General features: G+C 69.9%; 55 protein-coding genes, 3 tRNA genes and 1 pseudogene (1 of these 59 cut by a window edge). 28 read left to right on the top strand and 31 right to left on the bottom strand.

Features of this window, described 5'->3' with window-relative positions; translation table 11 throughout:
- The 5 genes in view from paaA to R2S09_RS01540 are tightly spaced (each overlapping or abutting the next) and all read left to right on the top strand, a layout consistent with a single transcriptional unit that may run on beyond the window.
- Positions 1-453: the end of a 1,2-phenylacetyl-CoA epoxidase subunit PaaA gene (gene paaA, locus R2S09_RS01520; RefSeq protein ID WP_316739321.1), read on the top strand. It extends 657 nt beyond the left edge of the window; 453 of the gene's 1110 nt are visible here — the last part of the coding sequence; its start codon lies beyond the left edge, outside the window; it ends in the stop codon at positions 451-453.
- Positions 450-737 (top strand): 1,2-phenylacetyl-CoA epoxidase subunit PaaB, encoded by a 288-nt coding sequence (paaB, locus tag R2S09_RS01525; protein WP_037614825.1) that lies wholly within the window; start codon positions 450-452, stop codon positions 735-737. Before paaA ends, paaB begins: the two co-directional genes overlap by 4 nt.
- A complete protein-coding gene (paaC, locus tag R2S09_RS01530) occupies positions 734-1453 on the top strand; it encodes a 1,2-phenylacetyl-CoA epoxidase subunit PaaC (protein WP_306184636.1) in 720 nt (239 codons plus the stop codon). The genes paaB and paaC overlap by 4 nt, the downstream gene beginning before the upstream one ends.
- Positions 1447-2070, top strand: coding sequence for a 1,2-phenylacetyl-CoA epoxidase subunit PaaD (paaD, locus tag R2S09_RS01535; RefSeq protein WP_306184635.1), 624 nt, complete (start codon positions 1447-1449; stop codon positions 2068-2070). The genes paaC and paaD overlap by 7 nt, the downstream gene beginning before the upstream one ends.
- Positions 2070-3134, top strand: coding sequence for a 2Fe-2S iron-sulfur cluster-binding protein (locus R2S09_RS01540; protein WP_316739326.1), 1065 nt, complete (start codon positions 2070-2072; stop codon positions 3132-3134). Before paaD ends, R2S09_RS01540 begins: the two co-directional genes overlap by 1 nt.
- A 26-nt stretch (positions 3135-3160) precedes the next feature.
- Here the strand turns inward: R2S09_RS01540 and R2S09_RS01545 are convergent, their stop codons facing one another.
- The 3 genes from R2S09_RS01545 to R2S09_RS01555 all read right to left on the bottom strand — a co-directional run bounded on the left by R2S09_RS01545 (position 3161) and on the right by R2S09_RS01555 (position 5955).
- The gene (locus tag R2S09_RS01545) at positions 3161-3508 is read right to left on the bottom strand and encodes a rhodanese-like domain-containing protein (RefSeq protein WP_306184631.1); all 348 of its coding nucleotides are present in this window, start codon (positions 3506-3508) and stop codon (positions 3161-3163) included.
- 95 nt (positions 3509-3603) lie between these two features.
- The gene (locus R2S09_RS01550; protein ID WP_306184629.1) at positions 3604-4452 is read right to left on the bottom strand and encodes a hypothetical protein; all 849 of its coding nucleotides are present in this window, start codon (positions 4450-4452) and stop codon (positions 3604-3606) included.
- A gap of 81 nt (positions 4453-4533) precedes the next feature.
- Complete coding sequence (locus R2S09_RS01555) at positions 4534-5955, bottom strand: DUF2252 domain-containing protein (RefSeq protein ID WP_306184627.1); 1422 nt, start codon at positions 5953-5955, stop codon at positions 4534-4536.
- Between the two features lie 133 nt (positions 5956-6088).
- Here R2S09_RS01555 and R2S09_RS40500 point away from each other — a divergent pair, with 133 nt between their 5' ends.
- On the top strand, positions 6089-6343 hold the full coding sequence (locus tag R2S09_RS40500) for a hypothetical protein (RefSeq protein WP_399143906.1): 255 nt from the start codon (positions 6089-6091) through the stop codon (positions 6341-6343).
- 294 nt (positions 6344-6637) lie between these two features.
- Here the strand turns inward: R2S09_RS40500 and R2S09_RS01565 are convergent.
- A tRNA-Leu gene (locus tag R2S09_RS01565) sits at positions 6638-6721 on the bottom strand.
- A 594-nt stretch (positions 6722-7315) separates the two neighbouring features.
- Here R2S09_RS01565 and R2S09_RS01570 point away from each other — a divergent pair.
- The 7 genes from R2S09_RS01570 (at position 7316) to R2S09_RS01600 (ending at position 16779) form a co-directional block, all read left to right on the top strand.
- Positions 7316-8173 (top strand): DUF3662 and FHA domain-containing protein, encoded by an 858-nt coding sequence (locus R2S09_RS01570; protein ID WP_306184625.1) that lies wholly within the window; start codon positions 7316-7318, stop codon positions 8171-8173.
- A gap of 10 nt (positions 8174-8183) precedes the next feature.
- Positions 8184-8696: an FHA domain-containing protein gene (locus R2S09_RS01575; protein ID WP_030181690.1), complete on the top strand. Its 513-nt coding sequence runs from the start codon at positions 8184-8186 to the stop codon at positions 8694-8696.
- 140 nt (positions 8697-8836) lie between these two features.
- A complete protein-coding gene (locus R2S09_RS01580) occupies positions 8837-10423 on the top strand; it encodes a Stp1/IreP family PP2C-type Ser/Thr phosphatase (protein ID WP_306184900.1) in 1587 nt (528 codons plus the stop codon).
- Between the two features lie 27 nt (positions 10424-10450).
- The gene (locus R2S09_RS01585; RefSeq protein ID WP_306184623.1) at positions 10451-11890 is read left to right on the top strand and encodes an FtsW/RodA/SpoVE family cell cycle protein; all 1440 of its coding nucleotides are present in this window, start codon (positions 10451-10453) and stop codon (positions 11888-11890) included.
- Positions 11887-13368 carry a penicillin-binding protein 2 gene (locus tag R2S09_RS01590; RefSeq protein ID WP_316739334.1) on the top strand — a complete coding sequence of 494 codons (1482 nt, stop codon included), beginning with the start codon at positions 11887-11889 and terminating at the stop codon, positions 13366-13368. Before R2S09_RS01585 ends, R2S09_RS01590 begins: the two co-directional genes overlap by 4 nt.
- A gap of 169 nt (positions 13369-13537) precedes the next feature.
- A complete protein-coding gene (pknB, locus tag R2S09_RS01595; RefSeq protein WP_316739336.1) occupies positions 13538-15517 on the top strand; it encodes a Stk1 family PASTA domain-containing Ser/Thr kinase in 1980 nt (659 codons plus the stop codon).
- Positions 15518-15729: 212 nt separating this feature from the next.
- Positions 15730-16779, top strand: coding sequence for a restriction endonuclease (locus R2S09_RS01600; RefSeq protein WP_316739338.1), 1050 nt, complete (start codon positions 15730-15732; stop codon positions 16777-16779).
- 97 nt (positions 16780-16876) lie between these two features.
- Here the strand turns inward: R2S09_RS01600 and R2S09_RS01605 are convergent, their stop codons facing one another.
- From R2S09_RS01605 to R2S09_RS01625, 5 genes are all read right to left on the bottom strand, one after another.
- Positions 16877-17644, bottom strand: coding sequence for a class E sortase (locus R2S09_RS01605; protein ID WP_316739339.1), 768 nt, complete (start codon positions 17642-17644; stop codon positions 16877-16879).
- Positions 17645-17658: 14 nt separating this feature from the next.
- A complete protein-coding gene (locus R2S09_RS01610) occupies positions 17659-18786 on the bottom strand; it encodes a class E sortase (RefSeq protein WP_306184614.1) in 1128 nt (375 codons plus the stop codon).
- Entirely contained in the window at positions 18783-19421 is a 639-nt protein-coding gene (locus R2S09_RS01615; RefSeq protein WP_306184612.1) for an aminodeoxychorismate/anthranilate synthase component II, read from the bottom strand. The genes R2S09_RS01610 and R2S09_RS01615 overlap by 4 nt, the downstream gene beginning before the upstream one ends.
- The gene (locus R2S09_RS01620; RefSeq protein WP_030181717.1) at positions 19418-19579 is read right to left on the bottom strand and encodes a hypothetical protein; all 162 of its coding nucleotides are present in this window, start codon (positions 19577-19579) and stop codon (positions 19418-19420) included. Before R2S09_RS01620 ends, R2S09_RS01615 begins: the two co-directional genes overlap by 4 nt.
- A 123-nt stretch (positions 19580-19702) precedes the next feature.
- Positions 19703-20482, bottom strand: a complete 780-nt coding sequence (locus R2S09_RS01625; RefSeq protein ID WP_316739345.1) for a DUF881 domain-containing protein — start codon at positions 20480-20482, stop codon at positions 19703-19705.
- Between the two features lie 151 nt (positions 20483-20633).
- Here R2S09_RS01625 and crgA point away from each other — a divergent pair, with 151 nt between their 5' ends.
- A complete protein-coding gene (gene crgA / locus R2S09_RS01630) occupies positions 20634-20888 on the top strand; it encodes a cell division protein CrgA (protein WP_030181722.1) in 255 nt (84 codons plus the stop codon).
- A 322-nt stretch (positions 20889-21210) separates the two neighbouring features.
- Here crgA and R2S09_RS01635 read toward each other — a convergent pair whose 3' ends face one another.
- Together R2S09_RS01635 and R2S09_RS01640 are read right to left on the bottom strand one after the other, a co-directional pair.
- On the bottom strand, positions 21211-22101 hold the full coding sequence (locus R2S09_RS01635; RefSeq protein ID WP_306184606.1) for a rhomboid family intramembrane serine protease: 891 nt from the start codon (positions 22099-22101) through the stop codon (positions 21211-21213).
- Between the two features lie 109 nt (positions 22102-22210).
- Positions 22211-22741 carry a peptidylprolyl isomerase gene (locus tag R2S09_RS01640; RefSeq protein WP_306184604.1) on the bottom strand — a complete coding sequence of 177 codons (531 nt, stop codon included), beginning with the start codon at positions 22739-22741 and terminating at the stop codon, positions 22211-22213.
- A gap of 333 nt (positions 22742-23074) precedes the next feature.
- Here R2S09_RS01640 and R2S09_RS01645 point away from each other — a divergent pair, with 333 nt between their 5' ends.
- A complete protein-coding gene (locus R2S09_RS01645; RefSeq protein ID WP_306184602.1) occupies positions 23075-23788 on the top strand; it encodes a DUF5324 family protein in 714 nt (237 codons plus the stop codon).
- A 128-nt stretch (positions 23789-23916) separates the two neighbouring features.
- On the opposite strand, the gene R2S09_RS40505 is transcribed toward R2S09_RS01645, so the two are convergent.
- The 4 genes and pseudogenes from R2S09_RS40505 to R2S09_RS01660 all read right to left on the bottom strand — a co-directional run bounded on the left by R2S09_RS40505 (position 23917) and on the right by R2S09_RS01660 (position 26345).
- Complete coding sequence (locus R2S09_RS40505; protein WP_399143913.1) at positions 23917-24282, bottom strand: ATP-binding protein; 366 nt, start codon at positions 24280-24282, stop codon at positions 23917-23919.
- A gap of 88 nt (positions 24283-24370) precedes the next feature.
- Complete coding sequence (locus tag R2S09_RS01650; protein ID WP_316739584.1) at positions 24371-24676, bottom strand: PP2C family protein-serine/threonine phosphatase; 306 nt, start codon at positions 24674-24676, stop codon at positions 24371-24373.
- Between the two features lie 53 nt (positions 24677-24729).
- Positions 24730-26076 (bottom strand): annotated as a pseudogene (locus tag R2S09_RS01655) (PAS domain-containing protein); the annotation flags it as partial.
- 196 nt (positions 26077-26272) lie between these two features.
- Positions 26273-26345 (bottom strand) — tRNA-Ala (locus tag R2S09_RS01660).
- Positions 26346-26527: 182 nt separating this feature from the next.
- Here R2S09_RS01660 and R2S09_RS01665 point away from each other — a divergent pair.
- Both R2S09_RS01665 and R2S09_RS01670 read left to right on the top strand, forming a co-directional pair.
- Positions 26528-27076: a DNA-binding protein gene (locus R2S09_RS01665; RefSeq protein ID WP_306184600.1), complete on the top strand. Its 549-nt coding sequence runs from the start codon at positions 26528-26530 to the stop codon at positions 27074-27076.
- A gap of 77 nt (positions 27077-27153) precedes the next feature.
- Complete coding sequence (locus tag R2S09_RS01670) at positions 27154-28419, top strand: serine/threonine-protein kinase (RefSeq protein ID WP_316739349.1); 1266 nt, start codon at positions 27154-27156, stop codon at positions 28417-28419.
- A 22-nt stretch (positions 28420-28441) separates the two neighbouring features.
- Here R2S09_RS01670 and R2S09_RS01675 read toward each other — a convergent pair whose 3' ends face one another.
- Positions 28442-29797, bottom strand: coding sequence for a hypothetical protein (locus tag R2S09_RS01675; RefSeq protein WP_316739350.1), 1356 nt, complete (start codon positions 29795-29797; stop codon positions 28442-28444).
- A 229-nt stretch (positions 29798-30026) separates the two neighbouring features.
- Positions 30027-30155, bottom strand: coding sequence for a DLW-39 family protein (locus R2S09_RS01680; protein WP_003999697.1), 129 nt, complete (start codon positions 30153-30155; stop codon positions 30027-30029).
- 241 nt (positions 30156-30396) lie between these two features.
- Here R2S09_RS01680 and R2S09_RS01685 point away from each other — a divergent pair, with 241 nt between their 5' ends.
- Entirely contained in the window at positions 30397-30765 is a 369-nt protein-coding gene (locus R2S09_RS01685; RefSeq protein ID WP_306184595.1) for a DUF6344 domain-containing protein, read from the top strand.
- Positions 30766-31090: 325 nt separating this feature from the next.
- Positions 31091-31468 carry a DUF6193 family natural product biosynthesis protein gene (locus tag R2S09_RS01695; protein ID WP_399143907.1) on the top strand — a complete coding sequence of 126 codons (378 nt, stop codon included), beginning with the start codon at positions 31091-31093 and terminating at the stop codon, positions 31466-31468.
- A 55-nt stretch (positions 31469-31523) separates the two neighbouring features.
- Here the strand turns inward: R2S09_RS01695 and R2S09_RS01700 are convergent.
- The 9 genes from R2S09_RS01700 to dnaA all read right to left on the bottom strand — a co-directional run bounded on the left by R2S09_RS01700 (position 31524) and on the right by dnaA (position 44565).
- A tRNA-Ile gene (locus R2S09_RS01700) sits at positions 31524-31600 on the bottom strand.
- 112 nt (positions 31601-31712) lie between these two features.
- Positions 31713-32474, bottom strand: coding sequence for a DUF3566 domain-containing protein (locus R2S09_RS01705; RefSeq protein WP_306184593.1), 762 nt, complete (start codon positions 32472-32474; stop codon positions 31713-31715).
- A 19-nt stretch (positions 32475-32493) separates the two neighbouring features.
- The gene (gyrA, locus tag R2S09_RS01710; protein ID WP_306184591.1) at positions 32494-35088 is read right to left on the bottom strand and encodes a DNA gyrase subunit A; all 2595 of its coding nucleotides are present in this window, start codon (positions 35086-35088) and stop codon (positions 32494-32496) included.
- A gap of 42 nt (positions 35089-35130) precedes the next feature.
- A complete protein-coding gene (gene gyrB, locus R2S09_RS01715; protein WP_306184589.1) occupies positions 35131-37221 on the bottom strand; it encodes a DNA topoisomerase (ATP-hydrolyzing) subunit B in 2091 nt (696 codons plus the stop codon).
- Between the two features lie 381 nt (positions 37222-37602).
- The gene (locus R2S09_RS01720; protein WP_399143908.1) at positions 37603-38205 is read right to left on the bottom strand and encodes a DUF721 domain-containing protein; all 603 of its coding nucleotides are present in this window, start codon (positions 38203-38205) and stop codon (positions 37603-37605) included.
- Positions 38202-39323 carry a DNA replication/repair protein RecF gene (gene recF, locus R2S09_RS01725; RefSeq protein WP_316739354.1) on the bottom strand — a complete coding sequence of 374 codons (1122 nt, stop codon included), beginning with the start codon at positions 39321-39323 and terminating at the stop codon, positions 38202-38204. Before recF ends, R2S09_RS01720 begins: the two co-directional genes overlap by 4 nt.
- Before the next feature lie 79 nt (positions 39324-39402).
- Positions 39403-40278, bottom strand: a complete 876-nt coding sequence (gnd, locus tag R2S09_RS01730) for a phosphogluconate dehydrogenase (NAD(+)-dependent, decarboxylating) (protein ID WP_306184584.1) — start codon at positions 40276-40278, stop codon at positions 39403-39405.
- A 177-nt stretch (positions 40279-40455) separates the two neighbouring features.
- Complete coding sequence (dnaN, locus tag R2S09_RS01735; protein ID WP_306184582.1) at positions 40456-41586, bottom strand: DNA polymerase III subunit beta; 1131 nt, start codon at positions 41584-41586, stop codon at positions 40456-40458.
- Positions 41587-42522: 936 nt separating this feature from the next.
- Positions 42523-44565, bottom strand: coding sequence for a chromosomal replication initiator protein DnaA (dnaA, locus tag R2S09_RS01740; protein WP_316739356.1), 2043 nt, complete (start codon positions 44563-44565; stop codon positions 42523-42525).
- A gap of 368 nt (positions 44566-44933) precedes the next feature.
- Here dnaA and rpmH point away from each other — a divergent pair, with 368 nt between their 5' ends.
- The 9 genes from rpmH to R2S09_RS01785 all read left to right on the top strand — a co-directional run bounded on the left by rpmH (position 44934) and on the right by R2S09_RS01785 (position 51859).
- Positions 44934-45071 (top strand): 50S ribosomal protein L34, encoded by a 138-nt coding sequence (gene rpmH / locus R2S09_RS01745; protein WP_003956500.1) that lies wholly within the window; start codon positions 44934-44936, stop codon positions 45069-45071.
- A 21-nt stretch (positions 45072-45092) separates the two neighbouring features.
- Positions 45093-45464: a ribonuclease P protein component gene (gene rnpA, locus R2S09_RS01750; protein WP_306184579.1), complete on the top strand. Its 372-nt coding sequence runs from the start codon at positions 45093-45095 to the stop codon at positions 45462-45464.
- Complete coding sequence (gene yidD / locus R2S09_RS01755; RefSeq protein WP_306184577.1) at positions 45461-45814, top strand: membrane protein insertion efficiency factor YidD; 354 nt, start codon at positions 45461-45463, stop codon at positions 45812-45814. The genes rnpA and yidD overlap by 4 nt, the downstream gene beginning before the upstream one ends.
- A gap of 3 nt (positions 45815-45817) precedes the next feature.
- Positions 45818-47152 carry a membrane protein insertase YidC gene (gene yidC / locus R2S09_RS01760; RefSeq protein WP_306184576.1) on the top strand — a complete coding sequence of 445 codons (1335 nt, stop codon included), beginning with the start codon at positions 45818-45820 and terminating at the stop codon, positions 47150-47152.
- A 15-nt stretch (positions 47153-47167) separates the two neighbouring features.
- A complete protein-coding gene (locus tag R2S09_RS01765) occupies positions 47168-47680 on the top strand; it encodes a R3H domain-containing nucleic acid-binding protein (protein ID WP_306184574.1) in 513 nt (170 codons plus the stop codon).
- A gap of 117 nt (positions 47681-47797) precedes the next feature.
- A complete protein-coding gene (gene rsmG, locus R2S09_RS01770; protein WP_316739361.1) occupies positions 47798-48514 on the top strand; it encodes a 16S rRNA (guanine(527)-N(7))-methyltransferase RsmG in 717 nt (238 codons plus the stop codon).
- A gap of 300 nt (positions 48515-48814) precedes the next feature.
- Positions 48815-49888, top strand: coding sequence for a ParA family protein (locus R2S09_RS01775; protein ID WP_078917019.1), 1074 nt, complete (start codon positions 48815-48817; stop codon positions 49886-49888).
- A complete protein-coding gene (locus tag R2S09_RS01780) occupies positions 49885-50997 on the top strand; it encodes a ParB/RepB/Spo0J family partition protein (protein WP_316739363.1) in 1113 nt (370 codons plus the stop codon). The genes R2S09_RS01775 and R2S09_RS01780 overlap by 4 nt, the downstream gene beginning before the upstream one ends.
- A 244-nt stretch (positions 50998-51241) precedes the next feature.
- Complete coding sequence (locus R2S09_RS01785; protein WP_306184568.1) at positions 51242-51859, top strand: GNAT family N-acetyltransferase; 618 nt, start codon at positions 51242-51244, stop codon at positions 51857-51859.
- A gap of 102 nt (positions 51860-51961) precedes the next feature.
- On the opposite strand, the gene trxA is transcribed toward R2S09_RS01785, so the two are convergent.
- The 5 genes from trxA to R2S09_RS01810 all read right to left on the bottom strand — a co-directional run bounded on the left by trxA (position 51962) and on the right by R2S09_RS01810 (position 56857).
- The gene (gene trxA, locus R2S09_RS01790; RefSeq protein WP_030168520.1) at positions 51962-52294 is read right to left on the bottom strand and encodes a thioredoxin; all 333 of its coding nucleotides are present in this window, start codon (positions 52292-52294) and stop codon (positions 51962-51964) included.
- Positions 52295-52337: 43 nt separating this feature from the next.
- A complete protein-coding gene (gene trxB / locus R2S09_RS01795) occupies positions 52338-53309 on the bottom strand; it encodes a thioredoxin-disulfide reductase (RefSeq protein WP_316739367.1) in 972 nt (323 codons plus the stop codon).
- Between the two features lie 169 nt (positions 53310-53478).
- Positions 53479-54381 carry a zf-HC2 domain-containing protein gene (locus tag R2S09_RS01800; RefSeq protein WP_316739369.1) on the bottom strand — a complete coding sequence of 301 codons (903 nt, stop codon included), beginning with the start codon at positions 54379-54381 and terminating at the stop codon, positions 53479-53481.
- On the bottom strand, positions 54378-55106 hold the full coding sequence (gene sigM, locus R2S09_RS01805; protein ID WP_306184561.1) for an RNA polymerase sigma factor SigM: 729 nt from the start codon (positions 55104-55106) through the stop codon (positions 54378-54380). Before sigM ends, R2S09_RS01800 begins: the two co-directional genes overlap by 4 nt.
- Before the next feature lie 53 nt (positions 55107-55159).
- Entirely contained in the window at positions 55160-56857 is a 1698-nt protein-coding gene (locus R2S09_RS01810; protein ID WP_316739371.1) for a protein kinase family protein, read from the bottom strand.
- Positions 56858-56866 lie beyond the last annotated feature (9 nt).

The following is a 56866-nucleotide window of genomic DNA, read 5'->3' on the forward strand; positions in this document are numbered from 1 at the left end:
GGCCCGCCGGACGACGCCTCCCAGCACTCCGCGCAGTCGATGGCCTGGAAGATCAAGCGTCATTCGAACGACGAGCTGCGCCGGCGCTTCGTCGACATCTGCGTCCCTCAGGCGGAGTCCCTCGGCCTCACCCTCCCCGACCCGGACCTGAAGTGGAACGAGGAGCGGGGGCACCACGACTTCGGCGCCATCGACTGGACCGAGTTCCAGGCCGTCCTCAAGGGCAACGGCCCGTGCAACGAGCAGCGCCTGACCCAGCGCCGCCGGGCGCACGACGAGGGCGCCTGGGTACGGGAGGCGGCCGCGGCCCACGCGGCCAAGCACAGCGGCAGAACAGGCACGACCGGCACGGCAGGCACGACAAGCACCGCGGACACAGCAGGTGCGACCGGCACGGCAGGCGCGACAGGCACCGCAGACGCGACCGGCAGGACAGGAGCGAAGCAGGCATGACGAACACCGACTGGCCCCTGTGGGAGGTCTTCGTGCGCTCCCGGCGCGGGCTCTCCCACACCCACGCCGGCAGCCTGCACGCCCCGGACGCCGAGCTGGCCCTGCGCAACGCCCGCGACCTGTACACGCGACGTGGTGAGGGCGTATCGATCTGGGTGGTCCCCTCCGCCGCGATCACGGCCTCCTCACCGGACGAGAAGGACCCGTTCTTCGAGCCGGCCGCCGACAAGCCCTACCGGCACCCGACCTTCTACGAGATCCCGGAAGGGGTGAAGCACCTGTGACCGCCACCGTCGCCACCGCCGCCGCCCTTGCCCTGGGCGACGACGCCCTGGTGCTCTCCCACCGGCTGGGGGAGTGGGCGGGTCACGCGCCCGTCCTGGAGGAGGAGGTCGCCCTCGCCAACATCGCCCTCGACCTGCTGGGCCAGGCCCGGGTCCTGCTGTCGACGGTCGGCGACGAGGACGAACTGGCCTATCTGCGTGAGGAGCGCGCCTTCACCAACCTCCAGCTCGTCGAGCAGCCGAACGGCGACTTCGCGCACACCATCGCCCGCCAGCTGTACTTCTCCACCTACCAGCACCTGCTGTACGCGGCGCTGGCCGGCGGCGAGGGCGAGTTCGCCCCGCTCGCCGCCAAGGCGGTCAACGAGGTCGCCTACCACCGCGACCACGCCGAGCAGTGGACGCTGCGGCTCGGCGACGGCACGGACGTCAGCCACGAACGCATGCGGCGGGCCTGCGAGGCGCTGTGGCGGTTCACCGGCGAGATGTTCCAGCCGGTGGCAGGGCTGGACGTCGACTGGGCCGGCCTGGAGGGCGCCTGGCTGGAGTCCGTGGGTGAGGTGCTGGAGCGGGCCACCCTGACGCTGCCGGAAGGTCCGCGGGCCACGGCGTGGTCGGCGGGCGCCGGGCGGCAGGGCGTGCACACCGAGCCGTTCGGGCGGATGCTCGCCGAGATGCAGCACCTGCACCGCAGCCACCCGGGGGCGTCATGGTGACCGCGCCGACCACGCTGGAGGCGGAGCTGCTGCGGCTCGCGGGCTCCGTGCCCGACCCCGAGCTGCCCGTGCTCACGCTTCAGGAGCTGGGCGTGGTCCGCGCGGTGCGTCTGCACGGCGCGGACGCGGTCGAGGTCGAGCTGACCCCTACCTACACCGGCTGCCCGGCCGTCGAGGCGATGGCGCTCGACATAGAGCGGGTGCTGCGCGAGCACGGCATGCGGGAGGTCACCGTCCGCAAGGTGCTCTCGCCGGTCTGGTCGACGGACGACATCACGGACGAAGGGCGGCGCAAGCTGCGGGAGTTCGGCATAGCGCCGCCGCGCGTGCGATCGGCCTCGGGACCCGTCCCCGTGGAGCTCGGCCCCACTCACACCCGCTTCCGCACGGCCCCCGCAGCCAAGGGCTCCCCCGCCGCTCCCACCGATCCCGCCGCCCCCACTGCCTTTACAGCCCCCACTGCCTCCACTGCATACGACCCTGCCGACGCCGTCCGCTGCCCGCACTGCGGATCGGCCGACACCGAGCTGCTCAGCCGGTTCTCCTCCACCGCCTGCAAGGCGCTGCGGCGCTGCCTGGCCTGCCGGGAACCGTTCGACCACTTCAAGGAGGTGTGATGGCCCGGTTCCACCCACTGCGCGTGACGGCCGTCGACCGGCTCACCGACGACTCCGTGGCTCTCACCTTCACGGTGCCGCCGGAGCTGCGGACGGAGTACCGGCACGCGCCGGGCCAGCACCTCGCCCTGCGGCGGGTGGCCGACGGGGCCGACATCCGGCGGACGTACTCGATCTGCTCACCGGCACCGGACCCCGACGGAGACGGACCGCGCACGCTGCGGGTCGGGGTGCGGCTGGTGGAGGGCGGGGCGTTCTCCGCCTACGCGCTGAAGGAGATCAACGTCGGGGACGAGCTGGAGGTGATGACCCCGGCGGGCCGCTTCACGCTGCATCCCGCGCCCGGTCTGTACGCGGCCGTCGTCGGCGGCAGCGGCATCACGCCGGTGCTGTCCATGGCCGCCACCCTGCTGGCCCGCGAACCGTCGGCCCGCTTCTGCCTGATACGCAGCGACCGGACCACCGCCTCGACGATGTTCCTGGAGGAGGTCGCCGACCTGAAGGACCGGCACCCCGAGCGGCTGCAGCTGGTGACGGTGCTCTCGCGGGAGGAGCAGCAGGCCGGGTTGCCGTCCGGGCGGCTCGACGAGGAGCGGCTCACGGGGCTGCTTCCGGCGCTGCTGCCGGTGCCCGAGGTGGCCGGATGGTTCCTGTGCGGGCCTTACGGGCTGGTGCAGGGGGCCGAGCGGGCCCTGCGGGGACTCGGGGTCACCCGGGACCGGATCCACCAGGAGATCTTCCACGTGGACGCCGGTACGGCCACCCGCCCGGCATCCATGGCACCGGCGCACAGCACGGTCACCGTCCGGCTCGACGGCCGTGGCGGGACGTGGCCGGTCCAGGACGGGGAGACGCTGCTGGAGACGGTGCTGCGCAACCGTCCCGACGCGCCGTACGCCTGCAAGGGCGGGGTGTGCGGGACGTGCCGCGCCTTCCTGGTGACGGGCGAGGTCCGCATGGACCGCAACTTCGCGCTGGAACCGGAGGAGACGGAGGCGGGTTACGTGCTGGCGTGCCAGTCGCACCCGGCCACGGAGAAGGTGGAGCTGGACTTCGACCGCTGAGCACGGCCCAGGTCACAGCACGTGGCTCACAGCACGTGGCCGGGCTTGCCCTCGTCGGTCACGACGGGGCGGCCCGCCGCGGCCCACACCTGCATGCCGCCGTCGACGTTCACCGCGTCGATGCCCTGCTGGACCAGGTACATCGCGACCTGGGCCGAACGGCCGCCGGAGCGGCAGATCACGTTGATCCGCCCGTCCTGCGGCGCCGCCTGCGCCAGCTCGCCGTAGCGGGCCACGAACTCGCTGATGGGGATGTGCAGGGCCCCCTCGGCGTGGCCCGCCTGCCACTCGTCGTCCTCGCGGACGTCCAACAGGAAGTCGCCGTCCTTGAGGTCCTGGACCTCGACCGTGGGTACACCAGCTCCGAAATGCATGCTCCGACGCTACCCGAAGCAGGACAGCCGGCGGATCGCCACCGAGTGCGGACCCGTCACCGGGCCTGACGGCCCGGCCGACGCCGGCCGGGCCGTCAGGCCCCGCCCCGCACCTCCGCCAGTTCCGCCTCGCGTTTCGCCACGTCGTCGCGGAGCTGGGCGGCGATCTCGTCGAGGAGGCCGTCGGGGTCGTCGGGAGCGAGCCGGAGCATCCCGGCGATCGCGCTGTCCTCCAGCTGCTTGGCGACGAGCGTGAGGATCTCCTTGCGCTCGGCGAGCCACTCCAGGCGGGCGTAGAGCTCCTCGCTGCGGCTGGGGCGCAGCTCGGCGGGCCGGGGGCCGGCGGCCCACTCCTCGGCCAGCCGGCGCAGCTCGTCCGCGTCGCCACGGGCGTAGGCGGCGTTGACCCGGGTGATGAACTCCTCGCGCCGCTTGCGCTCGCCGTCCTCCTGCGCCAGGTCGGGGTGGGCCTTGCGGGCCAGCTCCCGGTAGAGGCTGCGGGCCTCCTCGCTCGGACGGACCCGCTGCGGGGGCCGCACCGGCTGGTCGGTGAGCATCGCGACGGCCTCCGGGAACAGGCCGTCGCCGTCCATCCAGCCGTGCAGCAGCTCCTCGACGCCGGGGATCGGCTGCAGCCGATCCCGCGCCTCCTGCGCCCGGCGGACGTCCTCCGGGTCACCGGTGCGCTCGGCCCGGGCCTCGGCGATCTGCGCTTCCAGCTCGTCCAGGCGGGCGTAGAGCGGGCCGAGCCGCTGCTCGTGCAGCCGGGAGAAGTTCTCGACCTCCACCCGGAAGGTCTCCACCGCGATCTCGTACTCGATGAGCGCCTGCTCGGCGGCCCGCACGGCCCGCTCCAACCGCTCCTCGGGCCGCGCCGCGGCGCCCTGTGACCTCGCCCGATCCGCTCCGGCGACGTCACCCTGCTCAGGTTCCGGGATCGTCACCCGACCAGCGTAGCGCCGCGCCGACCGGGGCCGGGCAGACGGCCGTCACCGGCCACCGGGCCTGAAGCGCTCCCGGCGGGCTCACACCCCCGCCTCGGCCGCGATCCGACCCGCCCGTACCGCCGCCACCAGCTCCGCGTGGTCCGCCTCGGTGCGGTCGGCACAGGCGACGGCGAAGGCGGCCATGGCCTCGTCCAGCTCCTCGTTCTTGCCGCAGTAACCGGCGATCAGCCGGGGGTCGGCGCTGTGGGCGTGGGCGCGGGCCAGCAGCGCGCCGGTCATCCGGGCGTAGTCGTCGATCTGGTCGGCGGGGAGGGCGGCCGGGTCGACGCTGCCCTTGCGGTTGCGGAACTGCCGTACCTGGAACGGCCGTCCCGCCACGGTCGTCCAGCCCAGCAAGATGTCGCTGACCACCTGCATCCGCTTCTGCCCGAGCACCACCCGGCGGCCCTCGTGGTCCGCCTCCGGCGCCGCGAAACCGGCGGTCACCAGGTGCGGCACCAGCGCCGACGGCCGGGCCTCCTTCACCTGCATCACCAACGGCTCGCCACGGTGGTCCAGCAGCAGCACGACGTACGACCGCGTGCCCACGCTGCCCGTGCCGACCACCCGGAACGCGACGTCGTGCACCGCGTGGCGGGCCAGCAGCGGGAGCCGGTCCTCCGAGAGCGTGGTCAGGTAGTGCTCCAGCGACGCCGCCACCTCCGCCGCCTCCGCGTCGGCCACTCGCCGCAGCACCGGCGGGGCGTCCACGAAGCGGCGCCCGCCGTCCTCCGTCCGCTCCGTCGACCGGGCGGCGAAGCGGCCGCTGGTGTTGGCCCGCGCCTTCTCCGAGACCCGCTCCAGCGTGCCGAGCAGATCGTGGGCATCGGTGTGGGAGACGAGTTCCTCGTCGGCGATGGCGTTCCAGGCGTCCAGAACCGGGAGCCGGGCCAGCAGCCGCATGGTGCGCCGGTAGGCGCCCACCGCGTCCTGGGCGGCGGCCCGGCAGCTGTCCTCGTCGCAGCCCGCCTCCCGGCCCGCGAGCACCAGGGAGGTGGCGAGCCGCTTGAGGTCCCACTCCCAGGGCCCGTGGACGGTCTCGTCGAAGTCGTTCAGGTCGATCACCAGGCCGCCGCGGGCGTCCGCGTACAGGCCGAAGTTGGCCGCGTGCGCGTCACCGCAGATCTGGGCGCCGACGCCGGTCATGGGAGTGCGCGCGAGGTCGTACGCCATCAGGCCCGCCGAGCCGCGCAGGAACGCGAACGGTGTCGCCGCCATCCTGCCGACCCGGATCGGCGTCAGCTCCGGGATACGGCCCTGGTTGGACTCCTCGACGGCCGTGAGCGCGTCCGGCCGGCCGGCGTCCGCCTCGAACACGGCGTGCGCGGACCGCGGGACGCGCTCCCGCAGCGCCTTGCCCTCCGCCTTGGGCGAGCCCTCGACGGGCCACCGCGCGAACCCGGACACCACCGGCACCCGCCCCGCACGCCCGGTTCCCGTTCCCACCGTGAGCTCGGTCATCCCGACCGCCCCTCCCCGTCCGGACCTCGTCCGGCCCCGTCCAGTTCACGTCAACGAGCCAGACCGTACAGCCGTGCCCACGGCGGGTACACCGGGACGGCGCCCCCCTGGGGCGGCCATAACGCCGCGCACCATGACGCCACACACCCCGCTGACCGTCGGCAGCCATGTCTTCGGGCGCGGCTGCGTCCCGCTGCCGGGGGTGCTCCTCGACTTCTGGCAGCCCGACGACGCCGGCGCGTACGCCATGGCCGGCTACACCCTGCGAGCTCACCAGTTCACGGACTCCACCGGGGCGTACTCGCTGAGCACGATCGTGCCGGGCCTCTACCCGGGCCGCACCCGCACATCCACGTCGAGGCCCAGGCTCCCGGGCAGCCGGTGCTGACCACCCAGCTGTACTTCCCCGGCGAGCGGCGCAACACCACCGACACCCTCTTCGACGCGGCGCTGCTGATGAACGTCCGCGGTGCGGACGGCGGCAAGGAGGGCACCTCTGGGAGCCACCCAACGTCCCCGCCCTGTGGACCCGCGAGTGACCCTCGCCGCCTGAGACCTTCCTCACAGGCGAAACCGGTGAAACAGGCGAACAGGAAGCGCCCCGGGCAACGCCGAAGCCTGCCCCGCTTGTCCCGGCAACGCGAAAGCCCCGCAGGTCCGAGACCTGCGGGGCTTTCAGCCGTGCGCGAGGGGGGAGTTGAACCCCCACGCCCTTGCGGGCACTGGAACCTGAATCCAGCGCGTCTGCCTATTCCGCCACCCGCGCATTGGGTGTGTCCTCCGGCTCCGTTCCCTTCGTTTCGGGCCCGGCGCCTTCCGACACCCAGAACATTAGCACGCCGTCCGGGGTGGGTTCACATCCCTTTCCCCGGGGCAGGCGCACCCCCACGCACCAGCGGCGACAGCCCCCGGCCGTCGCCCCCGGCCTCCCCCGAAGCCCGCCCCCGACGTGCCCCGACGTCCCCTGCGATCTGCCCCCGATGTCCCCCCGATGTCCTCCGGGACACCCCTCCGGAAGTCCCCGCTCCCCGGATGCTCCCGTTCCGTATCAACCTGTGCCTGTTCACGTATCAACCTCGTACCGGTCCCGCCCGTCTCCCCAGGAGCCGGACAGGCCGCACCCTCGGGTGCGGGACACTGGTCTACGGCCGCCTCTACGATCCTGGGCAGACGTACACAGCGACGTACAAGGAGTGTCGACAACCGTCGACGGGGCCGACAGGGGGAACCAGCCGATTTACCGGCGCGTGGATACGATCAGTAAGCAGTACCAGGTAAGCAGTACGCATCAGCACGACCGCAAGACCCACAAGCACGACGGCAAGACCCACAGCGACGGCCACAACGGAGGAGGTGCCCCATGGGAGTCCTGAAGAAGTTCGAGCAGCGTCTCGAAGGTCTGGTCAACGGCACCTTCGCCAAGGTCTTCAAGTCCGAGGTCCAGCCCGTGGAGATCGCGGGCGCGCTCCAGCGCGAGTGCGACAACAACGCGACCATCTGGAACCGCGACCGCACGGTCGTCCCCAACGACTTCATCGTGGAGCTCAGCGCGCCCGACTACGAGCGCCTGAGCCCCTACTCCGGCCAGCTCGGCGACGAGCTCGCCGGCATGGTGCGCGACTACGCCAAGCAGCAGCGCTACACCTTCATGGGACCGATCAAGGTCCACCTGGAGAAGGCGGACGACCTGGACACCGGCCTGTACCGGGTGCGCAGCCGTACGCTCGCCTCCTCCAGCAGCCAGCAGGCCCCGCAGAGCCCGCAGGGCCCCTCGCCGGCCGCGCCCGGCCGCCCCGGCGCCCAGGGCGGGTACGGCTACCCGCCCGCCGGCGCGCCCCCCATGCCCGCCGCCCCGCCGCCCGGCGCACGCCCCGGCGGGTACGGCTACCCGCAGCCCGCCGCTCAGCGGCCCCCGCAGGGCCCCTCCGCCGGCGGACGCACCCGCTACTGGATCGAGATCAACGGCAACCGCCACCAGATCTCCCGCCCGACGCTGGTGCTGGGCCGCAGCACCGAAGCCGACGTGCGGATCGACGACCCCGGCGTCTCCCGCCGGCACTGCGAGATCCGGACCGGAACGCCCTCGACGATCCAGGATCTCGGGTCCACCAACGGCATCGTGGTGGACGGGCAGCACACCACCCGCGCTACGCTCCGCGACGGCTCGCGGATCGTCGTGGGCAGCACCACCGTTATCTATAGGCAAGCCGAAGGGTGAACCGGGGGCAATGTCAGAGCTGACCCTCACGGTCATGCGGCTGGGTTTCCTGGCCGTACTGTGGCTGTTCGTGATCGTGGCCGTGCAGGTCATCCGCAGCGACCTGTTCGGTACGCGCGTCACCCAGCGGGGGGCCCGCCGGGACGCCGGCCGGCCGCAGCAGGCCGCACGGCAGGCCGCGCCCCCGCAGCAGCGCGGTCAGCAGGGCGGCGGCCGGCAGCGCCGCAACGCCCCCACCAAGCTCGTGGTGACCGAGGGCACCCTCACCGGCACCACCGTCGCGCTGCAGGGCCAGACCATCACGCTGGGCCGCGCGCACGACTCCACGATCGTGCTGGACGACGACTACGCCTCCAGCCGGCATGCCAGGATCTACCCGGACCGCGACGGCCAGTGGATCGTCGAGGACCTCGGATCCACCAACGGCACGTACCTGGACCGGTCCCGGCTGACGACCCCCACACCGATCCCGCTGGGCGCGCCGATCCGCATCGGCAAGACCGTCATCGAGCTGCGGAAGTAGTGCTACGTCATGAATGAGCGCGAGCGGAGCGAGCACGCAGTGGCGGCCGGCACCCCGGGCCCCGGCGCGCTCCCGACCGGAGGGTGGGCAGTGTGGCTCGACACGATCGGCTGTACCCCGAGCCGACGGGCGAGGTGCGCATGAGTCTGTCACTGCGCTTCGCCGCCGGATCGCACAAAGGCATGATCCGCGAGGGCAACGAGGACTCCGGCTACGCCGGTCCGCGACTGCTCGCGATCGCCGACGGCATGGGCGGCCAGGCCGCCGGCGAGGTCGCCTCCTCCGAGGTGATCTCCACCATCGTCGCCCTCGACGACGACATCCCCGGCTCCGACATCCTCACCTCGCTCGGCGTGGCCGTGCAGCGCGCCAACGACCAGCTGCGCGCCATGGTCGAGGAGGACCCCCAGCTGGAGGGCATGGGGACGACGCTGACCGCACTGCTGTGGACCGGGCAGCGGCTCGGCCTCGTGCACGTCGGCGACTCGCGCGCCTACCTCCTGCGGGACGGCGTCCTGACCCAGATCACCCAGGACCACACCTGGGTGCAGCGCCTGGTCGACGAGGGACGCATCACCGAGGAGGAGGCCAGCACCCACCCGCAGCGCGCCCTCCTGATGCGCGCCCTCGGCAGCGGCGAGCACGTCGAGCCGGACCTGTCCGTCCGCGAGGTGCGCGCCGGCGACCGCTATCTGATCTGCTCCGACGGCCTGTCCGGCGTGGTCTCCCACCAGACGATGGAGGAGACCCTCGCCAGCTACCAGGGCCCGCAGGAGACCGTGCAGGAGCTGATCCAGCTCGCGCTGCGCGGCGGCGGCCCCGACAACATCACCGTCATCGTCGCCGACGTCCTCGACCTCGACACCGGTGACACCCTCGCCGGGCAGCTGTCCGACACCCCGGTGGTGGTCGGCGCGGTCGCCGAGAACCAGCACCACCTGCACGACAACGGCATCATGCAGACGCCGGCCGGCCGTGCCTCGGGCCTGGGCCGCCGGGCGCCCGGCCAGGGCGGCGGGGGCGGCGAGTTCGGCCCGCCCGGCTCCGGCGACACCACCGGCTTCATCCCCGCGGGCGGCTTCGCCGGCTACGGCGACGACGACTTCGTCAAGCCGCGCAGGGGACGCAGGTGGCTGAAGGGCTCCCTCTACAGCGTGCTCGCGCTCGCCGTCATCGGCGGCGGCCTGTACGGCGGCTACCGCTGGACGCAGACCCAGTACTTCGTCGGCGCCAACGACGAGCACGTCGCGCTCTACCGGGGCATCAGCCAGGACCTGGCCTGGGTGAAGCTGTCCAAGGTGGAGACCGACCACCCCGAGATCGAACTCAAGTACCTGCCGCCGTACCAGCAGAAGCAGGTCAAGGCGACGATCACCGAGGGCGGTCTGCAGGACGCCCGGAAGAAGATCGACGAGTTGTCGGTGCAGGCCTCCGCGTGCCGCAAGGAGGCCGAGCGCCGCACCGCGGAGTCCCAGAACAACGCCAAGGAGCCCCAGGGCAAGACCGGAGGCACCACGGACGCCGGCGGCACCAACGGCACCACCAGCACCGGCGGCACCACGGGAACCACCCCCGCCTCCTTCACGTCCAAGGCGACACCGACGCCGAATCCGTCGACGTCCACGTCACCGTCCCCGTCCAAGTCCGCGACCGCGCCCACTTCCAACCCCGGCCCCACTCTCTCGGAGGAAGAGCAGAAGGTCGTCTCGCAGTGCGGTAAGCAGTAGGCAAGCCGTGAGAGGCCCTGTCACACGATGAGCAGTACTACCAACTCGCCGACGCACCACACGTCCACGATCGGCGCCATCGGCGCGCCGAGCCGGCGCAACACCGAGCTCGCCCTGCTGGTCTTCGCGGTCGTCATCCCGGTGTTCGCCTACGCCAACGTGGGCCTGGCCATCGACAACCAGGTGCCCTCCGGCCTGCTGAGCTACGGCCTGGGTCTCGGCCTGCTGGCCGGCGTCGCCCATCTCGTCGTACGCAAGTTCGCGCCCTACGCGGACCCCCTGCTGCTCCCGCTGGCCACCCTGCTCAACGGCCTCGGACTGGTGGTGATCTGGCGGCTGGACCAGTCCAAGCTGCTCCAGGCCATCCACCAGGCCGGCGACAAGGCGCCCAACCAGCTGATGTACACGGCGATGGGCATCGCGCTGTTCGTCGTGGCGCTGATCTTCCTCAAGGACCACCGCGTCCTGCAGCGCTACACCTACATCTCCATGGTCACCGCGCTCGTCCTGCTGCTGCTCCCGCTGGTCCCCGGCCTCGGCCTGCCCGTCTACGGCGCGAAGATCTGGATCCACGTCGGCAGCTTCTCCATCCAGCCCGGTGAGTTCGCGAAGATCGTCCTCGCGGTCTTCTTCGCCGGCTACCTGATGGTCAAGCGGGACGCGCTCGCCCTGGCCAGCCGCCGCTTCATGGGCCTGTACCTGCCGCGCGGCCGCGACCTCGGCCCGATCCTGGTCGTCTGGGTCATCTCGATCCTCATCCTGGTCTTCGAGACCGACCTCGGCACCTCGCTGCTGTTCTTCGGCATGTTCGTGATCATGCTGTACGTCGCCACCGAGCGGACCAGCTGGATCGTCTTCGGTCTGCTGATGTCCGCGGTCGGCGCCGTCGGCGTGGCCAGCTTCGAGCCGCACGTGCACCAGCGCGTCCAGGCCTGGCTGAACCCGCTGCACGAGTACAAGCTGAGCCGGTCGGGCGCGCCCGGCATGCACTCCGAACAGCTCCAGCAGGCCCTGTGGGCGTTCGGCTCCGGCGGCACCCTCGGCTCCGGCCTCGGCCAGGGCCACTCCGACCTCATCCGGTTCGCCGCCAACTCCGACTTCATCCTCGCCACCTTCGGCGAGGAACTGGGCCTGGCCGGCCTCATGGCCATCCTGCTGATCTACGGCCTGATCGTGGAGCGCGGCGTGCGCACGGCGCTGGCCGCCCGCGACCCGTTCGGCAAGCTGCTCGCCATCGGCCTGTCCGGCGCCTTCGCCCTCCAGGTCTTCGTGGTCTCCGGCGGTGTGATGGGCCTCATCCCGCTGACCGGTATGACCATGCCGTTCCTGGCCTACGGCGGTTCCTCCGTCATCGCCAACTGGGCCCTCATCGGTGTACTCATCCGGATCAGCGACACCGCCCGCCGGCCGGCCCCCGCCCCCGCCTCCAACCCCGACGCCGAGATGACCCAGGTGGTCCGCCCGTGAACAAGCCCCTGCGCCGGATCGCGATCTTCTGCGGCCTCCTCGTCCTCACGCTGCTCATCCGCGACAACTGGCTCCAGTACGTCAAGGCCGACGGCCTGAAGAACGACGAGAACAACCGCCGCGTCACCATCGCCCGCTACTCCACCCCGCGCGGCGACATCATCGTCGGCGGCACCCCGATCACCGGGTCCACCGAGACCAAGAGCAACGGGCTCAACGACCTGAAGTACAAGCGCACCTACAAGAACGGCCCCATGTGGGCGCCGGTCACCGGCTTCGCCTCGCAGTCCTTCGGCGCCACGCAGCTGGAGAGCATCGACGACGGCATCCTCACCGGCAACGACGACCGGCTGTTCTTCCGCAACACCCTGGACATGATCACGGGCAAGCCGAAGCAGGGCGGCAACGTGGTCACCACGCTGAACGCGGCCGCGCAGAAGGCGGCGTACAACGGCCTCAAGGGCCACGGCAAGGGCGCCGTCGTCGCCCTGGAGCCGTCCACCGGCAAGATCCTCGCGCTGGCCTCCTACCCGTCGTACGACCCCTCGTCGTTCGCCGGCACCTCCGCGGCGGACGGCAAGGCCTGGAACAAACTCCAGAAGAAGAACGACCCCAGCGACCCGACGCTGAACCGGGCACTGCGCGAGACCTACCCGCCCGGCTCCACCTTCAAGGTGGTCACCGCGGCCGCCGCACTGGAGAACGGCCTGTACACCTCGGCCGACGAGAACACCGACTCGCCGGACCCGTGGACCATGCCGGGCACCACCACCCCGCTGCCCAACGAGGGCCACATCCCCTGCAAGAACGCCACCATGCGCGTCGCGCTGCGGTACTCCTGCAACACCGTCTTCGGCAAGATCGGCGCCACCCTCGGCAACGACAAGATGCTCGACGAGGCGGAGAAGTTCGGCTTCAACAAGGAGCAGTTCACCCCGGTCCGCGCCAACGCCTCGGTGTTCTCCGACGACATGAACCCCTCGCAGACCGCGCTGTCCTCGATCGGCCAGTTCAACACCGCCGCGACCCCGCTCCAGATGGCCATGGTCGCCTCCGCGGTCGCCAACGACGGCAAGCTGATGAAGCCGTACATGGTCGACAAGCTCCAGTCGCCGACCCTGGACACCCTGGAGCAGACCCAGCCGGAGGAGCTGAGCCGGCCGCTGTCCTCGAAGAACGCCCAGATCCTCCAGTCGATGATGGAGACGGTCGTCAAGGAGGGCACGGGCCAGAACGCCCAGATCCGCGGCGTCACCGTGGGCGGCAAGACCGGTACCGCCCAGCACGGCGTCAACAACGCCGGCAAGCCGTACGCCTGGTTCCTCTCCTACGCCAAGACCAGCGACGGCAGCTCGCCGGTCGCCGTGGCCGTGGTGGTCGAGGACGACAACGCCAACCGCGACGACATCTCCGGTGGCGGCCTCGCGGCGCCCATCGCGAAGAGCGTGATGGAGGCGGTCATCAACTTCAAGAAGTGACCCTGCTCACGCCCCCTTCACATCGGTGCACGTTGACATACCGGTCCTGTATCGGGTTACGGGCTTGGCCAGGTCACACAAAGCGAGCCGGGTACGGTAGGCCCGGACGGCAGCTCCGGCGGCACACGTGGTGCCGGTCGGGACCGACGGAGAGGGCTGGTAGGTAGCTATGGAAGAGCCGCGTCGCCTCGGCGGCCGGTACGAGCTGGGCCAGGTGCTCGGCCGTGGTGGCATGGCGGAGGTGTACCTCGCGCATGACACCCGCCTGGGCCGCACCGTGGCGGTGAAGACGCTGCGCGCCGACCTGGCGCGCGACCCGTCCTTCCAGGCCCGGTTCCGCCGGGAGGCCCAGTCGGCCGCCTCGCTCAACCATCCCGCGATCGTCGCGGTCTACGACACGGGCGAGGACTACATCGACGGGGTCTCGATCCCGTACATCGTCATGGAGTACGTCGACGGCTCCACACTCCGTGAGCTTCTCCACAGCGGCCGCAAGCTGCTGCCCGAACGGGCCATGGAGATGACCGTCGGCATCCTCCAGGGCCTGGAGTACGCCCACCGCAACGGCATCGTCCACCGCGACATCAAGCCGGCCAACGTCATGCTGACCCGCAACGGCCAGGTCAAGGTGATGGACTTCGGCATCGCCCGCGCCATGGGCGACTCCGGCATGACGATGACGCAGACCGCCGCGGTCATCGGCACCGCCCAGTACCTCTCCCCGGAGCAGGCCAAGGGCGAGCAGGTCGACGCACGTTCGGACCTGTACTCGACGGGTTGCCTGCTCTACGAGCTGCTGACGGTCCGCCCGCCGTTCGTGGGCGACTCCCCGGTCGCGGTGGCCTACCAGCACGTGCGGGAGGAACCCCAGCCACCGAGCGTCTTCGACCCGGAGATCACGCCCGAGATGGACGCGATCGTGCTGCGGGCGCTGGTCAAGGACCCCGACTACCGCTACCAGTCGGCCGACGAGATGCGCGCCGACATCGAGGCCTGCCTCGACGGCCAGCCGGTCGCGGCCACGGCCGCGATGGGCGCGGTGAACTACGGCGGCTACCCCGACGACCAGCCGACCACGGCCCTGCGCTCCGACGCGGGCGCCCCTGCCACGACGATGCTGCCGCCGATGAACCCGGACGACGGCGGCTACGGCTACGACGAGCGCCCCGACCGGCGCCGCCAGCCGAAGAAGTCGAACACCTCGACGATCCTCCTGGTCGTCGCCGGCGTCCTGGTGCTCGTCGGAGCCATCCTGATCGGCAAGTGGGTCTTCAACGGCGAGAGCGCGGCCAACGACAAGGTGCCGGTGCCGAACTTCGTCGACCAGACGAGGGCGGACGCGAGGTCCATGGCGGAGAACGTCGGCCTGAAGGCGACCTTCACCCAGAAGCCCTGCGAGAACGAGCCCAAGGGCAAGGTCTGCGACCAGGACCCGGCCAAGGGCACCGAGGTCGAGAAGGGCACCAGCGTCACCCTCACGGTGTCGACGGGGGCGCCGAAGGTCCTGGTTCCGGACGTGACGGGCCTCACCTTCGACAAGGCCCAGTCCCAGCTGACGGACAAGGGCTTCAAGGTCGAGCAGAAGACCGAAGTCTCCGACCGGCCCGAGGGCGTCGTCATCTCCCAGGACCCCACGGGGGACAAGGAGGTCGAGAAGGGCTCGACGATCACCCTCACCGTCGCCAAGCCCGCCGAGAAGGCCACCGTCCCCCAGGTCACCGGCCAGTCCTGCGAGGACGCCAAGAAGCAGATGGAGGCGAACAACCTCACCGGCGAGTGCACCGAGGTGCCCAACACCGACCCCAACCAGGCCGGCAAGGTCATCTCGACCGTCCCGGGCCAGGGCCAGCAGGTCGACAAGGGCTCCAAGGTGACCATCCAGATCGGACAGCAGGTCCAGCAGCAGAAGACCAAGGTGCCCGGCGTGCGCGGCAAGACGGTGGCGCAGGCCACGCAGATCCTGCAGCAGAACGGTTTCAACGCCATCGCGTTCAACGGCACCAACGACCCCAACGCCCTCGTCGTCGACCAGGACCCGAAGCCGGGAACGCCGGTCGACAACCCCGACGCCACGCAGATCACCCTGACCACCTTCGGCGGCGGAGGCAACAACAACGGCGGCAACAACAACGGCGGCCTCTTCGGCTGACCGCCCGGCCGACCCCGAGCCCGACGAACGGAGCCTCGGTTCCCCACCCCAGGGGAACCGAGGCTCCGTCGCATCCGGCCCCGCCGCTCAAACGCACATCTGCTCGCACTTCGCTCGTGTCTTCACATGTCGGTCATTCGTTGACCGGTCGGGGTGGGGACTCGCGGCTCTCTGCCCTGGCCACCCGGCCCACACGAACAGAAGGGCAGAACATGATCAACGACTCGGCGCTCCTGGAATCGAGGAGCCTGCGCGACAGCGTGCTCGACCGTACGGACGTACTCGACAGGGTGAAGGCACTGTCGCTGCTGCCGGACGGGATGCATGTGACGACCGCGATGGTCGCGGCGTACTTCGAGGTCACCGTCGAAGTTGTCCGTCAGCTGACCAAGCGCCATCGCGAAGAGCTGCAAGCCAACGGCATGGCAGTACTGCGAGGCGCTGACCTGCGGCAATTCGAGAGTGACAACGTGTCACTCTCGACGGACAGTTATCCACAAGCACGTCGGAGCCTCACCATCTACCCCCGCCGCGCCGTCCTCAACGTCGCCATGCTCCTCCGTGACAGCGACGTCGCCCGCCAGGTACGCACCTACCTCCTCGACATGGAGTACCTGGCGCGCACACAGCCTGTGGAAAACTCACCGCAGCCCGACGCCGCCTCCCTCGACGACCGCATCGACCAGCGCATCACGCACATCCTGGGCAAAACCGTCGTCCCCATGTTCAACGCCCTGATCGAGACGTCAGGCGAGCACCGCAGGGAGCTGATCGCGCTCCGGGCAGGCGTCCAGCACATCGAGAGGCGGCTGCAGCAGCACCAGGCGCGTCTGCGGAGGCTGGAGAGCCCCCGCGAGGATCGTCCCCTCGCCGGGGTCATGGCGGCCATGGACGCCATGAGCGGCCGTGAGTTCGAGCACCACATCGCCACGCTTCTACGGCGCGACGGCTGCACCGACGTCGTCGTACTCGGCCGCCACGGAGACCGGGGCGTCGACATCACCGCACTCACCTCCGACGGCCGACGCCTCGTCGCCCAGTGCAAGAGGTTCGCGCCCCACCTGCGGATCACCAGCCCGGAGGTGCAGAAGTTCGTCGGCTCCGCAAAGGTCCTTCACGCCTCGGACGTCGCGCTCTTCGTGGCGACGTGCCGCTTCACACCTGACGCCCTCAGCATCGCCGAGCAGGCCGGCATCACCGTCGTACACCGCGGGCTGCTGGAGAAGTGGGCTGCGGGTGACATGCTCAGGGTCCTGAAGTAGGACCGAGGACGGCAGCAGAAGGCCCGAAGCCGCAAAGGAAGGTTGCGGCTTCGGGCCTCCGCCATGTTAGGTGACCACCCCTGTCCAAGAGGGTCTGTCAGCCCCGCAGCTCCTTCGGCGGCGTCCGCTTGCTGTCCACCTTGTCCACATGCACCAGCTCCCCCCACACCACATACCGGTACCGGCTCGTGTACACCGGCGTGCAGGTCGTCAGGGTGATGTAGCGGCCGGGCTTGGTCACGCCCGACTCCTTCGGGACCGGGGTGAGGACGTCGACGTTGAACTTCGAGGTCTCGGGCAGGATGTCGTAGACCTTGTAGACGTACCACTTGTCCCGGGTCTCGAAGACGATCGGGTCGCCCTTCTCGATCTTGTCGATGTTGTGGAACTTCGCGCCGTGGCCGTCCCGGTGGGCGGCGAGGGTGAAGTTGCCCGTCTTGCCGGTCATCGGCAGGGTCGCCTTGACCGGGTCGACGTAGTAGCCGGCCACGCCGTCGTTCAGGACGTCCGTCGACGTGCCCTTCTTCACCAGGACCTCACCGTTGTGCATGGCCGGCACGTGCAGGAAGCCGATGCCGTCCTTGGTGTCCAGCGCGCCGGGGCCGCCGGGCGCGGAGTGCGCCCACTCGTCGCGGATCCTGTGGCCCTGCCGGTCGGCCTTGCGGTCCGCTATCACATTGGTCCACCACAGGGAGTAGACGACGAACAGGCCGAGCACCAGGCCGGCCGTGATGAGGAGTTCACCGAAGACGCTGACGGCCAGGGCCACCCGGCCCCCGCCCCGCCGGCCACCGCCCCGTCGGCGCGAGCGCGGCGCGGGGCCGTCGTCGGTGTGCTCTGCCGTGTCGTCCGTGGTCGCTGCCACTGTTCATCCGCCCTTTAACTGACGAGCGCATCCGGCTTGCCCTTGCTGCGCGGCCGTTCCTCGACCATCTTGCCCCAGACGATCAACCGGTACTTGCTGGTGAACTCCGGTGTGCAGGTGGTCAGTGTGATGTAGCGGCCGGGTCCGGTGAACCCCGATCCCTTGGGAACCGGGTCCAGGACACTGATGTTGGCCGGCGACGTCACCGGCAGCATCGACGTCATCTTGTAGACGAAGTAGGTGTCCTGCGTCTCCACGACGATCGGATCGCCCGGCTCGAGCCTGTTGATGTACCGGAACGGCTCGCCATGCGTGTTGCGGTGGCCGGCGAGCCCGAAGTTGCCCGTCCTGGCGTCCGGCATCGCCGTGTTGAGGTCCCCCCGGCCGTAGTGCCCGACCATGCCCTTGTCCAGCACCTTCGTCTTGCTGGTGCCCTCGGCGATCGGCACCACCACGTCCAGCTTCGGGATGTGCAGGATGGCGAAGCCCTGCCCCGGCTCGAAGACCCCCGGGCTGCGCTTGCCGCTCGCCCAGTCGTTCTGCAGCTGGTGCGCCTCGTTGCCCGCCTGCGCGTGGGCCCGGACGTTCGTCCACCACAGCTGGTAGGTGACGAACAGCAGCATCAGCACACCGGTGGTGATGAACGCCTCGCCGATGACCCGGCTGACGACCACACCCGGGCCCGGCTTGCGCGCCCGCGCGAGCCGGCGCGCCTCCACCCGGGTCAGGGGAACGGCCGGCTGCTCCTCGGGCGTCCCGTCCCCTCCCGGTGAGGAACGTCCGGCAGCGTGCACACCGGCCCCGTGGCGGCCTGTGCGCGCTTGGCGTCCGTGGCGGCCTCTGGCGGCCTTTCTGCGGGCCGCGCGGCCGCCCTGGGGGCCTCCGGGCGTCCCGGGCGTTCCGGGCGCCCCTCCGGCCGCTCCGGCCGCTGTGGTGCCCCGTGAGCCTCCTGAGGCCCTGGGGGGCGGCGGCTCGGGGACCCGCAGCCCCATCGTCTCCTCGGTGAGGGAGCCCGCGTACGGCGCCGCCGGGTCGGGCGAGTCGTACGGCACCGAGGCGTACGGATCCGCGGGGGCGTCGTAGCCCTCGGAGGATCCGTACCACTCGGCACCGGACTCGCGCTCGGGGCGCAGCGCGGTCACGCCGTGGCCCTGCCCACCACCGGGGCGAGCCCCGCAGACCTCGCCACGGCACCCTGGTCGCCGCACTCCGCCAGCCAGTTGGCCAGCATCCGGTGCCCGTGTTCGGTGAGCACGGACTCGGGATGGAACTGCACGCCCTCCACGGGCAGTTCCCGGTGGCGCAGGCCCATGATGATGCCGTCGTGGGTACGGGCGGTGACCTCCAGCTCGTCGGGCACGGTCGGCGGCATCGCGGCCAAGGAGTGGTAGCGGGTCGCCGTGAACGGGGAGGGCAGCCCGGCGAAGACACCCTTGCCCTCGTGCTCCACCAGGGAGGTCTTGCCGTGCAGCAGCTCCGGCGCCCGGTCCACCACGCCGCCGTACGCCACCTGCATGGACTGCATGCCCAGGCACACGCCGAAGACGGGGACACCGGTCACGGCGCAGTGGCGCACCATGTCCACACACACGCCGGCCTGCTCGGGCGTGCCCGGCCCCGGCGAGAGCAGCACGCCGTCGAAGCCGTCCTGGGCGTGCGCCGTGGACACCTCGTCGTTGCGCAGCACCTCGCACTCGGCGCCGAGCTGGTACAGGTACTGGACGAGGTTGAAGACGAAGCTGTCGTAGTTGTCGACGACGAGGATCCGCGCAGTCACTGGTTGTTCACCGTCACATCGTTGAAGGGCAGCAGCGGTTCGGCCCACGGAAAGACGTACTGGAACAGGACGTAGACCACGGCCAGGACCAGGACCAGTGAGATCAGCGCCCTCACCCAGGCGTTCCCCGGCAGATGCCGCCAGATCCAGCCGTACATGCCGTCCCTTCCGTCTCACCACGGCACCAGACTCACGCCGCACGCCACCACTCACGCCGTACGCCACCAGACTAACGGCGCGGCGCCCTCGGTTTCCCGGCCTCGGGGAACAGGCCCGGGCGGCTACTTCACGGGCTGGGCGTAGTGCAGGTCCACCGTGCCCGAGTAGCCGGGCAGGGTCACCGTCCCGTCCTCGGTGACCTTCCAGCCGAGGCCGTAGACGTTGACGTACACCATGTAGTTCTGGATCGCGGGGGAGTCCGCGAGCGCCTGCTGGAGCTTTCCCGGGTCGCCGACCGCCGTGATCTTGTACGGCGGGGAGTAGACGCGGCCCTGGAGGATCAGGGTGTTGCCCACGCAGCGCACCGCGCTGGTGGAGATCAGCCGCTGGTCCATGACCTTGATGCCCCGGGCGCCGGCGTGCCACAGCGCGTTGACCACGGCCTGGAGGTCCTGCTGGTGGATGACCAGGTAGTCGGGCTGCGGCTCCGGGTAGCCGGGGAGCTTGGCGGTGGCGTTCGGCGGGGCGTCGTCGAGCGTGACCGTGACGGCCTTCCCCTTGACCGGCCGCGTCCCCGCGCTGTTCTCCAGACCGGCCAGTTTGTCGTCCTGCGCCTTGGTGCTGCCGTCGTCGCTCTCGGCGAGGGACTCGACGTCGTGGCGCAGGGCCGCGTTGGACTCGTCCAGCTCCTTGTTCTTGCGGCTGCGTTCCTGGATGAGGTCCGACAGCTTCAGCAGTGAGGCGTCCGTCCGGATATTGGTGCCCTTGGCCGTGTTGAAACTGGTGAAGAAGATCAGCCCGGCGAGGGCGAAAACGGCCACCGTGAGGATCCGCACGGGCCGGAAACGGGGCGTGCGGGCCGGACTGGATCCGGTCCCCGGAGAGTCGGCAGAATTGCTCAACGTACCCTTATCTCCTTCGGCGCCACGGAAGCACTACGCTAACGGACGCCCGGGGGAGCGCGGGGTTTCCCCCAGCAGTCCCCTTGTACACCCCCGGAGCCAGCCCAGTTCCCCTGCGCGGCCACGCAGCGCATCGACAGGAGAGACCCTCGTGCCGAAGTCACGTATCCGCAAGAAGGCCGACTACACGCCGCCGCCCGCGAAGCAGGCGACGGCCCTGAAGCTGGAGAGCCGCGGCTGGGTGGCCCCCGTGATGCTGGCCATGTTCGTCATCGGCCTGGCCTGGATCGTCGTCTTCTACGTGACCGACGGCTCGCTGCCCATCGACGCGCTGGACAACTGGAACATCGTGGTCGGCTTCGGCTTCATCGCGGCCGGATTCGGCGTCTCCACACAGTGGAAGTAGGGGTAGCCGCCGGGTGAACCGCGGGCCGGATCCAGCTCTGCCCACGGCTATCCGCTGAGTTATCCACAGCCTGCAAAAATTTCCACATACCCCTGGGGAAAACCCGACGATCTGTGGATAACCAGTCCCCCGTTGACACCGGTACGACTGTCACACCACCCCGTCACCACCCCTTTGCCCTCTGCCTGACCTGCACAAATACAGGTGAGCAGCAGGGGGCACAGTTGTTCCCGCACACGGTGCACAAGATTCGGCACACACTGTGGACAACGGTGGACAACGGAGCGGCGACAAGCGGACACGGCCCGTCCTCGCCCCGTCCTCAGGTGAGCTGGACGGTTCTGGCGAGGGTCATGACGACGATGACCGCCAGCACCAGCGCGCACGTCCCGTACTGCACCAGCGCACGCCGCTCACGCGGTGCGTGGACCATCGCGTAGCCGACGATCACACCGGCGACCAGGCCGCCGATGTGGGCCTGCCAGGCGATGTTGGCCCAGCCGAAGGTGATGATCAGGTTGACCACCAGCAGGGCGATGACGGGGCGCATGTCGTAGTTGAGCCGTCGCATCAGGACGGCGGTGGCGCCGAAGAGGCCGAAGATGGCGCCGGAGGCGCCGAGGGAGGGCTGGTTGGGGGCGGCGACCAGGTAGGTGAGCGCGCTGCCGGCCAGTCCGGAGACGAAGTAGAGGGCCAGGTAGCGGGCACGGCCGAGGGCCGCTTCCAGGGGACCGCCGATCCACCACAGGCTGAGCATGTTGAACAGAATGTGGATGTAGCTGCCGTGCAGGAACATCGCGGTCAGCAGCCGGTAGTACTGGCCATGCGCGACGCCCTCGATGCCGCCCAGGAGGGGGACGTAGGCCTGGCCGATCAGCTCGAACCGATTGGTGAAGCGGTCTCCGAGGGACAGCTGGACCAGGAACGCGGCCAGGTTGATGCCGATCAGCAGCTTGGTGATCAGACGCGGGTCGGCGGCCACGCTGCCACCGGCGATCGTCCGGGGCCGGGACGCGGCCGGGGGGTGGCCCGTGCCGGACCCTGCGCGGACGCAGTCCGGGCACTGGAAGCCCACGGAGGCGTCGACCATGCACTCCGGGCAGATCGGCCGCTCGCAGCGGGTGCAGCGGACGCCGGTCTCGCGGTCGGGGTGCCGGTAGCAGGTGGGCACGCTGCTGCGTGCCTCCGACCGGCCGCCTGGCGCCTGTTCCATGGGGTCCCCTCAAGTTCGCTGTGGACGGTGCACGACTCGCCGTGCCAACGCACCGCCCCGCTCATCCTTACGGACGAGCGGGGCGATTGGTTCCCTGCGAGCCGTTGGTTCAGGCCCCGCGGGACTCGATGACGACCGACTCGATGACCACGTCGTTGAGCGGGCGGTCGTTTCGGTTGGTCTTCGTGGTCGCGATGGCGTCGACGACCTTCTGGCTGGCCGGGTCGGTGACCTCGCCGAAGATGGTGTGCTTGCGGGACAGCCAGGCCGTCGGGGCGACGGTGATGAAGAACTGCGAGCCGTTGGTGCCGGGGCCCGCGTTGGCCATCGCCAGCAGGTAGGGCTTGTTGAAGGCGAGGTCCGGGTGGAACTCGTCCTCGAACGTGTAGCCGGGGCCGCCGGTGCCGTTGCCCAGCGGGTCACCGCCCTGGATCATGAAACCGCTGATCACCCGGTGGAAGACCGTGCCGTCGTACAGCTTCGCCGTGGACTTCTCGCCGGTGGCGGGGTGCGTCCACTCGCGCTCGCCCTTGGCGAGCTCCACGAAGTTGCGGACCGTCTTGGGGGCATGGTCCGGCAGGAGCCGGATCTCGATGTCGCCGTGGTTGGTCTTCAGGGTGGCGTAGAGCTGCTCAGCCACGATCTGCCTTCCGTTGTCTCTTCTTGACCCTCCGATCCTCGCACGGCACGCGCCGGGCGTCGCCCGGCGCCCGGCGTCCGGGCGGACATCCGCCGGAATCGGTTGCGGAATTCGGGGTCAGTCCTCTCGGGTCGGGAGCGCTGCGCGGCGATCCGTGGCATTGTCATCGACAAGCTCCCGTTGCTCCGTATTCATCCGCTATCACCCTTCCACCGTCTTCCCGTGACCGTGACCCGGATGCCCGTGCGCACATGCTCACGGGCTCGTCGGCAGGCATGATCCGTAAATGGGTGGAAAGTCGAATTACCGTACGCCACCGAGGAGGAGGAACCCGTGACCCGCATCGACAGCGTGCGCGCCGCGACCGGCTCGGCGAAGGACAGCGTGCTGCACGCCGCGGAAGTGGTGGCGCCCTACGCCGACACGGCCAGGGAAAGGGCCGCGCACTACGCGCACGAGGCACGCGTACGGCTGGCGCCGAAGGTCTCCCTGGCCGCCGACCAGGCCCGTGTGCAGTACGGCGCCCATGTCGCCCCCCGGCTGGAGCAGGCCCGCACGCAGGCCATGACACATGTGCCGCCGAAGCTAGACCAGGCCGCCCGGCAGGCCGCCAAGTACTCCAGGCCGCGGATCGAACAGGCGGTGGCGGTGTCCCGGCCGCGCATCGAGCAGGCGATGGCCGCGGCCGGGCCGGTCGCGGACGAGGCCACCGCGCGGGGTGCCGCCGCACTGGTCGCGCTGCGCGGCCAGGTCCCGGCCCGGAAGATCCAGAAGCTCGCCCGCAGGCGGAGCCGGCGGGCCCGGGCCGGTCGCGTCGCCAGGGTGATCGCTCTGGTGGGCGTGCTCGCGGGCGGTGCCTTCGCCGCCTGGAAGTGGTGGGACAAGCAGGCCAACCCCGACTGGCTGGTGGAGCCGCCGGCCGCGACCGAGGTCCCCGAGTCCGGTCGGCTGTCCTCGGTGGACGGCAGCGGCCAGTCGGTCCTGGACCCCGAGGTCGAGGCGAAGGAGGCCGAGGAGGAGGCGGCGGACCGCGACGACCAGGGCTGACCGCGCCCGCCGCACGCTGTCCGGGGTCGCCCGCGTACGTACGGTACGCGGGCGACCCTCCGTTGTGCGGGCTTTCGCGACACGCCCGCGTCAGCGCTGGGTCTCCGCGTCAGCCTTGGGTCTCCGCGTCAGCCCTGGCTCAGCGGCTGCTCCGCCCAGATCGTCTTGCCGCTGTCGCCGTAGCGGGTGCCCCAGCGCTGGGTGAGGCTCGCGACGAGCAGCAGTCCGCGGCCACCCTCGTCGTAGGTACGGGCCCGGCGCAGATGCGGGGCGGTGCTGCTGCCGTCGGAGACCTCGCAGATCAGCGACGAGGTGTCCCGGATCAGCTGCAGCACGACGGGGTCGGCGCCATAGCGGATGGCGTTGGTGACCAGCTCGCTGGTGATCAGCTCGGTGGTGAAGGCGACGCCCTCCCCGAGCCCCACTCCCGCAGCCGGCCGGCCGCGCGTTCCCGGGCGGGCGCGACGGCCTCCGGGTCGCGGGGCAGCTCCCATGAGGCCGGCCGGCCGGCGCCGAGGCGGTGGGGGCGGGCGAGAAGAAGAGCCACGTCCTCGGCGGGCTGGGCCGGTACCAGGTGTGTGATCACGCGGTCGCACACGTCTGGAGCGACTCCGCCGGGCGGGCGAGCAGTGCGTGCAGTTCGGCCCGTGCCGTCTCGGGGCCCTTGGCGGAGGCGTGCAGGAGCCCGTTGGTGTAGAGCGCGAGACGGCTGCCCGTCGGAAGAGGGAACTCGGCTGCCTCGAACTTGATGCCGCCCTGTCCCAGCGGGGGACCGGACGCCACCGCGAGCTGCTCGACATGGCCGTCGGGGTGGACCAGAACCGGCTCGGGGTGGCCCGCGGAGGCGATGGCGCAGCGCCCGGAGACCGGGTCGTAGGCGGCGTACAGGCAGGTGGCGCCCGCGACACACCGCCCGCGTGGGCCGCCTCCTCCTGGTCCAGTGTGATCACGATGTCGTCGAGATGGGTGAGCAGCTCGTCGGGGGCCAGCTCCACGGCGGCCAGCGTTCGTACGGCCGTACGCATCCTGCCCATGGTCGCGGTGGCGCGGATACCGGTCCCGACGACATCGCCGACGGCCAGGGCGACCCGGGCTCCGGAGAGCGGCACGACGTCGAACCAGTCGCCGCCGATGCCCGTGGCGCTCGTGCTCTGCAGACAGCAGGAGGCGATGTCCACGGCCTGGTGCTCGGCGGCGTGGTCGGGCAGCAGGCCGCGTTGCAGGGCGAGGGCGGTCTGCCGCTCCCGGCTGTAGCGCAGGCAGTTGTCCAGGCAGACGGCGGTGCGGGCGGCCAGGTCGCGGGCCAGGTGGACATCGGCCTTGTCGAAGGTGGGGTGGGGGCGGCGCCGGGCGAAGGTCACCAGGCCCAGGGTGGTGTCGCGGGCCACCATGGGGACGAGGAGTGCGGCACGGTCCGCGGGCGGCTCGCCCGTCCCGTTCGGTGTCGCTGTCCCGGTTCCGTTCGGCGGTGACCGGTCCTCGTCCGGGGCGTCGGGCGTCGGGGAGACGTCCCCGCGGGGCTCGCCGTCCTCCAGGACGCGCCCGGTCAGCGAGTCGCGCGCGACGGAGTGCACGCCGCCGGTCGCCGCGCCCGGCTCCGCCGGGCAGTCGGGAGCCGAAGCCGACGCGGCACGACGGAACTCGATGGCGCCGCCGCCCGGTTCGGTTGCCCCGCCGCCGGGCCCGGTCCCGCTCCCCTCGGTGTTCCACACCTTTGCGAGGAGGTCGACGGTCACGCGCTCGGCGAAGCTCTCGGTGGCCAGTTCCGCCAGCTCCCGTGCGGTGTGCCGGACGTCCAGGGTGCTGCCGATCCGTGCGCTGGCCTGGCTGAGCACCGCCATCCGGCGCCGTGCCCAGAACTGCTCGGTGGTGTCCAGGGTGGCGGCGGACACCCCGAGGAGTTCGCCCTGCGGGCTCCGCACCGGGGAGAGCGTGACCCGCCATGCGTGCTGCGCGCCGTCCAGCGTGAGCGTGCTCTGCCACGACTCGGGCTCGCCGGTCCGCATCACCCGGCCGACGGCCTCGGCGAACTCGTGGCCGCCCTCGATGGGGACCCCGGGCTCGATCTCCCCGGCGAGCAGCCCCAGCAGCGCCTCCGGCGGCCGGTTCACGACCAGGGCGGCGGCGTGGTTCAGCCATGCCAGCCGGCGGTCCCTGCCGAAGAAGACGACGGGGACGGGCAACTGGTCGAGCAGGTGCCGCTCGCGCGCGACGGCCAGGGCCAGGCCCTCGTCACCGGCGCATCGGATTCCGCACGGATCGCCTCCGCTCGCACCGTGCCCGTCCATGCGCCGCACACCTGCTCCGTCCCGCCGACCGTCCTCTATGCACCGTTGACGCGCCTTTGAGTCAAAAATGCCCCTTCAGGGCGCACCGTGTGAGGTTGATCGGGACGGGGATCCAGCGGCGGCCGCCGTGCGCGCCGACTGCGCGAAAAAGCCCACCCGGCCAGCGTTTCCGCAGGTCAGGTGGGCTTTGATGCGGTGGAGCCTAGGGGAGTCGAACCCCTGACATCTGCCATGCAAAGACAGCGCTCTACCAACTGAGCTAAGGCCCCGAAGAGGAGCATCCGCCCGGACGAACCGCGCGCCGGTCGGGTGCCGCAGACCAGAGTACCGGGTCACCCCCCGGATCTCGCAAAAAGATTGGGGGTCCCCGTTGCCGACCACTCTCCGTAAGATGCTCCGCGTGGTTCGCTACAGCGAACCACGGTAGTCGGGGAAGCGATGGGGAGACGCAATGGACGCCGCACAGCAGGAAGCCACCGCGAGAGCGCGGGAACTGCAGCGGAACTGGTACGGGGAGCCGTTGGGCGCGCTGTTCCGTAAGCTCATAGACGACCTGGGGCTCAACCAGGCGCGCCTGGCGGGGGTACTGGGGCTGTCGGCGCCGATGCTGTCACAGCTGATGAGCGGCCAGCGCGCGAAGATCGGCAATCCGGCGGTCGTCCAGCGGGTGCAACTGCTGCAGGAACTCGCGGGCCAGGTGGCGGACGGCAGCGTCAGCGCGGCCGAGGCGACCGAGCGCATGGATGAGATCAAGAGGTCACAGGGGGGCTCGGTGCTCAGCAACGTCACGCAGACGACCAGCAGTTCGGGAGCGCCGACGGTCAAGCGCGTGGTCCGTGAGATCCAGTCGCTGCTCCGCTCCGTCGCCGCCGCCGGCGACATCATCGAGGCGGCGGACAGCCTCGCTCCCACCCACCCCGAACTGGCGGAGTTCCTCCGGGTCTACGGCGCCGGCCGCACCTCGGACGCGGTCGCCCACTACCAGACCCACCAGAACTGACGCCGCGAAAGGCGTCGCGGCGCGTATCGCGGGGGAGGCAAGGGGGGTGACCGCAGGGGGAGGAGCGACGCACAGCCATGGGTGAGGTCTTCGCCGGCCGGTACGAGCTGGCCGACCCGATCGGCCGCGGCGGGGTCGGCGCGGTCTGGCGCGTCTGGGACCACCGGCGCCGGCGGTACGTCGCCGCGAAGGTGCTGCAGCAGCGCGACGCGCACTCGCTGCTGCGCTTCGTGCGGGAGCAGGCGCTGCGGATCGACCACCCCCATGTGCTGGCACCGGCCAGCTGGGCCGCCGACGACGACAAGGTCCTGTTCACCATGGATCTGGTGGCCGGTGGCTCGCTGGTCCACCTGGTCGGCGACTACGGCCCGCTGCCCGCGCCGTTCGTCTGCACTCTCCTCGACCAGTTGCTGTCGGGACTCGCCGCCGTGCACGCGGAAGGTGTCGTGCACCGCGACATCAAGCCCGCCAACGTGCTCCTGGAAGCCACCGGCACGGGCCGCCCCAGACTGCGGCTGTCCGACTTCGGCATCGCCATGCGGCTGGGCGAGCCCCGGCTGACGGAGGCCGATCTCGTCGTGGGGACGCCCGGTTACCTCGCCCCGGAGCAGATGATGGGCGCGGAACCGGACTTCCCCGCCGACCTGTTCGCCACCGGCCTGGTCGCCCTGTATCTGCTGCAGGGCGCCAAGCCGGACGCCAAGGCGCTCGTGGAGTACTTCGCGGAACAGGGAACTCCGAGTGCTCCCAAGGGCGTTCCCGAGCCGTTGTGGCAGGTCCTGGCGGCACTGCTGCAACCGGACCCGCTGGCCCGGTTCCGTACGGCCACAGGGGCGCGCAAGGCCCTCGCCGCGGCCGCCGAGCTGCTGCCGGAGCCGGGGCCGGACGAGGAGCACATCGAGGTCTTCGACCAACTCGGCCCCCTGCCGCCGGGTTTCGGTCCGAACGGCCCCGAGCGGACCCTCGGCGCCGGCGGATCCGACGGTGCCGAGGAGTCCGGGACAGGCCGGACGCCCACCCGTGCGCTGCCGTCCGACGAGGACACCGGCAGTTTCCGCCTGCCTCCGCCGGTACGTCCCCAGGAGCCCGCCTCTGCGGCCTCCGCCGCGTCCGCTGCCTCTGATGCCCCTACTGTCCCTACGGCCTCGTACACCGCCGAGGACCCGCGCGTCCCCCCGCGGGCGGTTCCTCTTCCGGCGGCTCCCCCTCCGGCGCCGGCGAGCTCACCGCACCGCGCCGCACCTCCCCGTCGCCCCGGTCCGCCCGCCAAGGTGGCGATCCCGCTGCTGCTCCTCGCGCTGGTCTGCTACGCCGTGGGGTTCTGGGCACTGGCCCGGTTCTGAGGGCCGCCGCCCGGTCGTCGCCCTACCTGGCCCCCGCCCGCCGCCGGGCGGCCACCGTCCACACCCCGAGGACGAGCAGCAGGACGGTCCCCGCGCCGATGCCGCCCACCGCGAGCGCGCGCAGCGCGGCGGAGCCACCGCCGGCACCGGCCTCGGTCGCCGCCCGTCGGTCCCCGGCCGTGACCTCGAACAGGTGCCGCGGCTCGGAGCGACCCGCGTACCCCGGCCCCGGCCGTGCCGTACCGTCCACCCGCACCCGCAGGGTCAGGCCGTAGGGGTCATCGCCGAAGGTGCCGGCGGTCTGGGCGGCGAGGTGCACGACCAGGTAGTAGGAGCCCGCGAACCGCATGGCCTTCACCTGGTCGGCGAATCCGTAGCGGTTGGCGTAGGCGACGGGAGGCAGGGGCACGAGCGCGGCGGAGGCGGGCCGGCCGCTGTAACCGGCGTACGCGTCCTCGACGTAGCCCCGGACCGGGTTGTAGAGCGACAGCGTCAGCGCGCCGTCGGCGTAGCCGCTGCCGCCGCCGGCACCGCCCAGCTCGGCGAGGGCGTTCAGCTGCTGTCCCCAGTCCACCGGCACCCGGTAGAAGAGCGTCTGACCGGGCCGGATCCGGTCCCGCCAGACCCCTTGGCCGACCGTCGCGGCCCGGGCGAAACCGGAGCCGCCCGCCCGGTCCACCGCGTGCCCGCCGGCCGGCTCCGGCGAGGCCGAGTCCCATGTCTGCGGCGCCCTCGTCGCACCGGACCGCTCCAGGGCCGGCTCCGTCACGGCGGCCAGCTCCAAAGGCCAGGCGTCCGGCGAGGAGCCCGTGGCGGCGATGCGTTCGACAAGGACGTAATACGCACCGGCTCCCCGGCACAGCGCATGGCCCGGGGATGCTTCGCGCGTGCCCCACGCGGCGATCGGGTGCGCGCTGCGGCTCGTACCGAAGCGGGTGGCCTGGTAGGAGCAGGCGTTGCCCTGGGCGTCCCGCACGGAGACGCGCAGGCCGTCGGTGGCGGAGACCGTGGTGCCCGTGCCGGGGACGGCGGTGGCGGAGAGGTAGGCGGTGGAGGTGGCGTCGAGGTCGAGGCGGTAGTAGAGCCTGCCGTTCGCCGGCAGGGAGCTCCTGTAGACGCGGCCGGGCTCCAGGCTCTTCGCGCCCGAGGTCGTGGTGGCCCCGGCGACGGACCCGGCGCCGTCGGTGAAGCCGTATCCGCCCGGCGTGCCGTCCGCGACCGCGCTCGTCACCGGTACGGCGGCCACCACCAGGCCCAGCACCGCCACGACGACGGCGAGGCGTACGACGACGGCCCGCCCCACCGAAACCGGCAGCCCCACCGAAACCGGCGGCCCCACCGAGGCCGGCCGTCCTGCCGAGACCCGCCGCTTCGCCATGGGCCCCCGTCCAGCCGTGGGCCGTCTCATCCCGCGCCCCCTCGCGTTCGCCGCCGCTTCGGACGTCGCCCATCCTGCCCCGCACAGCGTTGCGCCATCCGCGCGTTCCGTACGAGCGTCCGAAACACCCGCCTCACGAGGTGACCGCTACCTCAGAAGCCGCGACCTCGCAACACAAAGCCCCGACCGCAACGGCGGTCGGGGCCTGCTCAGTCTGGGATGTCGGTGCTCACGAACCCGTGGGCACGGAGTCAGTCGCCTCCGTCCACAGATCCTGCTCGGCGCGATCCGCCTGGATCTGGCGGTACACGAGGAGCCCGCCGATGGCGGCCAGTGCGACCAGGAGAAGCTTCTTCACCGCGCGACCTCGTCTTTCCTTGACGTAGGGGACCTCTGGCGCCCGACTATACACACCGGCCGATACCGATCGGTGACCTGCGTGGGCCGCCGACTCTCCGCACTTTCTCGCCCTTCATGCGTCCATCCGAGTGGTGTTCATCCGAAGAACGACGCGCCACGAGCGTCGGTCCACCACTTCGCGGGGCTCATACACATCATGAGCAAAGTACGCAAATCGCCCAACCCGAAAGTGAGGGGCCATGGACCAGCACAAGGTCGTCAAGCTGTGGACCGCCATCGTCACCGCCTTCCTCGCGCTCTGCACGGCGCTCGGACTCATCACCACGACGGCCGGGGCGGCGAACGCCGCGCCGCAGTCGGACAAGGCATCCAAGAGCACCAGCACCCGGCTGCGGGCGCTACCGGAACAGGCGACGTCCTCCCCATGGTCCAGGACCCATCTTCGGTCCCTGCCCCCCACGATGAAGCAGCGGATCCGGGCCGAGGCCCACGGAAAGTCCCCCAGCTGCCGGCACCGCCCGCTGGGCGACAATCCCTCGCTGGCCACCGATCCGCAGTGCGCCCCCGCCGAACCGCCGGCCCGCCCCACCATTCCCCTCCAGCGCTGACAGCGCCGGCCCGGCAGCGCCGGGCCCCCGCAACCCGCACCCATTGACGTAACGGCGAACTGCGTACAGCATCTCCGGAACCGAAACCCACGAGGATCCCCGGCCACCCCCGGCCGGGGATCCTCGCGTTTCCCCGCCGTCCCGGACCCGCACCCCCGTGTCAGTCCCCCCGCACCGCCTGTCAGCGGCGTGACAGTCGGGTGTCAGGGCCGGCGTCCGCCGGATCACGGTCAGCCTCGCTCGGCATACCTGCGGCACCCCGCTCGCCTTCCTGAAGGTGCACCCAAAGATCGCCCAAGCCATCCTGCGGCACAGCCAGATCAGCATGACCATGGACGTCTACACGCACGTCGTCGGCGACAGTGAGCGCGAAGCGGTGGGCATGCTCGCCGAGCCTCTGGAAGACCCACTGATCGGGACAGGAATGGGCGAGCTTCACTTCAGCCGTTGCACCGAGCCGCGATGGACCTGGGACATCCCCTACATCGCGCCCGGTGCCAAGGGCACCTACTGGGTTCTCGGGCCACTCCGATCCGAGTGGGTAGGACAGGTAGCCACAGTGCAGGAAGCCATCACTCTGGTGGTCGACCGCCTGCCTCCTGCCTGCGGTCCTGCCTTCATGGGCACCCCTGAAGAACTCGCCGCCCATGAGGCCACGAAGCCGGGTCAACAGAAAGGCGACGCTCAGACACAGAGCGGCTGATGTCACCCGTAGATGTCAAAGACCCCCAACCATGATCGATTGGGGGTCTTCGTGCTGGTGGGGCTAACAGGATTTGAACCTGTGGCCTCATCCTTATCAGGGATGCGCTCTAACCAACTGAGCTATAGCCCCGCCGCGCTCTGCGGTGTGTGTCCCGCGCGCTGACTCCTGAAGATTAGCGCACGAGGCGGGCAGTCCCAAAATCGGTTGTCGGGGGACCGTCAGCGGACACCTGGAGCGCTCGTCACTCGTCCTCGGCCAGCGTCAGCTCGATGCCGCCGACGAAGCCCGCGGAGAGGTTGTAGATGAACGCCCCGAGGGTCGCCAGGGCGGTCGCCAGGACGACGTCGATGACCGCGATGATCGCCGTGAACATCAGAACATGCGGCAGCGACAGGAAGGACTGCAGGTCGAAGCCGTTCGACTCGTTCGAGCCGGTCGCCTCCGAGATGGTTCCGCCGACCGTCGAGAAGACGCCCATGGCGTTCATGACCATCCACAGCACGGCGGCCGCCACGATCGTGCAGATGCCCAGCGCGATGGAGAGCAGGAAGCTGACCTTCATCACCGACCACGGGTCGGCCTTGGCCACGCGCAGCCGGGCCTTGCGGGTGCGCGGCGCCGTCCGGGCACCCGTGCGCGGGCGGCGCACGGAACCGGCCTGGGGTGCGCCGGCGGCGGCTCCCGCGGCAGGCGGGTAGGCCTGCGGCGGGTGGTACGGCCCCGCCGACTGCTGCGGCTGCCGCTCGCCCGGCAGCGGGGAGGCCGCGCCGTGGCTCGGCGGGCCGGCCTGGGCCTGCGGGCTCTGCGGGCCTCGGGTGTCCGTCACCGTTCCCCCCTGGGATCCGTGAGTGTGGGGTGCGTGCGCGTCGGCCGCGGGCGGCTTGATCGCCTTCAGGTTGGTCGTGTGCGAATCCGTCGCACGCGCGGCGGAGCCACGGCCGCCGCCGTCCGTCTCCGTACCAGTGGAGGTACCGGCCGATCCGGCGCCCGTGGCTCCGCTCACGATGACTCACTCCTCGTGCCTACTCGGCCGAGGGCGCCTCACCCTCGTCCGTGCCGGTGCTCGCGGCACCCTCGGCGGTCTCGTCCACGGCCACGTCGCCGTCGACCTCCTCCGCCTCGCGTCCCGCCTCGGCGTTGCGTGCGATACCGACCACGGCATCGCGCTTGCCCAGGTTGATCAGTTGGACGCCCATGGTGTCACGGCCCGTCTCCCTGACCTCATTGACCCGCGTACGGATCACACCGCCCGAGAGCGTGATGGCGAGGATCTCGTCGGTCTCCTCGACCACCAGCGCGCCGACCAGCGAACCACGGTCCTCCACGATCTTGGCGGCCTTGATGCCGAGGCCACCGCGACCCTGGACGCGGTACTCGTCGACGGCGGTCCGCTTCGCGTACCCGCCGTCCGTGGCAGTGAACACGAACGTACCGGTTCGAACAACATTCATCGAGAGCAGCTCGTCGCCCTCGCGGAAGCTCATGCCCTTCACACCCGAGGTGGCGCGGCCCATGGGACGCAGGGTGTCGTCCGATGCGGTGAACCTGATCGACTGGGCCTTCTTGCTGATCAGCAGCAGGTCGTCGTCGGCCGAGACGAGTTCGGCACCGATCAGTTCGTCATCGGTTCCGTCCTCCCGCTCACGCAGGTTGATCGCGATGACGCCACCGGAACGCGGCGAATCGTAATCCTTCAGAGGCGTCTTCTTGACCAGTCCGGCCTTGGTGGCCAGCACCAGGTACGGGGCCGCCTCGTAGTCGCGGATGGCGAGGATCTCGGCGATCGCCTCGTCCGGCTGGAAGGCCAGCAGGTTCGCCACGTGCTGACCGCGCGCGTCCCGGCCGGCGTCGGGCAGCTCGTAGGCCTTCGCCCGGTACACCCGGCCCTTGTTGGTGAAGAACAGCAGCCAGTGGTGCGTGGTGGAGACGAAGAAGTGGTCGACGATGTCGTCTTCCTTCAGCTTCGTCCCGCGTACACCCTTCCCGCCGCGCTTCTGGGCGCGGTAGTCGTCGGTCTTGGTCCGCTTGATGTAGCCGCCGCGGGTGACCGTGACGACGATGTCCTCCTCGGCGATCAGGTCCTCGATGGACATGTCGCCCTCGTACGGGATCAGCTTGGTCTGGCGGTCGTCGCCGTACTTCTCGACGATCGCGGCCAGCTCCTCGCTGACGATCCCGCGCTGGCGGACCGGGGAGGCCAGGATCTCGTTGTACTCGTTGATCTTCGCCTGGAGTTCGTCGTGCTCCTGGACGATCTTCTGCCGCTCCAGTGCGGCCAGGCGCCGCAGCTGCATCTCGAGGATGGCGTTGGCCTGGATCTCGTCGATCTCCAGGAGCTCCATCAGACCGCCACGCGCGATCTCGACGGTATCGCTGCGCCGGATCAGCGCGATGACCTCGTCGATCGCGTCCAGGGCCTTGAGCAGACCGCGCAGGATGTGCGCCCGCTCCTCCGCCTTGCGCAGCCGGAAGCGCGTACGGCGGACGACGACCTCGATCTGGTGCGTCACCCAGTGGCGGATGAACGCGTCCAGCGACAGCGTGCGCGGCACGCCGTCCACCAGCGCCAGCATGTTGGCGCCGAAGTTGGTCTGCAGGTCGGTGTGCTTGTAGAGGTTGTTCAGGACGACCTTGGCGACCGCGTCCCGCTTCAGCACGATCACGAGCCGCTGGCCCGTGCGGGAGCTCGTCTCGTCGCGGACGTCCGCGATGCCGCCGACCCTGCCGTCCTTCACCAGGTCGGCGATCTTCTGCGCCAGGTTGTCCGGGTTCACCTGGTACGGCAGCTCGGTGACCACCAGGCACTGGCGGTTCTGGATCTCCTCGACCTCGACCACCGCGCGCATCGTGATGGAGCCGCGACCGGTGCGGTAGGCCTCCTCGATGCCCTTGCGGCCCACCACCAGGGCGCCGGTCGGGAAGTCCGGGCCCTTGATCCGCTCGATGAGCGCGTCCAGGAGTTCCTCGTGCGAGGCCTCCGGGTTCTCCAGGTACCACTGGGCGCCGGCCGCGACCTCGCGCAGATTGTGCGGCGGGATGTTGGTCGCCATGCCGACCGCGATCCCGGCCGAGCCGTTGATCAGCAGGTTCGGGAAGCGGGAGGGCAGGACGGTCGGCTCCTGGGAGCGGCCGTCGTAGTTGTCCGTGAAGTCGACGGTCTCCTCGTCGATGTCACGGACCATCTCCATCGACAGCGGCGCCATCTTGCACTCGGTGTAGCGCATGGCCGCCGCCGGGTCGTTGCCCGGCGAGCCGAAGTTGCCGTTGGAGTCCACCAGCGGCATCCGCATCGCCCACGGCTGCGCGAGGCGCACCAGTGCGTCGTAGATGGAGCTGTCGCCGTGCGGGTGGTAGTTGCCCATGACGTCGCCGACGACACGGGCGCACTTGTAGAAGCCGCGCTCGGGGCGGTAGCCGCCGTCGTACATGGCGTACAGCACACGGCGGTGGACGGGCTTGAGGCCGTCCCTCACGTCCGGCAGCGCACGCGAGACGATGACGGACATCGCGTAGTCGAGATACGAGCGCTGCATCTCCGTCTCGAGCCCGACGGGCTCGACACGCAGGCCGGTCTCGCCGCCTTCTTCAGGCGTGACAGGGGTGTTCTCGTCGGCCATTGCTGGTGGGGTTCCTTCCTGGTGCGGTCAGCTGAGACCGACTCAGATGTCGAGGAAGCGGACGTCCTTGGCGTTGCGCTGGATGAACTGGCGGCGGGCCTCGACGTCCTCGCCCATCAGGACCGAGAACAGGTCGTCGGCCTGGGCGGCGTCGTCGAGGGTGACCTGGCCGAGGACGCGGTGCTCCTGGTCCATCGTCGTCACGCGCAGCTCCTCGGCGTTCATCTCGCCGAGACCCTTGAAGCGCTGGATGGAGTCCTCGCGCACCCGCTTGCCGCGCTGCCGTCCCATCTCGATCAGGGCGTCGCGCTCGCGGTCGGAGTAGGCGTAGTCGACGTCGTCCTTGCCCCACTTGATCTTGTACAGCGGGGGACGGGACAGGAAGACGTGGCCCGCCTCGACCAGCGGCCGCATGAAGCGGAACAGGAAGGTCAGCAGCAGGGTGTTGATGTGCTGGCCGTCGACATCGGCGTCCGCCATCAGGATGATCTTGTGATAGCGGAGCTTGTCGATGTCGAAGTCCTCGTGCACACCCGTGCCGAACGCGGAGATCAGCGCCTGGATCTCCTGGTTCTGCAGGATCTTGTCGATGCGCGCCTTCTCGACGTTGAGGATCTTGCCGCGGATCGGGAGGATCGCCTGGTACTCCGGGTTGCGGCCGGACTTGGCCGAGCCGCCGGCGGAGTCGCCCTCGACGATGAAGATCTCGCACTTGGTGGGGTCGTTCGACTGGCAGTCGGAGAGCTTGCCCGGCAGCGACGCGGACTCCAGCAGACCCTTGCGGCGGGTCAGGTCACGGGCCTTGCGGGCCGCCACACGCGCGGTGGCCGCCTGGATGGCCTTGCGGACGATGTCCGCCGCCTCGTTCGGGTTGCGGTCCAGCCAGTCGGTCAGGTGCTCGTAGACCGCCCGCTGCACGAAGGTCTTCGCCTCGGTGTTGCCCAGCTTGGTCTTGGTCTGGCCCTCGAACTGCGGCTCGCTCAGCTTCACCGAGATGATCGCGGTCAGACCCTCGCGAATGTCGTCACCCGTGAGGTTGTCGTCCTTCTCCCGCAGCAGCTTCTTGTCGCGCGCGTACTTGTTGATCAGGGAGGTCAGCGCGGCACGGAAGCCCTCCTCGTGCGTACCGCCCTCATGCGTGTGGATGATGTTGGCGAAGGAGTACACGCCCTCGCTGTAACCGTTGTTCCACTGCATCGCGACCTCGAGGGACAGGCTCTTGTCCTTGTCCTCGGCCTCGAGGTCGATGACGGAGGGGTGCACCGGCTCTCCCTTGCGGGAGTTGAGGTACTTCACGAAGTCGACGATGCCGCCCTCGTAGTGATACGTGACCGACTTGACCTCGGCCTTCTGGTCCGCACCCGCCTCGTCCGCGCCGGAGGTCGCCTTCGCCGACTCGCGCTCGTCGGTCAGCCTGATCGTCAGACCCTTGTTCAGGAACGCCATCTCCTGGAAACGCCGCGAGAGCGTCTCGAAGGAGTACTCGGTGGTCTCGAAGATGTCCGGGTCGGCCCAGAACGTCACCGAGGTTCCGGTCTCGTCCGTCGCCTCGTGCTGGGCGAGCGGAGCGGTCGGGACGCCCAGCTTGTAGTCCTGCGTCCAGCGGTGGCCGTCGGTCCTGATATCGACCGAGACCTTGGTCGACAGGGCGTTGACCACGGAGACGCCGACACCGTGCAGACCACCGGAGACCGCGTAGCCACCGCCGCCGAACTTGCCGCCCGCGTGCAGCACCGTCAGCACGACCTCGACGGCCGGCTTGCCCTCCGAGGGCACGATGCCGACCGGGATGCCACGGCCGTTGTCGACGACGCGTACGCCGCCGTCGGCCAGGATCGTCACATCGATGGTGTCCGCGTGCCCGGCCAGCGCCTCGTCGACGGAGTTGTCGACCACCTCGTACACGAGGTGGTGCAAGCCGCGCTCACCGGTCGAACCGATGTACATGCCGGGTCGCTTGCGGACCGCGTCCAAGCCCTCGAGGACGGTGATGGCGCTGGCGTCGTACGAGGCCGTCACCTCACCGTTCGATGAGGTCGAAGAGGCGGCCGGGTCAGCGCCGGCGTCGGTGGACGGGATGTTCTCGTTGGGGTTGCCGGAATCGGCCACGAAGCGCCCTTTCTGGCACAGCACGAGCCAGGCTCCTGGGGGTGCCGGAGCGGCTGCGGCATGTTGCGTTGGTAAGCCTTGATCAGCGTTGCTCAGCGTTGCTCAGCTTTTCCCGGACGGTCCCCACGTTCGGGGCGGGATCGGCTTCCAGTCTACCGGTAGCGCCGACAGTGATGGGGGTTTGCCGGTACCTGAGTCCGCATGTGGCGCCCTGAACCGGTCTCCGCCGGGTCCCGATATGCGGAAGGGGGCTCCAAGAGGCTCACAGCGGCACTCAGCGCTTCCGGCCGTCAACCCTTCGCTACTCAGGGGTCAGGTAGCTGTTCGCAAGAGCGTGCGGTTGCACGCCGGACCGCGGCCGGGCGCCCGCCGGCCGGCCTCTACGACGGATTTTTGTGAGGTCCGTCACCCATAGGTGTCGCGGGGCCCGACGCTGCCGGGCGCGCGCAGCGGACCGTACCGACGAGCGCCGCCACCGGGACCGTTCACCTTGATCAGCCGGACCGCGCCATGGCCCAGGTCCTCGTTGAGACGGGCCACCAGCGTCGGGGCGAGCAGGCGCAGATTGGTCGCCCACGCCGTCGAGTCGCAGCGCACGCTCAGCACCCGCTCGTCCTCGTCGTACTTCTCCGGCTCACAGTGCTTGGCCACGTCCGCGCCGACGATCTGCGGCCAGCGCCCCATCACACCGCCCACGGCGGCCGGGGTCTCCCAGCCGCGCTCGGTGATCAGCCGGTTGATCGCCGAGCCCAGCGCCATCGGATCACGGCCGTCGGCGCGCACACCCGAGCGCAGCCCGCCGCGCCTCCCCTGCCGCTTCTGCTGCGCCGCGTCCCCCCGCGCGCGTGCCGCCTCCTTCGCCGCGCGCAGCGCCACCCGCGCCAGGTCGACACCAGAGGGCTCGGCCGTCTTCGGGGCGTCCACCGAGGACGGCTTCCGGGACGAATCCTCCGGGGACGTCTTCCGGCGCACCGGGTCGTGCTCGCCGCTCATACGCGCTTCGCTCATACGCGCTCCACCGCCCCTTCCGACACGGAGAACCGCGTACCCGCCAGCACATGCGGCACGTCGTCGTCCACCGCGGCGGTCACCAGGACCTGCTCACCGGGCGCGACCAGTTCGGCCAGGCGTTCGCGGCGACGGGTGTCCAGCTCGGCGAAGACGTCGTCGAGGATCAGCACCGGCTCGTTGCCCTCGGCACGCAGCAGGTCGTACGACGCCAGGCGCAACGCCAGCGCGTAGGACCACGACTCACCGTGGGAGGCGTATCCCTTCGCGGGCAGCTGCCCCAGCTTGAGCACCAGGTCGTCCCGGTGGGGTCCCACCAGGGTGACGCCCCGCTCGATCTCCTGCTTGCGGGCGTCCGCGAGCGCGGCCATGAGCTGCTCGAACAGTGCCTCGCGCGTGTGCGCCGCGCCGGGCGCGGACGGCTTGTACTCCAGCGCGACCGGGCCACCCCCGGGCGCCAGCTGCTCGTAGGCCTTGTCGGCCAGCGGCTGCAGCGCGGCGATCAGATCGAGGCGCTGGGCGAGCAGCTCCGCGCCCGCGCGCGCGAGGTGCTGGTCCCACACGTCCAGCGTGGACAGGTCCATGGAACGGCCGCCGTGCCGGCGGGCCAGCGCGGCCGACTTCAAAAGTGTGTTGCGCTGCCTGAGGACCCGCTCGTAGTCGGAGCGCACGCCCGCCATGCGCGGGGAGCGGGCCGTGACCAGCTCGTCCAGGAAGCGGCGCCGCTCACCGGGGTCGCCCTTGACGAGGGCCAGGTCCTCCGGCGCGAACAGCACGGTCCGTACGATGCCCAGCACGTCACGCGGTCTGACCTGGGACGACCTGTTGATGCGAGCGCGGTTGGCCCTGCCCGGGTTCAGCTCCAGCTCGACCAGCTGCTGCCGCTCACCCTGCCTGACCTGGGCGCGGATCACCGCCCGCTCGGCGCCCATGCGCACCAGGGGGGCGTCGGAGGCGACCCGGTGGCTGCCCAGGGTGGCCAGGTAGCCGATCGCCTCGACGAGATTGGTCTTGCCCTGGCCGTTGGGGCCGACGAAGGCGGTGACGCCCGGGTCGAGCGGGACCTCGGCCCGGGCGTACGAGCGGAAGTCGGCCAGCGACAGATGCGTGACGTGCATGGTCGTTCGCCGGCCTCCCTCAGCGTTGCGGACCGCCGGACGGTACCGGGCGGTCCTGGGGCCTGTGGACCCCTGTGGACTACTTCTTCTCTACGGCGTGGCCGCCGAACTGGTTGCGCAGCGCGGCGATCATCTTCATCTGCGGCGAGTCCTCCTGGCGGGAGGCGAACCGCGCGAACAGCGAGGCCGTGATCGCGGGCAGCGGCACGGCGTTGTCGATGGCGGCCTCCACGGTCCACCGGCCCTCGCCGGAGTCCTGTGCGTAGCCGCGCAGCTCGTCGAGGTGCTCGTCCTCGTCGAGGGCGTTGACGGCGAGGTCCAGCAGCCAGGACCGGATGACGGTGCCCTCCTGCCAGGAGCGGAAGACCTCGCGGACGTTGTCCACGGAGTCGACCTTCTCCAGGAGCTCCCAGCCCTCGGCGTAGGCCTGCATCATCGCGTACTCGATGCCGTTGTGGACCATCTTCGCGAAGTGGCCCGCGCCGACCTTGCCGGCGTGCACCGAGCCGAAGTCGCCCTCCGGCTTGAGCGCGTCGAAGACCGGCTGCACCTTGGCGACGTTCTCCGGGTCGCCGCCGTACATCAGCGCGTAGCCGTTCTCCAGGCCCCAGACACCGCCGGAGACTCCGCAGTCGACGAAGCCTATGCCCTTGGCGGCCAGCTCCTTCGCGTGCTTCTCGTCGTCCGTCCAGCGCGAGTTCCCACCGTCCACGACCACGTCACCAGGCTGCAGCAGCTCGGCGAGCTCGTCGATGGTCGACTGGGTCGGGGCACCGGCCGGCACCATCACCCAGACCACTCGCGGGCCCTGTAGCTTCTCCACAAGCTCTTGCAGGCTGTCGACGTCCGCGAGGTCCGGGTTGCGGTCGTATCCGATGACGGTATGGCCCGCGCGGCGAATCCGCTCGCGCATGTTGCCGCCCATCTTGCCGAGGCCGACGAGACCGAGCTCCATCAGTTGTGTCCTTAGGTGTCCGACGTGGCGTGAGGGCACATTCGTACCCGCGCCCGAGCCTAAACCCGGACGCTCGCGCACATCCGTGGGCATACGCGCTCATACGTACGTCCCCACCTGTGACTTCGTCGCACGCCGGCCCACAGGCTGTGGACCAGCGCCGCCACTTCGCGCGGCTCAGCCGCTCAACCGCACCGGCATGATCAGGTACTTGTAGGCCACGTCCGCCTCCGCGTCCATCGCCGGCTTGCCGCTGAGCAGCGCCGGCTTGGTGGAGGTCGTGAAGGACAGCTGGGCCACCGGGGAGTCGATCGCGCTCAGACCGTCCAGCAGGAACGTGGGGTTGAAGGCGATGGAGATGTCGTCGCCCTCGAGCTGGGCGTCGACCCTTTCCACAGCCTGTGCGTCGTCGCTGGAGCCGGCCTCCAGGATCAGCACACCCTGCTCGAAGCTCAGGCGCACCGGGGTGTTGCGCTCCGCGACCAGGGCCACGCGCTTGACGGCCTCCACGAAGGGGGCGGTCTCGATGGTGGCGACCGAGTTGAACTCCGTCGGGAACAGCGTGCGGTACTTCGGCAGGTCGCCTTCGAGGAGCCGGGTGGTCGTCCGGCGGCCCGCGCCCTCGAAACCGATCAGACCTTCACCGGCGCCCGAGCCGGACAGCGCCAGGATCACGCTGTCACCGCTGGTCAGCGCCTTGGCGGTGTCCAGCAGGGTCTTGGCGGGCACCAGGGCGACCGCGGAGGCGTCCGGGTTCTCCGGCTTCCACAGGAACTCGCGGACCGCGAAGCGGTAGCGGTCGGTGGAGGCCAGCGTGACCGTGTCGCCCTCGATCTCGATGCGCACACCGGTCAGGACGGGCAGCGTGTCGTCGCGGCCGGCGGCGATGGCCACCTGCGCGACGGCGGCCGCGAAGACCTCGCCGGGGACCGTGCCCGTCGCGTTCGGCATCTGCGGCAGCGCCGGGTACTCCTCCACAGGCAGTGTGTGGAGCGTGAAGCGGGAGGAGCCGCAGACCACCGTCGCCCGTACACCGTCTGTGGAAATCTCCACCGGGCGGTTGGGCAGGGCCCGGGAGATGTCGGCGAGGAGCCGGCCGGAGACGAGGACTGTGCCCTCCTCCTCGACCTCGGCCTCCACCGACACCCGCGCGGAGACCTCGTAGTCGAAGCTCGACAGGCTCAGCTGGCCGTCCTCGGCCTTCAGCAGGAGGCCGGCGAGAACAGGCGCCGGCGGACGGGCCGGGAGGCTGCGTGCCGCCCAGGCCACTGCCTCCGCGAGTACGTCGCGTTCCACCCGGATCTTCACCGTAAGCCGCCTCCTGCTGTTGCTACTGAGTCCTCCGACTCGGTGTCACCACCCACTGCGACGGGAAGGACACCGGGGACCAGTCTGACGCACGCCACTGACAGTAGGTGCCTGTCGGGGTCAAGTCGCTCCGAGGGACGGTCGGGGTCCGGCGGGCAAGTTGTGCACAGGTCCCGCTTCGAAACGAATTCCGCACTCTCTCTAGTCGGGAGTAGTAGTAGGGCCTGTGGATACCGTGGATAACCACGTTTGCCCAGCTCAGCGCGGAAATTTTGTCCACGGGCCCTGTGGGCGACGGCAGTGGACAACTCGGGGTCTCTGTGGAGAACAGGAAGTTCTGCACACCCCGCCCACAGCCTGAGGTCAGTTCTCCCCAGCTGCGTCCCCAGATTTACCCACGTTTCCCACACCCCAATCCGGCAGCTTCGTGTGACGGCTTTCACTCGACGCGGTGACCGGGGGCGTCGCGTTGCCGAACAGTGGACAGGGATGTGGAGAACGGACGGATCATTGGGGACAACGGGGCGCAGCCTGTGGGTTGCCCGTGGACAACTTCGTGCACAGCCTGTGGATCTCCGCTTCGTCCACAGTCTGTGGAGATCGCTCGTCCACGAGTCCACAGGCTGCTGAGCTGGGGCGATGGCTGCGCCGCGGCATGCCTGTGGATGCCGTTCGGGACAACTTCACAGTCCCCAGGATGTGGACGGAAGAAAGTCACCCAATCTGTGGAGAGCGGCCGTAACCAGGCATTTAATCGAACACCACGCTGTGGCTGGCTGTGGGTGGCGTCGCCCCCGATCGACAGTTCTGGGGTCCGGTCGACGGACTTGGGGGCCGATCGAGAGTCCTACGGGCCGGGCGAGGCCCCGACGCATGCGAGAGGGCGCCCCGGGGAGTCGCTCCCCGGGGCGCCCTCGGCGCTGCTCTGGGCGGCCGTCAGCCGTTCTTGATGCGGTTGGTCAGCTCGGTGACCTGGTTGTAGATGGAGCGCCGTTCCGCCATCAGCGCGCGGATCTTGCGGTCGGCGTGCATGACGGTCGTGTGGTCGCGTCCGCCGAACTGCGCGCCGATCTTCGGCAGCGACAGATCGGTCAGCTCACGGCACAGGTACATGGCGATCTGCCGGGCGGTCACCAACGCGCGCCCGCGCGAGGTGCCGCACAGGTCCTCCACCGTCAGCCCGAAGTACTGGGCGGTCTCGGCCATGATGGCGCTCGCCGTGATCTCCGGAGCCGTGTCCTCGCCGCCGGGGATGAGGTCCTTCAGGACGATCTCCGTCAGGCCCAGGTCCACCGGCTGCCGGTTGAGCGAGGCGAACGCCGTCACCCGGATCAGCGCGCCCTCCAGCTCACGGATGTTCCGCGAGATCCGGGAGGCGATGAACTCCAGCACCTCCGGCGGGGCGTTCAGCTGCTCCTGCACCGCCTTCTTGCGCAGGATCGCGATGCGCGTCTCCAGCTCGGGCGGCTGGACGTCCGTGATCAGACCCCACTCGAAACGGTTCCGCAGCCGGTCCTCCAGCGTCACCAGCTGCTTGGGCGGCCGGTCACTGCTGAGGACGATCTGCTTGTTGGCGTTGTGGAGCGTGTTGAAGGTGTGGAAGAACTCCTCCTGCGTCGACTCCTTGTCCGCCAGGAACTGGATGTCGTCGACGAGCAGGATGTCCATCTCGCGGTAGCGCTTGCGGAAACTGTCGCCCTTGCCGTCGCGGATGGAGTTGATGAACTCGTTGGTGAACTCCTCCGAGCTCACGTACCGCACGCGCGTGCCCGGGTACAGGCTGCGCGCATAGTGACCGATCGCATGCAGCAGGTGCGTCTTGCCGAGTCCCGACTCGCCGTAGATGAAGAGCGGGTTGTACGCCTTGGCCGGCGCCTCGGCGACGGCGACCGCCGCCGCGTGCGCGAAGCGGTTGGACGCGCCGATGACGAAGGTGTCGAAGAGGTACTTCGGGTTCAGCCGCGCGGTCGGCTCGCCCGGGCCGCTCGCCGGCGCGGGCTGCCCGGACGAAGGGCCCACGCCGCCGGTGCCGGACGGGCCCGGGCCCGCGGGCCCCCCGTGGCGCACCGGCCCGGAGCCCGCCGGCGGCTCGGGCAGCTCCCGGCGCCCGGCGTCCCGCTGGTCGTAGTCCCGCTGGTCGTAGTCGCCGCGGGAGGAGTCGTAGTCGGAGCGCGGCTGGTCGTACGGAGCCCGGTCCATCGGTCGCGGACGGTAGTCCTGCGAACCCCGGTAGGAGTCATTGCCGGGTCCGTACGAGTCCTGCGAGCCGTAGGCGTCCTTGGAACCGTACGAGTCCTGCTGGCCGTAGCCGTCGCGCGGGCCGTAGGGGTCCTGCCCACTCGGCGTTGCGTAGGGGTCCCGCTCCGGGAAGCCGAGCCGCTGCTGGTGCCAGCCGTAGTCGTCCTGGCCGGGGCGCGGCCAGGCGCCGGGCTCTGGGCGCTGGTAGTCCGAGGGGTAGGCCGGGCGGGCGGTCGGCAGCGAATCCGTGCTGTCGGCCTGCTGCGGGCCCGTGCGCGTCGGCGGCGGCAGCTGCTCGCCGGAGCCGTCCGGGCGCTGGTCGGCGCGGCCGGTGGGGCGGTGCCTGTCGGGGCGCGGCTCGCCGCGGTGGCGGCCGTAGCCCTCGTAGCCTCCCTGGCCGGTGGGCAGCTCCTGCTCCTCGTAGCGCGAGCCGGGCGCCGGAGGCGTCGGGTTCTGGGGTTCGCCGACGGAGCTGTCGACGGTGATCGCGATACGGATGGGGCGGCCGCACTCCCGGCTCAGCGTGTCGCTGACGACCGGGGCCAGCCGGCCCTCCAGGACGCCCTTCGCGAACTCGTTCGGAACGGCGAGCAGGGCGGTGTCCGCGACCAGCGCGAGCGGCTGGCAGCGGCGGATCCAGTGCTCGTCCTTCGTCTCGACGCCCTGTCCGCGGCCCTCTCCGAGAAGCTGCTCCAGTACTCGCGGCCACACTGCGGCAAGATCGGCGGGTACGTCAGCCACAGGGCACGCTCTCTCACGGGTTCCCACGAACGTGTGGTTCGGGACGGGGCGGGGTGTAAACGGGGGACAAGTCGACGAATGGGAGTCCAGCCACGGTAGTCAGGGCGGCGGCCACGGTTCAAGTTGTTGTCCCCAGCCTGTGGACAAGTGTCTCGCACGTGGTGCTGGTTTGACCGGATGGCGCAGCCCCGCGTACCGTAACCAGGTCGAGTTGTCGATGGCTGCTGCCGCCTGCCTCCGATGGGCACAGATCGCGTCAAGGTGATCGGTAAGCGGTGCACTCGGGCGTTACTGCGAGCTACTCGTGGGCGCACGGTGACAGCCAGGACGGCACCCCGCCACTACCGATTTATTTCTGGAGCCCCCGAGTGAGCAAGCGCACCTTCCAGCCGAACAACCGTCGTCGCGCGAAGACCCACGGCTTCCGGCTGCGTATGCGCACCCGTGCCGGCCGCGCGATTCTCGCGTCCCGCCGTAGCAAGGGTCGCGCCCGTCTGTCCGCCTGATCCCGGTCAGGTCATGACGTCGTGCTGCCCACCGAGAACCGGCTGAGGCGGCGCGAGGACTTCGCGACCGCGGTACGACGAGGGCGCCGGGCAGGACGCCCACTCCTTGTCGTCCACCTTCGTAGCGGTGCCACGGACCCGCACGCGCCAGGGGAGAGCGCTCCCCCGCCGCGTGCGGGTTTCGTCGTGAGCAAGGCAGTGGGTGGCGCGGTCGTGCGCAACGTCGTGAAGCGCAGACTTCGCCATCTGATGCGTGACCGAGTCGCCTTGCTGCCCCCCGGTAGCCTGGTAGTCGTACGAGCGCTGCCCGGAGCCGGTGACGCCGACCACGCACAGCTGGCCCGAGACCTGGATGCCGCCCTTCGACGACTGCTGGGAGGGGGCGCGCGATGAAGTACCCGCTGCTGGCTCTCATCAAGCTGTACCAGTGGACCATCAGCCCGTTGCTCGGGCCGGTGTGCAAGTACTACCCGTCGTGTTCCCACTACGGCTACACGGCCATCGACCGGCACGGTGCGGTGAAGGGAACAGCGCTTACCGCCTGGCGGATCCTGCGGTGCAATCCGTGGTCGCTGGGTGGTGTGGACCACGTTCCTCCGCGCAAGCGTCCGCGGTGGCACGAACTGTTGCGTGACGCCTGGCGTGCACGCAAGGGCGGGCCCTCCGCCGCCGAAACGGCCACCGACGGGATCATCCCGTCGAGCCCGGCCGCGAAGACCTCGTCCCATGCCCAAGGAGCATGATTAGTGGACACGATTGCCAGTCTTTTCAGTTTCATCACCTGGCCCGTCTCCTGGGTCATCGTCCAGTTCCACAAGGTGTACGGGGCGATCTTCGGACCTGACACCGGGTGGGCCTGGGGCCTGTCCATCGTGTCCCTGGTGATCCTGATCCGCATCTGCCTGATCCCGCTCTTCGTGAAGCAGATCAAGGCGACGCGCGCGATGCAGACGCTCCAGCCGGAGATGAAGAAGATCCAGGAGCGCTACAAGAACGACAAGCAGCGTCAGTCCGAAGAGATGATGAAGCTGTACAAGGAGACGGGCACCAACCCGCTCTCCTCGTGCCTTCCCATCCTGGCGCAGTCCCCGTTCTTCTTCGCCCTGTACCACGTGCTCAACGGCATCGCGACGGGCAAGACGATCGGCGTCATCGACGACCAGCTGCTCGCCAGCGCCCGTCAGGCGCACATCTTCGGCGCGCCGCTCGCGGCGAAGTTCATGGACAGCTCGGACAAGGTCGCGGCCCTCGGCGCCTCGCTGACCGATGTCCGGATCGTGACCGCGGTCATGATCGTCCTGATGTCGTTCTCGCAGTTCTACACGCAGCGCCAGCTGATGACCAAGAACGTCGACACGACGGTGAAGACGCCGTTCATGCAGCAGCAGAAGATGCTGATGTACGTCTTCCCGGTCATGTTCGCCGTCTTCGGCATCAACTTCCCGGTCGGTGTCCTCGTCTACTGGCTGACCACCAACGTGTGGACCATGGGCCAGCAGATGTACGTCATCCACAACAACCCCACCCCGGGTTCCAAGGCCCAGGCCGCCTACCTGGAGCGTCTGTACAAGCACGTGACGCACCACGGCAAGACGCGCAACCGGCGTGAGAAGGCCATCGTCAAGGCGATCGTCGTCAAGGGCCGGGACCGCAACGAGTTCGAGCGCAAGTTCATCAACGGCCTGAACAAGGCCGGGCTGGCGGCCCAGACCGACGGCAGCGTGGTGAAGAGCGAGGCCGCCGTCGCCGCGCAGTCCGAGGACGGCACGACCACCACCGCGACCGCCGGTACTCCCCGGCGCCAGCAGCCCAAGCGGCAGACTAAGGCCCAGCGCCAGTCAGGCGGCCCGAAGGCGGCCGGGGCCGGTGACGCCGAGGCCGGTGACGCTGAGACGGACACGCCGGCGACGTCGCTGAGCAAGTCCGACGAGCCGCAGGACGCCCCGCCCGCCGCTGCCGGCAAGTCCGCCCCGAAGTCCGGGAACGGCAACCGCAGCAAGGCCCAGTCCGGGCAGCGCGGCAAGGCGCAGTCCGGGCAGCGCAAGGGTCCGCAGCGGCCCAAGTCCCCGTCCAAGAAGTAAGAAGGAGCCCATCCCGTGACGGAAGGCACCACCTCCGCCGCTGCCGAGGGCGCAGACGCCCTGACCCGCCTGGAGCAGGAGGGCGAGATCGCGGCGGACTACCTCGAGGGTCTGCTGGACATCGCCGACCTCGACGGCGACATCGACATGGATGTCGAGGCCGACCGCGCCTCTGTCTCGATCATCAGCGACACCGACGGCCGTGACCTGCAGAAGCTGGTCGGCCGGGACGGCGAGGTGCTGGAGGCGCTGCAGGAGCTCACGCGCCTGGCGGTGCACCGGGAAACGGGCGACCGCAGCCGCCTCATGCTGGACATCGCGGGCTACCGTGCCAGGAAGCGGTCCGAGCTGTCCGAGCTGGGCGCCAAGGCCGCGGCCGAGGCAAAGAGCAGCGGCGAGCCCGTGAAGCTGAGGCCGATGACGCCGTTCGAGCGCAAGGTCGTGCATGACGCGGTCAAGGCCGCGGGCCTGCGCAGCGAGTCCGAGGGCGAGGAGCCGCAGCGCTTCGTCGTCGTGCTTCCTGCCTGAGCGGTCTCACACTCCACCGGCCCCGTCTGTTGCGCAGGCGGGGCCGCAATCTTGTCAGCCTGGTAGTTCTGGTGGTCGGCGCTGAACGCGCTGATGCGGTACGGAAGGACGGTCCCCGTGACGGAGGCAGCGGAGCTCCCCCCTGCGCCCGAGCAGGCACGTGACGTATTCGGTGATCGTTTCGTGGATGCGGTCCGGTACGCCGAGCTGCTGGCCGAGGCAGGAGTACAGCGAGGGCTCATCGGCCCGCGTGAGGTACCCCGTCTGTGGGAGCGGCACCTGCTCAACTGCGCGGTGCTCTCCGAGGTCGTCCCCGAGGGGGTGACGGTGTGCGATGTCGGCTCCGGCGCCGGCCTGCCGGGTATCCCGCTGGCGCTGGTCCGGGAGGACCTGAAGATCACGCTGCTGGAGCCGCTGCTGCGGCGTACCACCTTCCTCACGGAGGTCGTCGAGCTCCTCGGGCTCGACCATGTGACGGTCGTCCGGGGCCGGGCCGAGGAGGTCATGGGCAAGATCCCGCCGGTCCATGTGGTGACCGCCCGGGCCGTGGCCCCGCTGGACCGGCTGGCCACCTGGGGCATCCCCCTGCTGCGCCCGTACGGCGAGATGCTCGCCCTCAAGGGAGACACGGCCGAGGAGGAGCTGAAGAGCGCGGCCACCGCTCTGAGCAAGCTCGGCGCGGTGGAGACCTCCATCCTGCATGTGGGTGAGGGAGTCGTGGATCCGCTGTCCACGGTGGTGCGCGTCGAGGTCGGGGAGAGCCCGGGCGGTGTGCGCTTCGCGGCCAAGCGGGCGAAGGCGGCCCGGACGGGGCGGACGCGACGCCGTCGCTGACGACTCCTGTGGAGCGGGCGCGATGGTGCTCGTGTCCAGCTTGGCTGATCGGGCGTACTCCACACAAGCTGCCCAACCTGCGCATGACGGAGTGTCGCGACAATTCGGCCACGGCTGCTGTGCATCGTGTTTCACGTGAAACGTCGCTCACTGCTGCACGGCATCATCAACCGTGGTCGCGCTGCGGCCCAACCTCGCGATCGCAAGCCGCTCGGTTCACTCGGAGAGGGAACGGAGTTGTCCACAGAGGTGGATTTCTCCACAGAACGTCAGGCCTCACTGGTTCGCGACCCCGATGGCATGGGAGGCTCTGTTCATTGCGAGCCTGAAGTCGAGGAGAGTGAATCCTTGCGGTCCGACGCCAACATCGCGGGACCGATGACCGATCCGGTCCCCGGTCCCCGTACCGAGTCGATGGGGGAGCATGTTTCACGTGAAACACCACCCCCGATGGACGACACTCCCATCGGTCGTGCTGCCCAACTGGCGGTCGAGGCTCTAGGCCGCGCCGGTGAGGGCCTTCCGCGGCCCGAACAGACCCGAGTCATCGTGGTCGCCAACCAGAAGGGTGGCGTGGGCAAGACGACGACGACCGTCAATCTTGCCGCTTCGCTGGCTCTGCACGGCAGCCGTGTCCTGGTCATCGACCTGGACCCCCAGGGCAATGCCTCCACTGCGCTGGGAATCGACCACCACGCCGAAGTTCCCTCCATCTACGACGTACTGGTGGAGAGCAAGCCGCTGGCGGAGGTCGTCCAGCCCGTCCCCGACGTCGAGGGTCTCTTCTGTGCCCCCGCCACGATCGATCTCGCCGGTGCGGAGATCGAGCTGGTGTCCCTGGTGGCCCGCGAGAGCCGGTTGCAGCGGGCGATCCAGGCCTATGAGCAGCCGCTGGACTACATCCTCATCGACTGCCCGCCCTCGCTCGGCCTGCTGACGGTCAATGCGCTGGTCGCCGGACAGGAGGTCCTCATCCCGATCCAGTGCGAGTACTACGCGCTGGAGGGCCTTGGGCAGCTACTGCGCAACGTCGACCTGGTCCGCGGGCACCTCAACCCTGCTCTGCACGTCTCGACCATTCTGCTCACCATGTACGACGGCCGGACGCGCCTGGCGTCCCAGGTCGCGGAAGAGGTGCGCAGCCACTTCGGTGACGAGGTGCTGCGGACGAGCATTCCCCGCTCCGTCCGTATTTCCGAGGCCCCCAGCTATGGACAGACGGTGCTGACTTACGATCCAGGATCGAGCGGTGCCCTCTCCTACTTCGAGGCGGCACGAGAAATCGCGCTGAAGGGCGTTGGCGTCAGCTATGACCCCATGCGTGCCCACATCGGCGCACAGAGCGACCCGAGCATGGTGGAGGGGATCCAGTGAGTGATCGACGAAGGGGGCTGGGCCGTGGCCTGGGAGCACTGATCCCACCTGCCCCCACAGGAGAGAGGCCGGCGGCTCAGACGGCGGTCGGGGGCGCTGCTTCCACGTCACCCACGGCCGTTCCGGTGCTGACCGCTGACCGTAGCGATCGCGGGGTGGCCGCAGCGAAGGTGACGACGCTGCCCGCTGTTTCACGTGAAACAGCGGAACTGCCGACGAGCGGAAGCCCGGAAGTGCCGGCACCTCCGATGGGTGCCCACTTCGCAGAGATCCCTCTCGACTCCATCACGCCGAACCCGCGCCAGCCGCGCGAGGTCTTCGACGACGATGCGCTCGCCGAGCTCGTCACCTCCATCAAGGAGGTCGGCCTCCTCCAGCCCGTCGTCGTACGGCAGCTCGGTCCCGAGCGGTACGAGCTCATCATGGGCGAGCGACGCTGGCGGGCCTGCCGTGAGGCGGGGCTCGAGGCGATCCCGGCGATCGTGCGGGCGACGGACGACGAGAAGCTCCTTCTGGACGCCCTGCTGGAGAACCTCCACCGGGCGCAGCTGAACCCGCTGGAAGAGGCTGCCGCCTACGACCAGCTGTTGAAGGACTTCAACTGCACTCATGACCAGCTGGCCGACCGCATCGGCCGTTCCCGTCCGCAGGTCTCCAACACGCTGCGACTGCTCAAGCTCCCGGCCGCGGTGCAGAGCCGGGTCGCCGCCGGAGTGCTGTCCGCCGGGCACGCTCGGGCGCTGCTGTCGGTCGAGGACCCGGAGGAGCAGAACCGGCTGGCCCGGCGGATCGTGGCCGAGGGGCTCTCGGTGCGGGCGGTCGAGGAGATCGTGCAGCTGATGGGGGCGCGGCCGCAGGCGGCACCGCGGTCCAAGGGCCCCCGTGCCGGGGCCAGGGTCTCACCGGCCCTGTCGGATCTCGCTACCCGGCTGTCCGACCGCTTCGAGACCCGGGTGAAGGTGGACCTGGGCCAGAAGAAGGGCAAGATCACCGTCGAGTTCGCCTCCATGGAGGATCTGGAGCGCATCCTCGGCACCCTGGCTCCGGGCGAGGGCCCGGTGCTGCAGAAGAGCCTCGTGGAGGGTGGGTCGGAGGAGACGGACGACTGAGGCCCCTTGTACAAGGGGCGGCCTCGGTTGACGGCTGCGCTTCGGAAGCACGACAGAAGGCGCTCGGCTGGGGCGGGCTGTGTCCGGTCTATACCGGAACACGGTCCGTCCTTTGCTTTGAGGCGGTATCGATGGAATCGCATCCTGGATACGATGCGATCGGGTACGGCGCATCCACCCGGCAGCACCTCTGGTTGACGGCCGCTCGTGACATCGCTGGCGCAGGAAGCGAGGATCAGCCTTCATGGGCCGTAGGCTCCTACCGCTCACGCTGGACAACCTCCAGGACCTTCCCAAGCGCTGTCGCGCGTGTGTCTTCTGGGAACTGGATCCCGTCAGTGGGCAAGCCGCGGTGAAGGCAGGTACGCCCGCGCTGGAGAAGGAGGCGTGGATCTCCGCCGTCCTCCTGGACTGGGGCTCCTGCGGCAGAGTGGTCTACGTCGACGACGTGCCGGTGGGCTTCGTGCTCTACGCTCCCCCTGCCTATGTGCCGCGGTCCCTGGCCTTTCCCACGAGTCCGGTCTCCCCGGACGCGGTGCAGTTGATGACCGGCTTCATCATGCCGGGCTACCAGGGACAGGGGCTGGGGCGCGTGCTGGTCCAGACGGTCGCGAAGGATCTGTTGCGCCGAGGCTTCAAGGCCATCGAGGCCTTCGGGGACGCCCGGTGGAAGGAACCCGCCTGTGTGCTGCCGGCCGACCATCTGCTGGCGGTCGGCTTCAAGACGGTCCGGCACCACCCCGCCCACCCGCGACTGCGGCTGGAACTGCGGTCGACTCTCTCCTGGCGGGAAGATGTGGAGATGGCGATCGACCGGCTACTGGGAGCAGTGCAGAAGGAACCGGCCCTTCGGCCGTTGTGAGCGTCGCCCAGCGTCGCTACCCAACACGAATGGGCCGACCCGAGAGGGTTGGCCCATTCGTGTTTCACGTGAAACATGCGCCGTCTGCTCGACGGCCCTGTGTCACTCGGCGATGAAGTCCTCGAGGTCGCGCAGGATCGCGGCCTTCGGCTTCGCGCCGACGATGGTCTTGGCGACCTCGCCGTTCTGGTAGACGTTCAGCGTCGGGATCGACATGACGCCGTACTTGGCTGCCGTACCCGGGTTCTCGTCGATGTTGAGCTTGACGACCTCGATCTTCTCGCCGTACTCGGCGGCGATCGCCTCGAGGGACGGCGCGATCTGGCGGCAGGGACCGCACCAGGCGGCCCAGAAGTCCACCAGGACGGGCTTGTCGCTCTTGAGGACATCCTCCTCGAAGGAGGAGTCGGTCACGTTCTTCAGGGTGCCTGCCACGGCGGGCTCCTTAACTGATGCGGGCGGTGAGGTGGTGGGGGTCTCAGACGGTGGTCTTCTCGGGCTCGGCCTTCTGCTCGTTGTCCGCGAGGGCGGCGAGGAAGCGCTCGGCGTCGAGAGCGGCGGAGCAGCCGGTGCCGGCCGCGGTGATGGCCTGCCGGTAGGTGTGGTCGACCACGTCACCGGCGCCGAAGACACCGGTGAGGTTGGTGCGGGTGGAGGGCGAGGCGACCTTCAGGTAGCCCTCCTCGTCCACGTCCAGTTGGCCCTTGAAGAGCTCGGTCCGCGGGTCGTGGCCGATCGCGATGAACAGTCCCGTCACCGGCAGGTCCGAGAGCTCACCGGTCTTGACGTTGCGCAGCTTCAGTCCGGAGAGCTTCTGCTCACCCTGGATCTCCGCCACCTCGCTGTCCCAGACGAACTTGATCTTCGGGTCGGCGAAGGCGCGCTCCTGCATGGTCTTGGAGGCACGCAGGGTGTCCCGGCGGTGGACGACGGTGACCGACTTGGCGAAGCGGGAGAGGAAGGTGGCCTCCTCCATGGCGGTGTCACCGCCACCGATCACAGCGATGTCCTGCTCCCTGAAGAAGAAGCCGTCACAGGTGGCGCACCAGGAGACACCGCGACCGGAGAGGGCGTCCTCGTTCGGCAGGCCGAGCTTGCGGTGCTGCGAGCCGGTGGTGACGATCACGGCCTTGGCGCGGTGCACCGTGCCCGAGGTGTCCGTGACGGTCTTGATCTCGCCCGTCAGGTCGACGGCGACCACATCGTCCGGGAGCAGCTCGGCGCCGAAGCGCTCGGCCTGGGCGCGCATGTTGTCCATGAGCTCGGGGCCCATGATGCCGTCGCGGAAGCCGGGGAAGTTCTCCACCTCGGTGGTGTTCATCAGCGCACCACCCGCGGTGACGGCGCCCTCGAACACCAGCGGCTTCAGCGACGCGCGCGCGGTGTAGAGCGCCGCCGTGTAGCCGGCAGGACCGGAGCCGATGATGATCACGTTACGGACGTCGCTCACGGCTTGATTCCTCGTCTCTGGACTGGGGCCTACTGCCGGGGGGAGCCTTGCTTGCTGCTCTCACCCCACCCAACGGATCCTAAGGGGCGTGCATTCCCGGTGCGCCCGGGCACACGGAGCTACCTCGATGGAGCGAGTACCGCGCCGCGCGACGAGCAGGCGTTCGCCCTCAGGAACGCGTGTAGGAATGCGAGAGCAGAACCTTGGCGGCGGCCGACGGGCGGTGGACACACGTCGCGTCGACGACGTAGGCCGTGACGTGGGCGCTGCTTCCGGGGGCGTCGGGCAGCACCAGAAGATAGGCGTCCTTGCCGTTGTAGGTGCCCGCCTCGGCGGCGAGTGGGGTCGTGCTGCTGCCCAGGCCCCCCAGGACGCACGGGGGAACCGAGACGGTGGGCGCGCTCTTGAGGATGTTCGGCTTGTCGCTGCCCTGGTCCGAGTCCGCACCGAAGCTGTGCGGCGCGTGGGTGGTGCCCTGCACCGTCTGGGTCTTGTCGAGGAGATTCGTGACCCGGTTCTTGAGCGTCGCCTCGGAGAAGGTGTCCGCGGAGGCGCTGGGCCGGCCGTGAGCCGTGGTGTCGGACCCCTTGTCGTCGTGCAGAGAGGTCAGCACCACGGACGCGACGCCCAGGGCGGCGACGGTGAGGGCGGTGCCGAGCACGGCGACCCTCCGGCGCCCGCGACGCGTGCGGGTCTTGCGGCCCGGTCCGGTGCCGTCGGTGCGAGCGCGGCCCGCCGGACGGTCCGCGAGCGGTGTTTCACGTGAAACAAGCGCGTGATGGCCGTCGCCGTCGTCGTTGCCGGCCCGGTCGATGGCGGTGCCGCCGACGCGTTCGGCGGCGAGAGCCGCGTCGATCCGCTCTGCGACGTCCCTGGGCATCTCCAGGGGCTCCGCCGAGGTCTCGAGCAGCCCTCGGATCTCCTCCAGCGACTCATGGACATCGGCACAAGAGGAGCACTCGTCCAGGTGCCGGAGCAGTTCCTCGGCCCGGGAGGGAGACAGCAGGCCGTCGGTGAGGTCGGAGATCTCGGTGACGTCCGGATGCCCGGCCGTATCCGTCGTGAATGTCACGCTCGCCCACCTCCGCCCTTCACAGCAGATGAATCACTTGGCCCGGTGTCCTGCGCACCTCTGTTCCGGGGTGCCGCTGCTGGTGGGACGGATGTCCCCTGCGCCCGGTTCCGTCCCGTGCCCCGCTCCTTCTTGTCTTTCTCGTCGCCGGGCCCGTCCGGCCGTAGATGGGTGAGCAAGGGCAGGAGCCTGGCTCTGCCCCGGGCACAGCGGCTCTTCACCGTTCCGGTCGGCACGTCGAGGATGCGGGCGGCCTCGGCGACGGGATAGCCCTGCATGTCCACGAGCACCAGGGCGGCCCGCTGGTCGGGCGGGAGGGTGCCCAGCGCCTCGACGAGCTGCCGCTGCACGTCGTTGCGCTCGGCGGGCGCCGAGGCCGACTCGTGCGGCTCCAGGAGCTGCTCCAGCCGCTCGGTGTCGTCCACCGGAGAGGTCTTCCGGGTGGCCGCCTTGCGGGCCCGGTCCAGGCAGGCGTTCACCGTGATCCGGTGCAGCCACGTCGTGACGGCCGACTGGCCGCGGAAGGTATGGGCGGCGCGGTAGGCGGAGACGAACGCGTCCTGCACGGCGTCGGCGGCCTCCTCACGGTCTCCCAGCGTGCGCAGGGCGACCGCCCAGAGCCGGTCCCGATGCCGCCGCACAAGCTCACCGAAGGCGTCGGGGTCGCCCGCCACATGGCGGGCCAGAAGTTCATGATCGGAGACGCCTTCGAGACCCTGCGGCATGCACCTTCACCCCCTCGCCCGACAACCACCGTCAGTTCGACGGTGAGACCTGATCAGGAGGTCACCTTGATGTCCGCCACTCTGGCCCGGTAGGTCCCGTCCGTCTGCAACGGCAGCTTCGTGAGCCAGACCAGGAGGTAGCGCGCGGTGAGGGGGCGAGCGGGCTTGAGTGTCACGCTCGTGCCGGAACCCGAGGCGACCTTGGCATAGCTCCCGAAGGATGTCGGCTCGGCACCCCTGTCCCCGCTCGCGGCACGCAGTTCGACGGACGTCGACCCGACGAACGAGACGGTCACCGTGCCGACCTGCTGGACCTTGCCGAGATCGAGAATGACGCCCAGCCCCGACTTCAGCCTCCCGAAGTCCGCACTCGTGTAGTAGTCGGTCTGCCAGTACGAGCTCGGATCACCGTCAGCGACCTTGCCCGTGTCGGACGACTTCTCGGAGCCGTCTCCGAACGGGTCGAAGTCCCGGACGCTGCTGATGGCGATCGGCTGGGCCGGCTTCGGCTGGTTCTCGTTCTTGTTGCCGCCGTCCTCTGTCTGAGTCTGGCTGTCCTTGGTGGACTTTCCGCCCTGGTCCATGAGGGCGTCGGCGAGCTGCCAGCTGCCCAGGCCCAGAGCGGCGATGAGGAGGGCGGAGACGGCCCACTTGAGGGCCTTGCCGGTGCGGCTCTGCAGTGCGGGCGGCGGAGCCGGGACCGGCTGGCCGGCACCGGGGTGCGGGGCCGGACGACCGTATGTGCCCTGCTGGTAGGAAGTGCCCTGGTACTCCGGCGGCGTGGTGAACGAGGGCTCCGGCGGACGGATCCGCGGCATCTCACCGATCGCCTTCACCAGTTCCTCCGGAGTGGTGCACGGGGACTCGTGGCGGGAGGCGGTGGCACCGTCGTTGGCGAGGGCGCGCATGGAGAGCTCGGACAGACCGCGATGGATACCGGCGCGCACCTGGTCGGGGGCGATGAGGCCGATGTCCTTGGGCAGGCCGGTCAGCCCGTAGGCGTCGTTCTCGTACGGCCAGCGCTGCGTGAGCGCCGCGTACAGCAGGGCGCCGATCGCCTCGGTGTCGGTGCGCTGCGGGGTGTCGGAGCTGATGCCACGCAGCGCGGCGTTCACGGCGAGGCCGCGGATGCGCCACTGGCCGGTGGAGGCGCGCAGCACGGCGTTGGGGTTCAGGCGCAGATGCGCGAGGCCCTCGCGGTGCGCCGCGGCCATGGCGGAGGCGACCTGGCTGACCAACTGGTAGGCGTCGTGCGGCTCCAGCGGCCCGGCGGAGAGCAGTGTCGTCAGTTCGACGGCGTCCGGCAGCCATTCGTGGACGACGTAGACGAGGTCGTTCTCCTCGACGGCGTCGAGGACCTGGACGAAGCGGGGGTCGCCCAGCAGGGCGGAGGAGCGGGCCGCGGCCAGCACGGCGCGGGCGCGGCCGTGGTCCGCGGGCAGGACGTGCACGCCGACGGCACGGCGGAGTTTCTCGTCCACCGCTCGCCAACTGCTGAATCCGTCCAGACGGGTGACGCACTCCTCGAGACGGTAGCGTCTGGCCAGCTTGTGACCGCTGTGCAGTTCAGGCGGTGAGGCCTTCCTTCCGGGAGGCTCGGTCCCGGCGTTCCCCTGTGCCTCGTCGTTGTCCGTGTCCCGCTCCCGGTTCTGGGCCACCCCGTCGGCCGTGGACTGGTCCGCCTCGGCGGTCAGCGACTTGTCGCCGCTGTTGTCTGCCACGTCGACGGCAGCCGTGCTCCGTTCCGCCACCGTCGCTCC

It is taken from the genome of Streptomyces sp. MK7 (assembly GCF_032658145.1).
Lineage (GTDB): Bacteria > Actinomycetota > Actinomycetes > Streptomycetales > Streptomycetaceae > Streptomyces > Streptomyces spiralis.

Excerpts from the sequence above, each read along its gene's own strand:
- R2S09_RS01665 (WP_306184600.1), top strand. The coding sequence starts at position 26,528 with ATGGACGCCGCACAGCAGGAAGCCACCGCGAGAGCGCGGGAACTGCAG.
- recF (WP_316739354.1), bottom strand. The coding sequence starts at position 39,323 with ATGCACGTCACGCATCTGTCGCTGGCCGACTTCCGCTCGTACGCCCGG.
- R2S09_RS01635 (WP_306184606.1), bottom strand. The coding sequence starts at position 22,101 with ATGGAACAGGCGCCAGGCGGCCGGTCGGAGGCACGCAGCAGCGTGCCC.
- yidD (WP_306184577.1), top strand. The coding sequence starts at position 45,461 with ATGAAGTACCCGCTGCTGGCTCTCATCAAGCTGTACCAGTGGACCATC.
- R2S09_RS01600 (WP_316739338.1), top strand. The coding sequence starts at position 15,730 with ATGATCAACGACTCGGCGCTCCTGGAATCGAGGAGCCTGCGCGACAGC.
- gnd (WP_306184584.1), bottom strand. The coding sequence starts at position 40,278 with ATGGAGCTCGGTCTCGTCGGCCTCGGCAAGATGGGCGGCAACATGCGC.
- R2S09_RS01685 (WP_306184595.1), top strand. The coding sequence starts at position 30,397 with ATGGACCAGCACAAGGTCGTCAAGCTGTGGACCGCCATCGTCACCGCC.
- R2S09_RS01785 (WP_306184568.1), top strand. The coding sequence starts at position 51,242 with ATGGGCCGTAGGCTCCTACCGCTCACGCTGGACAACCTCCAGGACCTT.
- R2S09_RS01570 (WP_306184625.1), top strand. The coding sequence starts at position 7,316 with ATGGGAGTCCTGAAGAAGTTCGAGCAGCGTCTCGAAGGTCTGGTCAAC.
- R2S09_RS01775 (WP_078917019.1), top strand. The coding sequence starts at position 48,815 with ATGGGAGGCTCTGTTCATTGCGAGCCTGAAGTCGAGGAGAGTGAATCC.
- R2S09_RS01540 (WP_316739326.1), top strand. The coding sequence starts at position 2,070 with ATGGCCCGGTTCCACCCACTGCGCGTGACGGCCGTCGACCGGCTCACC.
- R2S09_RS01695 (WP_399143907.1), top strand. The coding sequence starts at position 31,091 with ATGACCATGGACGTCTACACGCACGTCGTCGGCGACAGTGAGCGCGAA.
- paaD (WP_306184635.1), top strand. The coding sequence starts at position 1,447 with ATGGTGACCGCGCCGACCACGCTGGAGGCGGAGCTGCTGCGGCTCGCG.
- R2S09_RS01585 (WP_306184623.1), top strand. The coding sequence starts at position 10,451 with ATGAGCAGTACTACCAACTCGCCGACGCACCACACGTCCACGATCGGC.
- R2S09_RS01580 (WP_306184900.1), top strand. The coding sequence starts at position 8,837 with ATGAGTCTGTCACTGCGCTTCGCCGCCGGATCGCACAAAGGCATGATC.
- R2S09_RS40500 (WP_399143906.1), top strand. The coding sequence starts at position 6,089 with ATGACGCCACACACCCCGCTGACCGTCGGCAGCCATGTCTTCGGGCGC.
- paaB (WP_037614825.1), top strand. The coding sequence starts at position 450 with ATGACGAACACCGACTGGCCCCTGTGGGAGGTCTTCGTGCGCTCCCGG.
- R2S09_RS01720 (WP_399143908.1), bottom strand. The coding sequence starts at position 38,205 with ATGAGCGAAGCGCGTATGAGCGGCGAGCACGACCCGGTGCGCCGGAAG.
- R2S09_RS01675 (WP_316739350.1), bottom strand. The coding sequence starts at position 29,797 with ATGGCGAAGCGGCGGGTCTCGGCAGGACGGCCGGCCTCGGTGGGGCCG.
- R2S09_RS01545 (WP_306184631.1), bottom strand. The coding sequence starts at position 3,508 with ATGCATTTCGGAGCTGGTGTACCCACGGTCGAGGTCCAGGACCTCAAG.
- sigM (WP_306184561.1), bottom strand. The coding sequence starts at position 55,106 with ATGCCGCAGGGTCTCGAAGGCGTCTCCGATCATGAACTTCTGGCCCGC.
- pknB (WP_316739336.1), top strand. The coding sequence starts at position 13,538 with ATGGAAGAGCCGCGTCGCCTCGGCGGCCGGTACGAGCTGGGCCAGGTG.
- R2S09_RS01555 (WP_306184627.1), bottom strand. The coding sequence starts at position 5,955 with ATGACCGAGCTCACGGTGGGAACGGGAACCGGGCGTGCGGGGCGGGTG.
- R2S09_RS01670 (WP_316739349.1), top strand. The coding sequence starts at position 27,154 with ATGGGTGAGGTCTTCGCCGGCCGGTACGAGCTGGCCGACCCGATCGGC.
- R2S09_RS01575 (WP_030181690.1), top strand. The coding sequence starts at position 8,184 with ATGTCAGAGCTGACCCTCACGGTCATGCGGCTGGGTTTCCTGGCCGTA.
- R2S09_RS40505 (WP_399143913.1), bottom strand. The coding sequence starts at position 24,282 with ATGGGAGCTGCCCCGCGACCCGGAGGCCGTCGCGCCCGCCCGGGAACG.
- gyrA (WP_306184591.1), bottom strand. The coding sequence starts at position 35,088 with ATGGCCGACGAGAACACCCCTGTCACGCCTGAAGAAGGCGGCGAGACC.
- R2S09_RS01620 (WP_030181717.1), bottom strand. The coding sequence starts at position 19,579 with ATGTACGGCTGGATCTGGCGGCATCTGCCGGGGAACGCCTGGGTGAGG.